Genomic DNA, 57,671 nt, shown 5'->3' on the forward strand with positions numbered 1-57,671 from the left:
GCCCTCATCAAGACGCTCATCGAGCGCAACCCCTTCGAGGTGCCCAAGGCCATGGTGGAGCGCGCCATCGACTCCATGCTGGAGGGCGCGCTGCGTCAGATGCAGCGCTCCGGGCTGGACGTGCGCAACCTGGGCCTGGACTTCATGCGCCTGCGCGACGAGATGCGCGAGCGCGCCGTGCAGGAGGTGAAGGGCACGCTCCTGTTCGAGGCCATCGCCGAGAAGGAAGGCATCCAGGCGACCGACGCGGACATCGAGAAGAAGATCGAGGAGCTGGCGACCGAGTCCGGTCAGCCGGTGGCCAACATCCGCAAGTACTTCACCCGCCCGGATGACCGCATGGGGTTGAGCCTCCGACTGCGGGAAGAAAAGACCATTGAATTCCTGAAGGCTCAGGCGAAGTATTCTTAGACTCTTTCGCCGAGTTCCTCCGAGGTCGACACGACATGCCCTTCATGCCCATTCCCTACGTCATCGAGCAGACCCACCGGGGTGAGCGCTCGTACGACATCTACAGCCGGCTCCTGAAGGACCGCATCGTCATGCTCGGGACGGAGATCGACGACGACGTCTCCAACGCCATCGTCGCCCAGCTCCTCTTCCTGGAGTCCGAGGACCCGGACAAGGACATCAACCTCTACATCAACTCGCCCGGCGGCTCGGTGACCGCCGGCCTGGCCATCTACGACACCATGCAGTACGTGAAGTGTCCGGTGTCCACCATCTGCGTGGGCCAGGCGGCCTCCATGGGGGCCGTGCTCCTGCTCGCCGGCGCCAAGGGCAAGCGCTACGCGCTGCCCAGCGCGCGCATCATGATCCACCAGCCGCTGGGCGGGGTGCGCGGCCAGGCGACGGACATCGAGATCCAGGCCAAGGAAATCCTCCGGATGCGGGCCAAGCTCAACGAGCTCATCGTCAAGCACACCGGCCAGCCGCTCGAGCGGGTGGAGAAGGACACCGACCGCGACTACTTCATGGGAGCGGCCGAGGCCAAGGCCTACGGCATCCTGGATGAGATCCAGAACCCCAGGAAGCCGGGCGCCGCACCCAAGGACGAGAAGAAGTAGCCGCGCGCACCGCCGCGAGGCAGCCAGCCGGAGCCGCGGGAATGTGCCCCCGCGCCTCCGGCTTTCTGCTTCCTGCGGCCCGGCAAAAACGCTGTTAACTACCTCCCAGGTGAATGGACGTTCCGGCGCGGGGCTGACTAGATTGAGCCGGGGCCAGGGGTACGGACGGTTTTTGGAAGGTTTCTTCCAGAGAGGCGCAGCGAGGGCATCATGGCGGGCAAGAACGTGGAAAAGAGAGACAATCAGACCCTCTGCTGCTCCTTCTGCGGCAAGTCGCAGAAGGAGGTGAAGAAGCTCATCGCCGGGCCGACGGTGTACATCTGCGACGAGTGCATCGGCCTGTGCAACGACATCATCGCGGAGGAGATCGACCGCGAGGAGACCAAGGACACCAAGCTGCGGATTCCGCGGCCCAGCGAGATCAAGGCCATCCTGGACGAGTACGTCATCGGGCAGGACCGGGCCAAGAAGACGCTCTCGGTGGCGGTGCACAACCACTACAAGCGCATCGAGTCCAAGGTCCAGATGGACGACGTGGAGCTGCAGAAGAGCAACATCCTTCTGCTGGGCCCCACCGGTAGCGGCAAGACGCTGCTGGCGCAGACGCTGGCGCGTATCCTCAATGTCCCCTTCACCATCGCGGACGCCACGTGCCTCACCGAGGCCGGCTACGTGGGCGAGGACGTGGAGAACATCATCGTCAACCTGCTCCAGGCGGCCGACCACGACATCGAGCGCGCCCAGCGCGGCATCGTCTACATCGACGAGATCGACAAGATCGCCCGCAAGTCGGAGAACCCCTCCATCACCCGCGACGTGTCCGGCGAGGGCGTGCAGCAGGCCCTGCTGAAGATCATCGAGGGCACCATCGCCAACGTGCCGCCCAAGGGGGGCCGCAAGCACCCGCAGCAGGAGTTCCTGCAGGTGGACACGACGAACATCCTCTTCATCTGCGGCGGCGCCTTCGGCGGGCTGGAGCAGATCATCGAGCGGCGCCTGGGCGGCCGCAGCCTGGGCTTCGGCGCGGACATCCAGTCCAAGAAGCAGCGCAACCTCACCGAGCTGCTCAAGCACGTGGAGCCGGAGGACCTGCTGAAGTTCGGAATGATTCCGGAGTTCATCGGCCGCCTGCCCATCATCACCGCGCTGGAGGAGCTGGACGAGCCGGCGCTGATGAACATCCTCAGCATGCCGAAGAACGCGCTCACCAAGCAGTACCGCAAGCTCTTCGAGCTGGACGGGGTGACGCTCAAGTTCACCGAGGGCGCGCTCAAGGCCGTGGCCTCGGAGGCCATCCGCCGCAAGGCCGGCGCGCGCGGCCTGCGCTCCATCATCGAGAGCGCCATGCTGGACGTGATGTACGAGCTGCCGTCCCGCAAGACGGCCCGCGAGGTGCTCATCTCCGAGGAGGTCATCCTCAAGAAGAGCGAGCCCGTGGTGCTCTACGCCCACGACAAGGAAGAGCCCAAGAAGGAGTCCGCGTAACCCCTCACCCAGGGGCATGACGGGGCGCGTCAGGGACCGCTGGAGCGGCTCCGACGCGCCCTTGGTGTTTCCGGGGGCCGGAGGAGCGAGGCGCATTCGCTCCCTGTCTCCCCGGCCATGCAGGCCTTCATCCCGGACCGCACTTTTTGTGGGACGGGCGCGATCCTTCCTGTATCTGGATTCGACGATGAAGAGACTGCTCCTGTCCGTCTGGGTCCTGCTCGCCGCGTGTGCTGGCTCGAAGGAGGCAGCGCGCGAGGAGGCCGTCTCTTCTCCGCAAGGAGCGCAACGCATGAACTACCCGGCCACGCGCTCGGAGCCCATCGTGGACACCCTGCACGGCGTGCAGGTGGCGGACCCGTTCCGCTGGCTCGAGGACGAGAAGTCTCCCGAGGTTCAGGCGTGGATGAAGTCCCAGGACGCGCTCACCCGGCAGTGGCTGGGGCGCGTGCCGGTCCGCGAGGCGCTCGCCCGCCGCTTCCGTGAGCTGTTCTACGTGGAGTCCATCTCCGCGCCCATCCGCCGCGGCACCCGGTACTTCTACGCCCGGACCCACAAGGACAAGGAGAAGGCCGTCATCTACTGGCGCGAGGGCGAGAAGGGGGCCGAGAAGGTCCTGCTCGACCCGAACGCCTGGAGCCAGGATGGCACGGTGTCCCTGGGCGTCTGGAACCCCTCATGGGACGGGCGCAAGGTCGTCTTCGCCCAGCGGCCCAACGCCGCGGACGAGGCCGATCTCCACGTGCTCGACGTGGACAGCGGCGAGTGGTCCAGGGTGGACGTCATCCCCGGCGCCAAGTACGCCAGCCCCAAGTGGGCCCCGGACGGCAAGTCCTTCTATTACGAGTGGCTCCCGGTGGATGCGTCCATCCCCGTGGATCAGCGCCCGGGCTACACGGAGCTGCGCCACCACGTGCTGGGCACCGATCCGAAGAAGGACGCCGTGGTGCACCCGCGCCTGGGCGATCCGACGACGTTCCTCTTCGGGGACCTCAGCCGGGACGGGAAGTACCTCTTCGCCTACGTCATCCGCGGCTGGAGCGAGAACGACATCTACTGGAAGCGGGTGGGGGAGAAGGACTTCCGCCTGCTGGTGAAGGGCGAGGGCGCGAACTACTCGGTGCAGGCCTGGAAGGATCAGTTCTACGTCCTCACGGACGAGGGGGCGTCGCGCAAGCGCGTGTTCCGCGTCTCCCCGTCCCAGCCCGAGCGGGCGGCCTGGCAGCAGCTGCTCGCCGAGGATGCCGTGGCCTCCCTGGAGAGCCTGCAGATCGTCGGCGGCCACCTGGCGCTGGAGTACCTGCGGGACGCCGCCACCGAGCTGCGCCTCATCACGCTCGAGGGCAGGCCGGTGCGTACCGTGGCCCTGCCGGGCCTGGGCGCGGCCAGCAACCTGGTGGGCCTGGAGGACGCGGACGAGGCCTTCTTCGTCTTCAGCTCCTTCACCACCCCCAAGCAGGTGTACAAGACGTCCGTCGCCTCCGGGAAGGTGGAGCTGTGGGCGAAGGTGGAGCTGCCCGTGGACACCGAGCAGTACACGGTGCAGCAGGTCTTCTACCCGTCCAAGGACGGCACGAAGGTCCCCATGTTCCTGGTGCACCGCAAGGACCTGAAGCGGGACGGGGAGCGGCCCACGCTGCTGTACGGGTACGGCGGCTTCAACCAGAACATGCAGCCCTCCTTCCGCTCCAGCATCCTTCCGTGGCTGGACGCGGGCGGGGTGTACGCGGTGGCCAACCTGCGCGGCGGCGGTGAGTACGGCAAGGCCTGGCACGAGGCCGGCCGCCTGCTCCGCAAGCAGAACGTCTTCGACGACTTCCACGCCGCGGCCGAGTACCTGGCGCGCGAGAAGTACACACGGCCGGGCAGGCTGGCGATCCACGGCGGCAGCAACGGGGGCTTGCTCGTGGGCGCGGCGATGACGCAGCGGCCGGAGCTCTATGGCGCGGTGGTGTGCTCGGTGCCCCTGCTGGACATGGTGCGCTACCACCAGTTCGGCAGTGGGAGGACGTGGGTGCCCGAGTACGGGTCGGCGGAGACCCCGGAGCAGTTCAAGGTGCTCTACGCCTACTCGCCCTATCACGCCCTGAAGGCCGGAGTGCGCTACCCTCCGCTGTTGATGATGTCGGCGGACCACGATGACCGGGTGGACCCCATGCATGCGCGCAAGTTCGTGGCGGCGGTGCAGAGCCTTGCCGGGCAGACGGCCCCGGCGCTGTTGCGCATCGAGTCCAACGCGGGGCACAGCGGGGCCGACCAGGTCGCCAAGGCGATCGAGTCCAGCGCGGACCTGTTCGCCTTTCTCTTCCAGACCTTTGAAATGACAGGCCCGGCCGGTGGAGCGACGGCAGAGGCCCGCTGAAGAAGCAAGCGGACGCTCGATGGTGGAGGGCTGTTCCCTTGATGGCACGCCCCTGCTCCCCAACCTTTAGCCGGGGAACGCTGGGGACACTCACCGTGTTATAGAACCGTCTTTGTATCTCGTCCGTCTGCCGAGCTGGCAGGCGGGCTGGCAACTCACTAGGGACTTGCGACTCCGGTCGGCAAGCAGGCAGGTGGCGAGCAAATGTTCTTCGGACGTGACGACAAGAAGGATGAAAAGAAGCGGGGACTGACCGTTCCGCTCCTGCCCCTTCGGGACATCATCGTGTTCCCGCACATGGTGGTGCCGCTGTTCGTCGGCCGGGAGAAGTCGATCGCGGCCCTCAAGGACGCGATGGCGCACAAGGGCCCTGATGACAAGGCCGTCATCCTCCTGGCCGCGCAGAAGAAGGCCAAGACGAACGACCCGACTCCCGACGACATCTTCCACTTCGGCACCATCGGCCATGTCATCCAGCTGCTGCCGCTGCCGGATGGCACGGTGAAGGTGCTGGTAGAGGGCGTGCGCAGGGCGAAGGTGAAGAAGTTCCAGCCCAACGACGCCTTCTTCATGGTGGAAGTGGAGGAGGTGGAGGAGCAGTCCGAGAAGTCCGTGGAGCTCGAGGCGCTGGTGCGCAGCGTGCACTCGGTCTTCGAGGCCTTCGTCAAGCTCAACAAGCGGATTCCGCCCGAGATGCTGATGCAGGTGGCCAGCATCGACGACCCGGCGCGGCTGGCGGACACCATCGTCGCCCACCTGTCGCTGAAGCTGAACGACAAGCAGGCGCTGCTCGAGACGGAGAGCCCGGCCAAGCGGCTGGAGAAGCTCTACGAGCTGATGCAGGGCGAGATCGAGATCCTCCAGGTGGAGAAGAAGATCCGCACCCGCGTCAAGAAGCAGATGGAGAAGACCCAGAAGGAGTACTACCTGAATGAGCAGATGCAGGCCATTCAGAAGGAGCTGGGCGAGCGGGACGAGTTCAAGAACGAGATCCAGGAGATCGAGGAGAAGCTCAAGAACAAGCGGATGAGCAAGGAGGCCACGCTCAAGGTCAAGAAGGAGCTGAAGAAGCTCCGGATGATGAGCCCGATGAGCGCCGAGGCCACCGTCGTCCGCAACTACATCGACTGGATCATCAGCCTGCCCTGGTACGAGGAGACCCAGGACCGCCTGGACGTCACCGAGGCCGAGCGGGTGCTCAACGAGGACCACTACGGGCTGAAGAAGCCCAAGGAGCGCATCCTCGAGTACCTGGCCGTGCAGCAGCTGGTGAAGAAGCTCAAGGGCCCCGTGCTGTGCTTCGTGGGGCCTCCGGGCGTGGGCAAGACGTCGCTGGCTCGCTCGATTGCCCGGGCCACCGGCCGCAAGTTCGTGCGCCTGTCGCTGGGCGGCGTGCGTGACGAGGCGGAGATCCGTGGCCACCGCCGCACGTACATCGGCGCGATGCCGGGCAAGCTCATCCAGAGCCTGAAGAAGGCGGGCAGCAACAACCCCGTCTTCCTGCTGGACGAGATCGACAAGATGTCCACCGACTTCCGTGGCGACCCGAGCGCGGCGCTGCTGGAGGTGCTGGACCCCGAGCAGAACCACAACTTCAATGACCACTACCTGGACCTCGACTACGACCTGTCCAAGGTGATGTTCATCTGCACCGCGAACACGATGCACAACATCCCCGGTCCGCTGCAGGACCGCATGGAGGTCATCCGCATCGCGGGCTACACCGAGCCGGAGAAGCTCAGCATCGCGCGGCGCTACCTGATCCCCAAGGAGCAGGAGGCCAACGGGCTGCTCGAGCTGAAGGTGGACTTCACCAACGACGCGCTGCGGACCATCATCCACCGGTACACGCGCGAGTCCGGCGTGCGCTCGCTGGAGCGTGAGATCGGCGGCGTGTTCCGGAAGATCGCTCGCGACGTGCTGAAGAACGGCAAGCGCGACATCAACGTGGACCGCAAGCAGGCGATGAAGTTCCTGGGCACGCCGCGCTACCGCTACGGGGTGGCCGAGCGTGAGGACCAGGTGGGCATCGTCACCGGCCTGGCGTGGACGGAGATGGGAGGAGAGATCCTCACCACCGAGGCCACGGTCATGCCGGGCAAGGGCAAGCTCATCATCACCGGCAAGCTGGGCGAGGTGATGCAGGAGTCCGCTCAGGCGGCCATGTCCTACGTGCGCTCGCGCGCCGACCGGTTCGGCATCGACCGGAAGGTGTTCGAGAACTACGACATCCACGTCCACCTGCCCGAGGGCGCCATCCCGAAGGACGGTCCGTCCGCCGGTGTCACCATGTGCACCGCGCTGGTGTCCGCGCTCACCAAGGTAGCGGTGCGCAAGGACGTGGCGATGACGGGCGAAATAACCCTGCGTGGGCGCGTGCTGCCCATCGGCGGCCTGAAGGAGAAGACCCTGGCGGCGCACCGCGCCGGCATCAAGACGGTCCTCATCCCCAAGGCGAACAAGAAGGATCTCAAGGACATCCCGAAGAAGATCCGCTCGCAGCTGCGCATCATCCCCGTGGAGTTCGTGGACGACGTGCTCCGCGTGGCGCTGGTGCTGGAGAAGCCGGAGGAGTTCGGCCGCAAGCCCGCGGGTGATGGGCTGAAGGTGCCGGCCGTCGCCGAGACGCAGCCGGCTCCGGCGGGCGCCCCGGCGTAGCGAGGGCTTCGAAGGAAGGTTTGCATCGCAGGGGCTGTCGCGGCGTCTTCCGCGGCAGCCCTTTTTTTCGCGGGGGAGCATGCTCCCTGGGCTTCGCGGGGCTTTCGAGGTGAGCCATGACGCCTCTGTCGGATGCGAGCCCGGTGTCGAAGCCCGAGGAGGCTCCCGTCGCCGCCCTGAAGGAAGTCTCCTCCGCGGAGGTTCCCTCGTTCGCCCCCGGCGCTTCATGGAGGAGTGGGTCACCGGCCAGCCTGAGACGCTCAACCCCTTGCGCTTCATGGGGGGGCTCTACTTCGTGGTGCAGTGGGCGGGCGCACGCTTCAATCGGGTGTGGTGGTGGTGGTCCGCCATTGCCGCGTCCGTCGCCGTCGTCATGACCATCGTGCTGCTGCTGGCCGCGATCGTCATGCTGGCCAAGGTGGGGTTGTTGGACCTGAGCAGCGTGCGCGCTGCTCGGGCGAACCCAGGTGTCATGGCGCCTCGAGTCTGTCGGACCTCACCGTGGAGGCGGGGAGGTTGGCTGGGTGCCTGGCGGGGGCCTCCGTGCGTGAGCCGCGGATTCGCGGACGGCGTTCTTTTTGGGCCCGGGCGCGGTAGAACTCGCGCCGGTGGCTTCCCGACCTCGATTCGTGCTGGCGCTCATGGGGCTGTGGCTCGCCGCGGCCTGTGGGCCGTGCGGCTTCCAGCCCGACCCCGGCATCAAGGTCGTCGTCCCCGCCATGCCCACCACGCTGGACTGGAGCTTCTCGGACCCCGCCAGCTGGGCGAACTACCCCGTCATGCTCGCCACCCAGAAGGGGCTGACGACGCTCGGGACGGACAACTCCGTGCAGCCGGGCCTCGCCGAGCGCTGGGAGCGGGAGCGCGACGCCCAGGGGCACGAGGTCTACACCTTCCATCTTCGCTCGGACGTGCGCTGGTCGGATGGCGTCACTCCGCTCACCGCCCAGGACTTCGTCTTCGGGTGGCGCCGCGCCATGCTCGGTCGCGAGCGCGGGGAGACGGCGGAGATCCTCGGCGCCCGGGAGGTGCTGAATCTGCAGGAGCGCGGTGCTCCCGCCGAGGAGGTCCGCGCGGCGCTCGAGCGCACGGGCGTGGAGGCGGTGGATCCGCACACCCTGCGCGTGACGCTGGAGCGGCCTCGCAGCTACTTCCTGTCCCGCCTGGCCAACGTCTACCTGTTCTTCCCCGCGCCCTCCGCGGAGCTCGCGGGTCGGTCCGACGAGGAGATCAAGGACTACTTCGATCGGCCGCGGGACGGGCGGCCCCTGTCGCTCGGGCCGTACCGTGTGGAGCGCTGGGACCGGGCCGGCGAGCGCGTGCGGCTGGTGCACAACCCCGCCTCGGCCTTCCAGCCGCCGCTCGGGCCTGGAGAGCAGCCGGCGCCCATCGTGACGCTGATGAAGTCGGAGATCGGCACGGCCCTCTATGAGCGCGGCCGGGTGGACTTCGTCTTCATCGACAGCGCGCTGGCGCTGCGTGGGAAGCGCCCGGAGGACCTGCACTACGAGCCGCTGCTCTCCACCTACTTCCTGGTCTTCAACACCGAGCGCCCGCCGCTGAACCGGCCGGAGGTGCGGCGCGCCATTGCCCGTGCCCTGGACCGGGACGCGCTACTGGCGGGGCTGCTGCCCGCCGTGCGGCCCTCGAACGTGCTCCTGCCGCCCGAGCTGCCCGGCGCCGCGACTGCCGAGGAGGCCGCGCGCCTGCCGCACTTCGAGCCGGAGAGCGCGCGCGAGGAGCTGCGCGGAGCTCCGGGCCTGGATCGCCCGCTGCGCCTCGTCTTCAAGGCCGGGGACTCCTTCGTTCCGGAGGTGGCCATCGCCGAGCGCATCGCCGCGCAGCTCGCCGCCGTGGGCATCACGGTGACGCTCGACTCGCGGTCGGACTTCTCGGCCGAGGTGGCCCGGCGCACGCCGGAGGGGCCTCGCGCCTACGACATGTACCTGCGCCGGCTGGGCGCGGACTACGCCCACCCGAACACCTTCTTCACGCTCTTCGAGCGCGAGGGGAACCACCAGTCCGGCTGGGAGACTCAGGGCGGTGGCGAGCCCATGGCGCGCTTCGAGCGGCTGCTCGAGGAGGCTGACGCGGAGGCCGATGCCGAGCGGGCTCGCTCGCTGTACGCCCAGGCCCAGCAGGTCCTGGTGGATGAGCAGGCCGTCATTGCTCCGCTGTACCACCCGGACCGGTACTACCGCGCTCGCTCCCAGCTGCGCGGCCTGGACGTGGACCCGTTCAACTTCCTCGCCTTGAAGTCCCTCCGGCTCGCGCCCGAGGCGGGGCAGGGGAGTGCCCAGCGATGAGGCAGCTCCTCGTCCGTGTGGGACGGCAGCTCGTGCTCGTCCCCATCGTCGCGCTGGCCTCGTACTTCCTCATGGCCAGCCTGCCGCTCACCGTCGAGGAGGACAACAAGCGCCAGGTGTCCCCGGAGCTGGCGGCCTCCTATCGGAGGGATCTCGGCATTGGCGAGCCCCTGGGCTTCCTGCGCCCCTGGCAGAAGCTCTTCCGAGGCGAGCGGCTGGGCACGAGCGCCCAGGGCGTCACGGGCGACGAGCTGCTGCTCAAGCTCTCCGGCAGCGTCGGCGTCGGGCTGGTGGCGCTGGCGCTCGCGCTCGTCTGGGCGATGGGCTTTGCCCTGCTCAAGAACCGCTGGCGGCGGGGACGACTCTCCGTCCTGGGCGATGCCGTGCCGGCGATGGCCTTCGGGACGCCCGTCTTCATCCCCGCGCTCCTGCTGGCCCCCACTGTCGTCGAGCGGGGACACATGCTGCCCGAGCTGACGGCCGCGCTCGTCATCTCCGTGTGGCCCGGTGTCTTCCTCGGCACGCTGCTCGGGGACGCGCTGGAGACCGAGCTGGCTCGCGACTACGTCCGCACCGCCGCCAGCAAGGGCCTCTCGCGTGGCGTGGTGCTCCGCCGCCACGTCCTGCCCAACGTGCTGCCCGCGCTGCTGGATGCCATCGGCCCCGTGGCCACCGCGCTGCTCGCGGGCTCCTTCGCCGCCGAGCGCGTCTTCGGCCTGCCGTACTTCGGCCAGCTCTACGTGCTCGCCGTGCTCCAGAAGCAGGTGGCTGTCGTCGTGGTGGCCACCACCGTCTTCGCCTCGGTGCTCGTCACCGTGGGGCTCGTGGTGGAGATCGTCCGGCTCATCGTGGATCCGCGCGCCCGGGAGTCCCGGACATGAGGCGCATCCCCGCTCAGGCGTGGGTCGGGCTGGCCCTGCTGGGCGGCCTCGGCGTGCTCAGCCTGCTCGCGGGACGCGTCTTTCCCGAGGTGCTCGCGGGCACCTGTCCCCTCGGCAACGACCCGACCCACCCCGATCGAACGGTGTGCGAGCTCGCGTTCGGGGGCCTGTGGATCTCACTCGCCATCGGGCTGTCGGCGGGGGCGCTCTCCACCGGCATCGGACTGGTCGTGGCGGCCGTGGCCCGTCTGGCCGGTGGAACCCTGGAGCGCTGGGTGATGCGCCTGGCCGATGCCTTCTTCGCGCTCCCGGACGTGCTCGTCGTCATGGTGCTCCAGCTCGCCGGCCAGTCCCTGCTGGACGCAGGCAGCGGGGCGGGCCTGGGCCCCTTCGGGCTCATGGTCGTCTCCCTGGCGCTCGTGGGCTGGGCCGGCCCGGCGCGCATGTTCCGCAACCGCCTGGACACCCTCGAGGGCCAGGAGTTCGTGGCCGCCTCGCGCGCGCTCGGAGGCAGCGGCGCTCACGTGCTGCGCGTCCACCTGTGGCCCGCGCTGCGCCCCTTCGTCCTCGCCGTCTTCCTCAGCCGACTGCCCGCCGCCATCCTCGCCGAGTCCACCGTCAGCTTTTTCGGCATCGCCCGCATGGAGCCCATGTCCCTGGGCCGCTACCTGGGCACCAGCTACGCGGCGCTCATCTACGAAGGTGGCTCCCGCGTCGTCATTCCCGCCTGGCTGCTCCTCGTGCTGCTGGTGCTCGGTGCCTCGCTCGCCTCCCAGGCGCTGGCCACCCGCACGCGCCAGGCCTGAGGTCGCCCCCAACCTATCGGCCTGCCTCGGGTTTCCACCCCAGGTGAGAGGAATTCCCAGTGTGCGTGAGCGGGTTCCCCCAACGCACACCACTCTTGTCCACCGAGCCCGAGCCATGTCCCTCCCGACCGATGAACTCTCCATTGCCACCGGGTCCACGCAGGCAGGCCCCGAGCGGCGCAACGATGAGCTGAAGCTCGAGCCGGTCCGCGGCGCGGTGCTCGTCGTCGAGGACGATCCCTCCAGCCGCGAGCTGCTCGTCGAGCTGCTCACCCAGTGGGGCTACGAGCCGCTCCCGGTGGGCAGCGCCGAGGAGGCCGAGTTCGCCGTGCGCAACAAGCGCATGGACGCCGCCATCGTGGACGTCTTCCTGCCCGGCCGCAGCGGCGCCACGCTGATGTCCCGCCTGCGCGAGCGCTTCCCCCAGGCCATCCTCATCGGTGTGAGCGCGATGAGCGACGCGGCCATGGCGCGCAAGTGCAAGGGGCTGGGGGCGGACCTCTTCATCGGCAAGCCGGTGATGCCGGACAAGCTGGCCCAGGCGCTCCAGTCCAAGCACACCAGCTGGCACTGAGTGCGGCCGCTCTGTCTTCCATCCGCAGGTCAGCTCGTTTGGGCACCGAGGGGTGAGATAACCGGTTGCACGCCCCTGCCCGAACGGTCGATGCTGGCCCCGTGAAGACGCTCGCTCCCGGCTTGCTTCTGGCGATGCCCCAGCTCGGGGATCCCAACTTCCACCGCTCGGTCGTCCTGATGATCGAGCACGGGGATGGGGGCTCCATGGGCCTGGTCATCAATCGAGGGGCGCCCCTGACGCTCGGTGAGCTGGCGAAGGGGCAGAACATGAAGATCTCCGTCGAGCGCACCCCGGAGCCCGTCTTCGTCGGCGGGCCCGTGGAGCCTCACCGGGGCTTCATCCTCCACGACGACGAGTCCATCTCCGAGAAGCACACCGTGCTTCCCGGCCTGTTCCTGAGCGTCACGCTGGACGCCCTGGCCCCGCTGCTGGAGAACCCCACGCCCCGCGTGCGCTTCTGCCTGGGCTATGCCGGCTGGGGGCCCCGGCAATTGGAGCAGGAGATGAAGACGGGCTCCTGGCTGTTCGCCGAGGCGACGGCCAAGGCCATCCTCGAGAGCAACCCCTCCCAGCTCTGGGATGAGACGGTGCGGGGGATGGGCTTCGACCCGGCAATGCTCATGGTGGGAAAGGGGCTGCACTGATGCTGGACCCAGAGAACATTCGCGAGCGCATCCTCGGGGCCCTGCCCGGCTCCGAGGTCGAGGTGCGGGACACCACGGGCACGGGCGACCACTTCGAGGCCGTCGTGGCCAGCCCGGCCTTCACCGGCAAGCCCATGGTGCAGCAGCACAAGCTCGTCTATGCCGCCGTCCAGGACTGGCTGGGCACGGGCGAACTGCACGCGCTGGCGCTAAAAACCTATACGCCCGAGCAATGGAAGAAGCTCGGGCCTCGCTGAGGAAGGACCCGACCCATGACGCCTGAACTCAAGTCTCGCTTCGACGAGGAGATCCGCTCCCACAAGATCGTCCTCTTCATGAAGGGCAACGCCATGTTCCCGCAGTGCGGCTTCTCCGCCCGGGCCCTGCAGCTGCTGCAGCCCCTGGGCGAGGTGCACACGGTGGACGTGCTGGCCGACCCCGAGGTGCGCCAGGGCATCAAGGACTACACGAACTGGCCCACCATCCCCCAGGTCTTCATCAACGGGGAGTTCATCGGCGGCTCGGACATCCTCATGGAGCTGGCCGAGCGCGGCGAGCTGGCCGACCTCGTGGCCGGCAAGAAGGCCGAGGGCTGAGCCCTCTGAGGCGCACAGTTCGCCACAGTGGCGTCCCTTGTCCGATCGGGTGAGGGACGACGGCCCGCGCGTTCGGACATAGAATGCGCGGCCGTGGCTACTGCGACACCTCCCGTACCTGGTGAGCCGACCGGAACTCCTGAGCCGACGCCGGCCGCCGCTCCTTCGAACAGTCTCTCCAACACGCTGACCGCCGAGTCCGCGCTGACGCCCGCCGCGCCCGCGCTCGAGGCGAGGCCGGCGGACCCGGACGACGCCGTCCCCACGGCGAAGACGGGCACGCTGATGGAGCGCGTGCAGGAGTGGCGCAAGAAGAACGAGCTGCTGGAGATGGCGGCGTTCTTCTTCATCGGCTTCATCTACGACGTCGTCACGCTCAGCCGCATCGACGACACGCTCACCATGGTGCAGCAGTTCGTGTACCTGGGGGTGCTGGCCACGCTGCTGGTGCTGGAGCAGCGCCACCCGGAGGGCACGGAGCCGCCCAAGGCGCTGGCGAAGGTGTGGAAGTGGCGCGAGGACGCCATCCACTTCTTCTTCGGAAGCCTGCTCAGCTCCTACACGCTGTTCTTCTTCAAGAGCGCCTCCGGCCTGACGGCGTTCCTCTTCCTGGTGCTCATGTTCGGGCTGATGGTGGCCAACGAGCTGCCGCACTTCCGGCAGATCGGGCCCGTGGTGCGCGTGGCGCTCTTCAGCCTGTGCGTCAGCATGTACTTCTCGTACGTGCTGCCCGTCGTCATCGGCAAGGCGAACTTCTGGGTGTTCCTGCTGGCGCAGGTGCTCGCGGGCGGGGCCATCTTCGGAGTGATGAAGCTGCTGCGGCGGTGGAACGTGCTGGATCAGCTCCAGGCGATCCGCCAGATCGCCCTGCCGGGCTTCGGCGTGCTGGTGGCGCTGCTGCTCTTCTTCGTGGTGCGCGTGCTGCCGCCGGTGCCGCTGGCCGTGACGTTCAGCGGCATCTACCACGCGGTGGAGAAGAAGGGCGGGGCGTACCACCTCTCCCATCAGCCGAAGTGGTGGAAGTTCTGGCACAAGGGTGACCAGGACTTCGCCGCGCGCCCGGGAGACAAGGCGTACTACTTCTTCAGCATCTTCGCGCCCAAGGGCTTCGACTCGTACAGCGTCAACGTGCGCTGGTACCACGATCATCCCAGCAAGGGGTGGACGAACGTCAGCACCGTGCCGCTGAAGATCCTGAACAAGGGGATCGAGCGCGGCTACCGCACCTTCGCCTATACCTCCAACCCCAAGCCGGGTGACTGGCGCGTGGTGGTGGAGACGGAGGATGGCCACGAGATCAGCCGCCTGAGCTTCTCCGTCGAGGAGGACACGAGCGCCGAGCCCCGCCAGTTCGAGGTGTTCGTCCACGATCCGGACAAGAAGCCGGAGCCCGTGGCGCAGAAGAAGTAGCGCGCCTCAGGCGGCGGTGGCGGCGGTGGCGGGCTTCTTCATCAGCGCCTCCTCGGAGACGCTCTGGGGCTCGTCGGACCAGAAGCGCTCCCACTGGGGGCGCAGCGCCCGCGCATCCTGCCGCCCCTGCTCGATGAGGATGTCCGCGAAGCCTCCGTCGAAGAGCAGGTAGGAGGCCATGTCCGCCTCGCGCGAGGCCTCGCGCTCCACCAGCCGCAGGATGGCGCGGTGGGCCAGCCCGCTGCTGCTGCGACGGAACTCGGCCGTCCGGACGTACTCGGCGGCCAGCTCGCCCAGATCCCTCGAGGGCCGCACCAGCAATTCCCGCACGTAGCGCACCGGCTGGCTGCGGTGCGGGTGCACCGCCGAGCTGAGCACCTCCGCGAAGCCCGGCCCGTACGCCGCCGTGCCCGCCTCGAGGATGGCGTTGAGCCGCCGCAGCCGGCCCAGGTCCTGGTCGGTGCGGTCCGTCATCAGCATGTTGAGCATCTTGCCCACGAGGAAGGGCGCGCTGGCGACGGCCTCCTCGCGCGCCTTCACGGTGGCGCCCGTGGCGGCGGGGCCCGCCTTGGCCCGCGGGCTGGGCCGCATGGAGACGACGATGACGCGCTGGGCGCCCAGCCGCAGCGCCGGGCTGATGGGGACGTTGAGCCGCAGGCCTCCGTCCACGTGCAGCTGCCCGCGGACGCGGACCGCCGGGAAGACCACGGGGATGGCCGCCGAGGCCAGCGCGTGGTTGGGGCCGATGCGCGTGGCCACCGCGCGGTACTCGGGATCATCGCTCCACTGGGGGATGGTGCCGTCCCCGCGCTGGACGAAGACGGTGGCGTTGCCCGTGCCCACGTGCGTGGCGCTGACGGCCAGGGCCTCCATGTGGCCCTTGCGCAGGTTGCGGCCGATCTGCAGCCAGGGGATGCCTCGGCCCACCAGGGCGCGCAGCCCGCGCGGATCCACCAGCCCGCCGTACTGGATGTCCCGGTCGTGGGGCGAGGGCTTGCTGAGGGCCTCGCGGATGATCCGGAAGACGTCTCCGAAGCTGCAGCGGAGCACCTCCTCCACCTTCATCGCATGCCAGTGCGCGACGAGGCCTCGGGCCTGGAGGAGGCGATCGTGGCTCGTCGCCGCCAGGTAGCACGCGTGGATGGCTCCCACGGAGGTGCCCGCGAGGATGTCCAGCTTCAGCTCCTTGCCGAACTGAGGCTCGAACTCCTCTCGGAGGTAGGAGAGCACTCCCGCCTCATAGGCGCCTCGCGCCGCCCCGCCCGCAAGCACCAGTCCTGTCTTCATCCCGCTCGTCATGGCCGCCGTCCCTGTGGGGAGAGTCTACGGCGAGCGCCGGCGGGACCGGGAGAGGGGCGGTCTCCCAGGAACCTGCCTGGAAAGCGGGGAGGGTGGCTTGACAGCGAGCCAGGTGCCTCCCCGGCCCGGGGCCTGGGCGCTACTGCTTGGGAGCGGGTGGGGTGGCGGGGGCGGCGCCAGGGCTCTGCTCCGCCTGGGCCTCGGCCAGGGCCTTGAGCATCTCCGCGCGCCGGATCTTCTGCTCTTCCTTCTCCACCTGCGTGGCCTCGGCCTCGATGCGCAGGGTGTCCAGGCCCGTCTCGAAGTCCTTGCCGAGCATCGCGTCCGTGTCCATGAAGAGCGAGGCGGCCTTGGCCATGAAGTCGCGCTGGCCCTCCAGCGTCCACGTCACCGTCGCGCCCTCGGCGGCCGGCTTGATCGTCAGGGACGTCATGCTGGTGGACGCCAAGGGCTTGAAGCGCTCGAGCTTGATGCGGACGAACTCGTCCTTGCGGCTCTCCACGAGCGTCATCCGCCCCTCACCCACCTTGTCGTTGCCCGCCCAGGCGTAGACCGCGCCCTCGCCCAGCACGGGCCCGTCGTAGGTGCGCTTCATCTCCAGGTCCAGGTAGTTCCACGGGGACCAGTCGGCCCAGCGGTAGAAGCTGTTGACGAAGGGGAAGATGTACTTCGGGCTGGCCTTCATCGTGAGGCTGCGCTCCACGGTGTAGGTGGAGGGTCGCGAGGCGATGAAGCCCACCACCGCCAGCAGCGCGGCGACGAGGCCCAGGAGCAGCTTCTTGAGCATGGTGTTTCCGGAAGGAGCGAGCAGGTGCGGGAGTGATCGTGGGCCAGCGCGCGCCCGCACTCAAGGGGGAGATGGCGCCCGTGCCCGTGGCCGCGCCCTCGAAGGTGCGCCGTGGGTCCTCCGAGGGGCTCCTACCCAAGGAGCCGGGTGCCTCGTAGAGGAGGTGGGTGGCTCTCCCCAGGCCTCCCCGGGGGCGGGCCGCCGGGAGCGGGGGAGCAGGCTGCACCTTCGCAAGGCCCTGGAAGGAGGGCCCTTTGTCGATCCGGCCGCTGGCTTGCGATAGTGTTCGCTAACCAGCTATGTTAGCCGGCCAGATTCCAACCCTGGAGTTCACGTGTAGCGCTGGATGAGCGGTGCGGGGGGCACCCGCGACCTACTCCGCAGGTCTGCTTCCCTTCCCTGCTCATTCAGGCGCCTGTTTGCAAGCGCGAAGTTCAACAGCCCCCTGTTTCCAGCGTGCCATCGGTCCAGCCCTCATGACTCGGATGCCTCTCCGCCCAAGTGCACTCGGTGCACTTCTAATGCTGCCCCTGCTGTCGTCGTGCAACCTCATCGACGTCGCCGACTCCGAGCAAACCACCTCGGGACGTGGCGCGAAGGTGTTCGACCCCTACCAGGCGTCGAACTCGGGAGCGATCCGGCTCAGCCTGCAGTACATCAACGGCTGCGCCTGGACTCCGAACGGGGGCTTCATCTCGAAGAACTCGATGAACATCCCCTACCCGACGGTATGCGACGATCCGGATCCGCTCGTCGGCTCGGTGTTCGCGGAGACCACGCCCAAGGTGCCGCCCAGGTCGAAGCTGTACCTGCTGTCCAACACCACCTACTTCCTCAACCAGTTCGCCGTCACGGACGTCATCACCGGCAAGCACCGGAACCCGGCGGACCTCACCGACTCCATCCAGTGGATGAAGACGCAGTCGCGCTTCAAGAACCTGGACTGGAGCGGCCTGGGGCAGGTGCAGGACGAGTGGACCTTCAACAAGGGCTACCCGCAGGCGTTCGCGGACAGCTGGTCGCGCAGCGTCTACTTCGACAACGCGGCCTGGCGGCGCGTGAAGGACGACACCTTCCTGATCGAGGTGCTCGACGTGGACGGGACGGTGCGCGCCTCGCAGACGTACTCCCGCGAGGACTTCATGGTGGAGTCGCCGTACTCGGGGCACTCGCGCATCGCCTGGAGCATGGGCGGCGTGCTCCCGCCGCTCTACCCGGGCGACAACACGATCCGTCCCGTGGAGCCCAAGCCGGGCATGCTGCCGGGCGGCGCCGGCTTCCGCTCCATCGTCCGCATGGACATGTTCGGCAGCACCAACCCGTTCAAGACGTTCAAGACGCCGGACCTGCGCGGTGACGGCGCCATCAAGGTGACGTGGAGCCAGCTGCCCGGCGAGCCCTTCTTCTTCCCGGTGACGTTCCTGGCGCACAGCGACTCGCAGAGCGATCTGCCGACCAACTGCTACGACGACGCCAACAACCCCAGGGCGTGCGGCTTCGGCCTCGAGCCGAGCGTGACGTTCGTCACGCCGGCCAACGGCAAGTTCTACGTGCCGGGCGAGACGCTCAACGCCTTCATCGAGTTCAAGGACAACGACGGCAACCGCCTGCACTCGACGGAGGAGATGCCCAACGGCCCGGAGATCTTCTCGGATCAGGCCACCGGCCTGCTGGCGGTGTGGTCCAACTTCTTCAACAACATCACCGAGCAGGACAACGTGGCGGACCTGGTGATCGGCGGGCCGCTGCAGAACTTCAAGGTGAACAGCGACGTGCTCGGCGGGTCTCCGGACTACTACAAGCCGGACTTCAGCTTCCCGATCTTCGAGAACGGCATCACCACGCACCTGGTGCCCACGCTGTGGACGTACAAGCGCTCCACGCGCTACGCCATCGAGATCCCCGCGGACGCCAAGCCCGGCACGTACGTGGCCTTCCTGAAGGCCACGCGCTACTGGATGGGCGAGCGCGTGTCGCGCAACCAGCCCTTCTTCTTCCAGGTGGGCCAGGAGGAGCTGACGACGTACCCGGCGCGGGTGGGCAACTGCCAGATCTGCCACCGCGGCGTGCTCTCCCTGGACAACCTGCGCCACGGCCTGTCGGTGGACCACGTGGAAGGCTGCAAGGTGTGCCACGACAGCGAGAGCGACGGTGACGCGCGCACCCAGGAGATCATCCACCGCATCCACATGCGCTCGCCCAAGTACCCGATGGCGAAGAACGACTGCACGGTGTGCCACCTGGTCAAGGAGAGCGCGGTCCGGCCGAGCATCACCACGTGCCGCACGTGCCACCCGTCGCTGCACGACAACCAGTACTGGCAGGCCGCGTTCACCCAGCGTGGCGAGCCCAACCGCTACGGCAACTGCGCCCAGGCCTGCCATGCAGAGTCCTCGACGCCCAAGGCCCACATCCTTCCCGACAACTGAGAGCCCAGCCCGCCATGCACAGAGCCATTCGCTACGGAATCACCCTGGGTGCACTCCTGCTGGGAGCTGGCTGCGAGAACCAGGCCGAAGCTCCCACGGAGTCCTCCTTCATCCCCCGGCCGAAGTACGTCTCCGTCGAGCAGGCCTCGCCGATGCTCACCACGCGCGTGGCTGGCTACGCGCTGGATCCGGAGGCCTTCTTCCTGAGCATCGCCAGCTGCCAGGCGCCGGCGTGCCCGCTGCCGCCGTTCCTGCTGGACAACAACCCGCTGTTCCTGCGCTCGGTGGTGCGGGGCGCGCCCATCACGGTGGCCGACCCGCTGTCCAGCCCCGCGCAGGTCGCGCCGCTGGCGAGCACGGATCCGCTGGGCATCTGGACGCTGCGGGCCGTGCCGAGCCGCAAGGAGCCGTACTTCCCCATCGCCCCGCAGCGCCAGGGCGCGCTGCCCTCGCCGACGGAGGATCTGTTCCCGGGGCTGCCGCCCATTCCGCCGACCAACTACCAGCGGACGGTGACGCTGCGCCCGGTCAAGACGGTGAACGCGGACTGCTTCGCCATCGAGGCGGCCGTCATCGGTGACAGCGGCATCACCCAGGCGATCGCCAAGTTCCTGACGACCAAGAGTGGTACGCCCGTGACGGTGGCCGACCTGCTCGACCCGACGAAGTACGGGGGCGTGGTCATCGTGTGGAACTACTTCCCGGGCTTCCCGTACGGCCGCATCCCGGGTGACGGCACCACGGTGGAGGCGAGCGCGGGCCAGGTGCTGAGCATCGAGTGGGCGCCTCCGGGCGTGCTGCCGCCGCCGGTGGCCGAGGCGCTGCAGTCGATGCGTGGCTTCTTCGTCAACGAGGCCGCGCCGGTGAGCAGCCTGGGCATCTCCGCGGTGCTGCTGCCGCCCACCGTCTCGCTGACCCAGGAGGTGACGTACACGCCGAGGGATCCGGGCAAGGACGCGCCGACGAACGCCGCGCTGCGCAGGCCGTGGGTGCACCGCCCGCTCAAGGCGGTGCCGATGCCCGGCTACATCACCTTCATGCCCGCCCAGTTCGAGCACGCGGACGGTCCGATCACGCCGTACACGCCGCTGACCAACTGCATCTCCAAGTGAGGATGCGTCTCGAATGCTTCGAAAGATCTTGATGGGTTTTGGGGCCCTGGTGGGCCTGATCATCCTGGGCGGCGTGGGGTTCTACGCCTACGTGACGTACCAGGCGAACAAGACCTACGACATCCCGCTGCCGGACATTCGTAGAGACACCTCTCCGGAGGCCCTGGCCCGCGGAGAGGTCATCTTCATGTCGCTGTGCGTGGAGTGCCACGCGCCCGCCGGAGAGATCCACGCGGTGGGCGCTCCCGTCACGGTGCTGCCGCCGGAGCTGGGCTACCTGCACTCGGCCAACCTCACCTCGGATCCGGTGGGGGGCATGGGCAACGTGAAGGACGAAGAGATCGCCCGGATGATCATCCACGGCGTCAACCATGAGGGGAAGCTGCGCCCCATGGTGCGCTTCTGGACGATGGCGGACGAGGACATCGCCGCGGTGATCGGCTTCATGAGGCAGGACAGGCCCGAGTTCGCGCCCGAGCCGAAGAAGGCTCCGCCCTCGGAGACGACGTTCCTGGGCAACATCGTCCAGGTGTTCGTGCTGGGCGTGCACACCGAGAAGCGGCCTCCGGTGAAGGCGCCGGCCAAGGCCCCCACGGTGGAGTACGGGAAGTACCTGTCGGAGGCCATGTTCGACTGCGTCGCCTGCCACACCCAGGGCCTGGAGGTGAACGAGGTGAAGGCGGCCAAGGACACCGCCTTCACCGGTGGCTTCGAGTTCGATCAGAAGCAGTCGGGCACCGAGGGCGTCATCTACTCGACCAACCTCACCCCGCATGAGACTCAGGGCCTGGGCAAGTGGACGCTGGAGCAGTTCAAGGTGGCCATGCGCGAGGGCATCGCGCCGGACAATCAGGTCCTGCGCACGCCGATGCCGCGCTTCCGTCGCCTGGACGATGTGCAGCTCGAGGCGATGTTCAAGTTCCTGAAGTCCCTGCCGGCCAGGGAGTCTCCCAAGTTCGCCCGCGAGCCGCTGCCTCGGGCCAAGGTGGATCCGAGCGCGGCGCCCGAGAAGCTCTTCAGCAGCCTGGGTTGCAACTACTGCCACGGCCCGAAGGGGCAGTACCGCGACAAGCTGAAGAACGCGATCAGCAAGCAGCCGGAAGAGGTGGCGAAGTGGATCCGCAACCCGGAGAGCTTCAAGCCGGGCACGCAGATGCCGACCTTCGCGCCGCTGCTCGACGAGGGGCAGGCGCTCGAGCTGGCCAGGTGGGTGCAGTCGAAGAACGGCGAGCCGTAGGCCCTGGCTCCGCGCGTGGCCCGGGCTTCGGCTCCGGGCCACCGCGCCGTCCTCAGCTCGTGACGAAGTTGACGAGCGACTCGAAGAGCCTGGGGTAGCGGGCCAGCCCATGGAGGACCCGGGCGCGCAGGGCCGGGTACCGGGCGATGGCCAGCATCAGCCTCACGGAGAGCGCGTAGCGCCAGTAGTGCCGGGCGACGGCGCGCTCGTAGGGCACGAGGGAGGCTCGAGAGGCCCCCCGGGCGAGCACCTCGGGCAGCAGGTGGCCCAGCGCGCTGGCGCCACGCAGCGCCAGGGTGAGGCCCTCTCCGGTGATGGCATCCACGTAGCCGGCCGCGTCTCCCACCAGCACGAAGCGATCGAGGGTCCGCCCGCGCACCTTGCGCAGGAAGGGGCCCGCTCCGCGCGCCTGGGAGTCCGCGGGTGCTCCCTCCAGCCGCTCCCGGAGCGCGGGGAAGCGCTGCAGGAGGCTGGGGAAGGAGATGGCGTCCTCCACCTTGCCGTCCTCCCAGAGGAAGGCCACGCCGACGCGCTCGTTGCCCGCCGGGGTGACGTAGGCCTCCAGGCCACGTGAGAGGTGGATCTCCACGAAGTCGGACCAGGGCCGCACGCGGAAGTGCTGGCGGAGGCCGAAGCGCCGAGGCGCGTGCGGCTTCACGGGCTCGTCCAGGCCCTGGGCCTGTCGCAGCGGCGAGGCCAGCCCGTCCGCGGCCACCAAGAGGCGGGCCTCCACCTCCTCTCCCGTCGCCGTCGTCAGCAGGACGCGCTCCGGCGAGCGGAGCACGTTCGCCACGCCGCAGCGCTCCCTCAGCGTGACGCCCGCCTCCCGAGCGGTGCGTGTCAGCGCCGAGGCCAGGGCCGTCCGCCGGATGCCGAGCCCCGGCGTGGGGGCAAAGCGCCCGGAGACGTCCGTGCCGTCTTCCTGGAGGTAGCGGATGCCCACGATGGGCGCGCAGTCCGCCGAGGTGAGGTACTGGCGGGCCCCGAGCGCCTCGAGCTCGCGCAGGCCCGGCGGCGCGAGGCCCTCTCCACAGGCCTTGTCCGCGGGCAGGGCCTGCCGATCGAAGACGACGGTGGAGAAGCCTCTGCGGGCGGCGTGGATGGCCACGGCGAGCCCGGCGGGGCCTCCTCCCACGATGGCGACGTCGATCGGCCTCACGGGGGGGGCAGGCCTGGAGGCTCGGGAGCGGCTTTGGGCAGGAAGCGGGGCCGGTGGGCGAAGGCCTGCTGGTACTCGGCGCCGAGCGCCTGTTCCTCGGCGCGGATGCGCACGTACAGCAGCACCGCGTTGCCCAGGGAGAAGAGGATGGCCGTCAGGTAGCCGCCGTGGATGAGCGGCAGGAAGGCGAACTCCAGGATGACGGCCACGTAGTTGGGGTGGCGGATGTAGCGGTAGGGCCCGTCCGTCACGGGCGTGGCGCCGGGGACGAAGATGATGCGGGTGTTCCACCGCTCGCCCAGGGTGGAGATGGCCCAGTAGCGCAGGGCCTGGGAGGCGATGGCGCCTCCCAGCGAGACGTAGCCCAGCAGGCCCGGGAAGGGCCGGTGCAGCGCCAGGGGCTCCAGCGCGCAGGCCACCAGGAAGGCGGTGTGGAACAGGACCATGACCCGGAAGTGGCCCTGGCCCACCTCCCGGCCGCCCTGTTCGAGCGCCCTCTTCGCGTTGCGGCGCGAGAGGACGAGCTCGTACAGGCGCTCGGCGCCGATCAGCCCGAGGAAGACGTAGTAGGCGGTGAGCGTAGACGCCTCACTTCCTGGCCTTGGCCCACACGCGCTTCATCCAGGCCTCGACGTCCTTGGCCTGGCGCGGGATGGCCCCGGAGAGCACCTTGCAGCCCCTGGCGGTGACGACGACGTCGTCCTCGATGCGCACGCCGATGCCGCGGTAGCGCGCCGGGACGGTGAGGTCGTCCGTCTGGAAGTAGAGGCCGGGCTCCACCGTGAGCACCATGCCGGCCTGGAGCTTGCCGTACTTGTAGGCCTCCTGGCGCGCCTGGGCGCAGTCGTGCACGTCCAGGCCCAGCATATGGCTGACGTTGTGCAGCGAGTAGCGCTTGTAGAACTGGTGCTCGTCCTTCAGCGCCTCCTGGGCGTCCGGGAGGATGCCCAGGCGCTCCAGGCCCGCGGCGAGCACGCGCATGGCCACGCGGTTGGGCTCCATGAAGTCGTTGCCCGGCTTCACCGCGGCGATGGCCTGCTCCTGGGCCTCGAGCACGAGCTCGTAGATTTCACGCTGCTCCTTGGAGAACTTGCCGGAGATGGGGAGCGTGCGGGTGATGTCCGCGGTGTAGAGGGTGTTGGCCTCGACGCCGGCGTCCAGCAGCAGCAGGTCGCCCTTCTTCACCGGGCCGTCGTTGCGCGTCCAGTGGAGCACGCAGGCGTGCGAGCCGGCGGCGGCGATGGTGCCGTAGCCGACGTCATTGCCCTCGACGCGGGCGCGCAGGCCGAAGATGCCCTCCACGGTGCGCTCCGTCCTGGCCGTCTTCAGGCTGGCGATGACGTCCTCGAAGCCGCGCTGGGTGGAGTCGATGGCGGACTGCAGCTCGCGGATCTCCTGGGCGTCCTTGAGCAGGCGCATCTCGGAGAGGGCCTGGGCGAGCCCCTTGTCGCGCTCGGCCTGGGCGGGCAGCACGTCATCCACCTTGGCGGAGTAGCCGCGCAGCACGCGGGTGGGGCGGGCCACGGCGCCATGGAGGCCGGCGAGGAAGTCCTTCAGCTCGGGCAGGCCGCGGGCCTCGTCCACGCCGAAGCGGGCCTGGCTCTCCTTCACGCCGAGGCGGGGGCCCACCCACAGCTCGCCCTTCACGCGGTCGGTGAAGAAGGTGGCGTCGCTGCGGCCCGGGTTGGGCTCGACGAAGAGGATGTCCGTGTGGCCGCCGCCCTCCTTGGGCTGGAGCACGAGGACGCAGTCCGGCTCGGTGTTGCCGGTGAGGTAGTAGAAGTCGCTGCCGGGGCGGAAGCGGAAGTGCGTGTCGTTGGCGCGCACCTTCTCGTGGCCGGTGGGGATGACGAGCGTCTCACCGGGGAAGAGCTGGGAGAGGGCGCGGCGGCGGGCGCGGAAGGCGTCGGCGTGCTTGAGCTTGGGAGGGAGCTTCCGGTTGGCCGGCTTCCAGCGCTTCATCATGAAGTCGAGCAGCGCGGGCGGCGGGACGGTGTCGTGGCTGGCGGGCTTCGCGGGAGCGGCCTGGGGCTCGGAGGTGACGGGCTGGGCAGCGGCGGGCTGAGCGGCGGCCTCGGAGGCGGCCTGGGCGGCGGCGGCTTCGGACTGGGTCGTCATGGTGGAGTGACTCTTCAACAACCGTGAGCCGGGCTTCAAGCCCTCAGCGGCTGTTTGGTGGGGAGATGTTCTCTCTCAGAAGGGCCACCTGCCCGAGGAGGACGGGGACGGCCGTCTCCACCCGGAGGATGCGGGGGCCGAGGGTGAAGGGGCGGAAGCCCTGGGCTTCGAGCAGCTCCGCCTCGAAGGGGACCCAGCCGCCGTCCGGCCCGATGGCGAGGACCACCCGGGGAGCGGCGCCCACACCCAGGGTGGTGAGGGGCTGGTGCGCGGGAGGGTGGGGGAGCAGCCGGAGGGACCCCTGGCCGAAGAGGGTGTCCAGCTCGTCCTCGACGCAGGGGCGGAAGCGCTCGCGAACGTGGACCTCGGGGAGGCGCGTGTCGCGGGCCTGCTCGAGACCCTGGAGGAGGAGCTCCTGGATGAAGTCGGGGGCGAGCACCTTGGAGTCGAAGTAGCTCTTCTCCACGCGGGCGGCGTTGACGAGCACCACGCGATCGACGCCGAGGGAGGCCACGGCGGGCAGGACCTTCTTGAGCGCCTTGGGGCGGGGGATGGCGAGCAGGAGGTCCACGCCCGCGCGAGCGGGAGGAGGGGCGGTGAGGGTGGCGCGGAGGTGGAGGACGCCCGGGGAGTTCTCCAGCACTTCGCCGGTGCCGACGAGGCCACCGAGCCGGCCCACGCGCAGGGTCTCTCCGGGCTCGGCGCGCAGCACCTCGCGGGCGTGCTGGGCCCGGCGTCCCGTGAGGCGGGCGGTGCCGTCGGGGAGGAAGTCCTCGTCGAGGAGCAGGAGCAGGTTCACGGGAGGACTCCATGCCTCGGGAGGGGAGGGGCTGCAAGCCGAGAGCGATGAGGGACCGGTTCGAAGGCTCGACGCTGCGTGGACGCTGGCGGAACCGCGCTGGGTGGTGGCCCTGCGGACGCTGGCATCCGGTCTATGTCCCCGCGACTGGAACAACATCGCGAGCCGCCTGAGCGCCCGGTCCAACCCGGGCGCGAGGTGAGGCACGCTGGTGGCGGCACGGAAGCGAACTGGTATGACAGGCATACCAGTTGGCTCGGACCGAGACCGAAGGGGGCCTTCCTTCACGGCCGCTCCCAGTGAACGGGGCTCACGAGCCGGCCCGGCCCGGGAACTCAGCCGCCTCCCCGCCTGTCTGCTTGCCGACCCAGGCAGGCTGCCGTAAAGCGGGAGCGTGCGTCCCCTCTGCCTGCGCTGCCGCCGTCCCCAGGCCACGTGCTACTGCGCGCGCCTGCCGCGCCTGGAGACACGTACACGCGTCGTCTTCCTCCAGCACCCCCGCGAGCGGCGCGTGGCCATCGGCACCGCTCGCATGGCCCACCTCTCGCTCCCCAACTCCGAGCTGCACCTGGGCGTGGACTTCTCCGGCCACTCCCGGCTGCAGGCCCTGGCCGCGGACCCCGGACGCGTCGCCGTGCTCTTCCCCGGCCAGGGAGCCATGACCCTGGAAGAAGCGGCCGCGCGCCCTCCCGAGGCGCTCATCGTCGTCGACGGAACGTGGCCCCTGGCCAAGAAGGTCGTGAAGACCAACCCGCTCCTCGCGAGCCTGCCGCGCATCGGCTTCACCCCGCGCCGCCCCAGCAACTACCGCATCCGCGCCGAGCCCGCCGACCACTGCGTCTCCACCATCGAGGCCGTCGTGGAGGTGCTCGGAGCGCTCGAGGGCGGAGACCCGACCCGCTTCGACGCCATGCTGCGCCCCTTCGAGTTCATGGTGGACACGCAGCTCGAGAGCCAGTCCCACCGCGACGATCCGCCGCGCCGCCGCATCTACAAGAGCCCCTGGCGCCCGCCGCTGGAGCTGCGCTCGCTGGCCGACGAGCTCCCCCGGCTCGTGCTCCTGTACGCCGAGGCCAATGCCCACCCCGCGGAGGAGGGCATCCCTCCCGAGCTCGTCCACCTGGTCGCGTGCCGCCCCGCCACCGACGAGCGCTTCGAGGCCATCCTCGCTCCCCGCCAGCCGCTGGCGCGCAGCACGCCGCTGCACACGGAGCTCCCGGAGGAGGTTCTCCGCGCGGGCGAGGACCGGGACTCCGCGCTGGGTCGCTTCGAGGCCTTCCTGCGCCCCGATGACGTGCTCGCGGTGTGGACCACGTATGCGCTGGATCTGCTCTGGCGGGACGGTGTCAGCCGCCGGGCCGCCGCGAACATCCGCCTCGCCGCCGCCCGGGCCCTGAAGGGCAAGGCCGGAGGCGTCGAGCAGGCCGTGCCGCTGCTGGGCGCTCAGCCCCCCGCGCTCTGGGCGCCGGGCCGCGCGGGCCGCCGCATCCAGGCGCTGGAGGCCGTGGTCCGCGAGCTGGTCCGCCGTGGCCTGGCCGAGCATCCGCCGAGCTCGCGGACCGGATCCTGAGCCCCGCAACACCTGGCCCCTGAAGCTCTCGGCTCAGACGCGCTGGCTGTCTCCAAAGGAGATGCGGAAGCTCGGAGCCGCAGGCCGCCAGGGACGGGTGAGCCTGCGCACCCACCGGCCCAGGCGTGCCACGGAGTAGCTGGCCACCAGCAGGCCCACTCCGACGAGGATCGCCGGTCCGAGCTCGAGGCTGGGACCCAGGCGCTCCGCCAGGCCCGGAGTCCCCGCCCACCCGTACACCACGGGCAGGTGGAGCACGTAGACCCAGAGCGACAGCCGCCCCAAGGGCGCCAGCCGCCGGGACAGCCGCACCGGCACGAAGCTCACCGCCGCCAGCACGAGCAGCCCCTCACCCACCCGCATCGCCACGAGCCACGCGCTCGTCGGGCTCCAGTCCTCCGGGAGCCGCAGCGTCACACCGAGCACCACCGCGCCCAGCGCCGCGAGCGCCAGGCCCTGCGGCCAGCCCGGTCGCAGCAGGCGGAACAACTGAGCCGACAGCGCGCCCGCGAAGAAGAAGCCCGCCCAGGGGAACAGCGGGAAGTGGCTGCCCTCGACACCCAGGGCCTGTCGCAGCGGGATGGGCAGGTGCGGCCCCAGCTGCCACACCGCGCCGCTCGCCAGCGGGATGCCCACCGCGAGCACCGCGAGCACCGCGATCCGCGCCTTGTTCCCCGTCACCAGCGCGAGCACGGCGGCGCCCACCATCAGGCTGAAGCCGATGCACTGGAGCGCGTCGAAGGCGAAGAGGCGGGACCCGAGCGCCTCGCTCCAGCCCAGCCACTGCACCGTCTCCCAGCCGGGCCAGTGCAGCAGGTACCCGAGGAAGATCAGCAGCAGCGCGCGGCGCATGCGGCGGCCAAAGGTGGCCTTCGCCGCCCCGGGGCGCGGATCGAGCGCCGCCACCACGGCCCAGCCGCTCACCAGCAGGAAGAGGGGAGCGGTGATGCCGCGCAGCTCCCAGTAGCGCTGGACCCAGACATCGGCGCGGGCGGCGGGCGACAGCAGCGCGTCCAGCGTGTGGCCCAGCACCATCGCCACCACGGCGAAGCCTCGCGCCGCATCGAGCGCTGGGTGGCGGGGCGGCCGCAGGCTGAAGGAACTCGAGAGTTGCAAGCGCGCGCCAGCATAAAGGAGGAGGAGAGCGTCGTCCCGAAAACGCCTGATCCGCCAAGCACACAAAAGCCTTCAGTGTGGGCGAGCGCTCCGGCGGTGTTCTCGTAGGGGGAAACACGGTCCGTGCCTCCGCTGCTAACCTGCCGCCGCTTTCGAGGCGCTCGGGAGGCCCATGCATGAAGGTTCCAACTCGGCTCAAGCTCCGCGTCGGGCGTGCCGTGTTGGGAGTGCTGGCCGCGCTCGCGCTGCGGGCGTCCGCGTCCACGCCCGCCGCGCCGAGTCCCGCCCCCATGGCTTCGGAGAAGCTGGCGGCCCTCTTCAGGGCCCCGCCCCCCGCGAGCGGTGCCCCGGCACCCAAGGACACCGAGGCCCGGATCGCGCTGGGGAAGATGCTCTTCTTCGACGCGCGGCTCTCCAAGAACCACGACATCTCCTGCAACACCTGCCACGACCTGGCCACCTATGGGGTGGACCACGTGCCCGTCTCCAGCGGCCATCAGGGGCGCAAGGGCACGCGCAACTCGCCCACCGTCTACAACATCGCCGGCTACGTCGCGCAGTTCTGGGATGGCCGCGCCTCCACCCTGGAGATCCAGGCGGAGAACCCCCTCTTCGATGACTCCGAGATGGCCATGCCGGATGACCGGCGCGTCCTGGCGACGCTCACCTCCATGCCGGAGTACGTGCTGCACTTCCGGAAGGCCTTCCCGGGAGAGAAGCAGCCGGTGACGCTGGGCAACCTGACGCAAGCCCTCGCCGCCTTCGAGCGCCAGCTCACCACGCCCTCGCGCTTCGACCGGTTCCTCGGCGGCGAGCCCGCCGCGCTCTCCGCGCGGGAGCGCCGGGGCCTGGAGCTCTTCGTCTCCACCGGCTGCACCCTGTGCCACGGCGGCCCGGCGGTGGGCGGCACCTCCATCCAGAAGCTGGGCCTCGTCGAGCCCTTCCCCCACGTCCGCGATCAGGGCCGCTACCAGGTGACGCGCAACGAGGAGGACCGGATGAAGTTCCGTGTCCCCACGCTGCGCAACGTGGAGAAGACGGCGCCGTACCTCCATGACGGCTCCGTGGAGGACCTGGGCACGGTGGTGCGGCTGATGGCCAGGCATCAGCTCGGCAAGACGCTGACGGACGCCCAGGTGGAGGACCTGGTGGTCTTCCTCCGCAGCCTCACCGGTGAGCTGCCGGAGCGCTACACCACCCCGCCCGAGCTGCCCAGGAGCACGCGCAGGACGCCTCGGCCCGACCCCACGTGAAGGGTCGTGCGTGGCGCTCCCTCCGGTAGTAAGAGCAGGGCATGAACTTCCTGTACCAGGCCCACTCCGGGCTCCGCTACCTGGTGCTGCTCGCGGGCCTCGTCGCCCTGGCGTACTTCGTGTCCGGCCTCGCGACGAAGCGCCCCGTGGGCAAGGGCGTGCGCATCATCGGCTCCAGCTTCGTCGGCCTGCTCGATCTGCAGGTCCTCCTGGGCATCCTCATGGTGGCCATGGGGCGCTACTACCCGCGGCTCATCGGCCACATCGTGCTGATGCTGCTCGCCGCGGCCGTCACCCACGTGCTGCTGGTGATCAACCGCAAGCGCCCCAATCCCGGCTATCTGCTGCCGCTGATCGCCGTGCTGGCGGCCCTGGTGCTCATCGTCGGCGGCATCATGGCCATCGGCCGCGGCGTGTTCACCAGCACCGCCTTCATGGGCTGAGCAGGCAGGACGCGACGGCGCGCGGCACGAGCCTCAAGGGCCAGGGTGCTCGGCCAGCCACCGGGACGCACGGGCGAGGTTCGGCTCGTGACCGATACCTCGCCAGAACTCCCGGGCCTGGAGCGCCAGCTCTCGGGCTCGAGTGAGCTCCCGCCGTGCGTCCCAGAGCGCCATGGCCAGCGCGAGCTGCACGCTCGCCCGATCCTCCACCGACGCCAGCGGCAGGGCACGCTCGAGCAGCGGGAGCGCCTCCGCCGGCTTGCCGAGGGTGAGGTGGAGCTCCGCCAGCCCCAGCAGCGATGAGGCCACCCTGGAATGGGTGGGGCCCAGGGCCTTCTCCTGCAGCGCCAGCGCGCGCTCGTGCCGCTGTCGGGCCTCCTCGCTCCTGCCCAGCTGCCGGAGCGCCGTCCCCAGCCCGTTGAGGATGGGCGCCAGCTGGACGTTGTCGGGGCCGAGCGCCCGCTCCCGCAGCGCCAGTGAGCGCTCGAAGCTCTTTCTCGCCTCGTCATGGTGGCCCAGGGACGAGAGCGCATGGCCCAGACCGGTCAGGGGACTGTGGAGCATGGGGTCCTCCGGCCCGACTCCCTTCTCCCGCACCACCACGGCGCGCTCGAAGCTCTTCCGGGCCTCCTCGTAGCGGCCGAGGACCCACTGTCCATGGCCCAGGTAGGTGAGCGGGAAGGCGTTCGCCGGATGCGCGGGCCCGAGCACCTGCTCTCGCAGCGTCACCGCGCGCTCGAAGCTCTCTCGGGCCTCCTCATAGCGGCCCAGCCCCAGGAGCGCGCGTCCCAGGTTTCCCAGGGAGAGGGTGGTGTGGGGATGCTCCAGGCCCAGCACCTTCTCGCGCACCGCCAGCGCCCGTGAGTGCCGCTGCCTCGCCTCCTCGTAGCGCTCCAGCGTCAGGAGGGCGTTGCCCAGCGTGTTGTCCGCGTCGGCGCGGACCAGCGCGTCATCGGCCAGCTCCACCGCGGCCTCCAACGCCAGCGCCAGGTCCAGCGCCTCCTGGCCCCGGCTCTGCCTGGAGGCCAGCACGAAGAGCAGCTGGCTCCACGCCTTCGCCACGAGCTGGGCATCCTTCCCCTTCGCCGCGGCGACGATGGCCCGCCGCGCCAGCGCCTTGGCTCCTTCGTAGTCCCCGCCCGGCTCCCGAAGCTCCGACATCACATAGAGGATGCGGGCGTGCAGCGGCGCGTAGGGCACCGACTCCGCCTGCTTCAGCAGCGCCTCGCCGCGCTCCAGCCCCTCGGGATACTTGCCCGCCTCGTACAGCGCCTCCAGCCGGTCCGCCTCTTCCTGCAGCGCCTCCACCCGCGCGCGCACCGCCGGCTCCTCGGGGGGCGGCACCGTCGCCGTCAGCGCCTGGGCATCCGCGCAGTACTCCAGCGCCGGCAGGGCCTGCACCGCCTGCACCGCCTGATCCACCAGCCCTGCGTCCGGGTCGCTCGCCAGCAGCTCCGTCAGGGCTCGCAGCCGGCTGCGCCGCCGCTCCAGACAGCCCTCCTGCAGCGCCTCCAGGCTGCGCGGCTGCTCGGCCCGCTCCTGGCCCGCAGCCTCGCACACCTCCGTCCGCATCCGCACCCAGGTGCTCGCGTACCCGTCCAGCAGGGTCGCCACCCGCCTGGCGGTGTCCGGCGCGTATGGCACGCCCGTGGCCAGCAGGGACTGGCTCACCCGGGCCTTCATCGGCTCGTCCCAGATGTCCGTCAGGCGCCGCTCCATCCGTTCGCACCCGGGCGCCTGGGACCGCAGGTTCATCCAGCTCGCCGCGACCAGCCCGCCCAGCAGCACCACCGCCGAGGCCAGCCCCACCGCCAGCAGCCGAGAGCGCCGCCGCGCCTGGGGATCATCCTCCAGTTCGGCCAGCACCTCCTCCATGGAGGCGGGACGCTGGGAGGGAGCCCCGTGCAGGCCCCTCAGCACGGTGCGAGCCACCCAGGCGGGCACCTCGGAAGAGGCAGGAGGCGGCGCCAGCTTGCCGGCGGCATGGGCGCCGATCAGCTCCTCCCAGGTGTCCGCGGGGAAGGGGAGCTGCCCGTAGAGCGCCTCGTAGAGCGCCGCGCAGAAGGAGAACACATCCGTCTGGATGTCGGCCGGGTGCCCGCGCAGCAGCAGCTCCGGCGCCATGTAGCGGGGCGTGCCCATGAGCGAGCCCGCTACCGTGAGCCCTCCCTGGGGCGAGGCGACGCCCTGTCGTGAGGCCTCCTCGGGCTGCTCCTTCGAGGCAGGGGAGGGCACGGCTCCCGCCGAGCGGACCCGCGCCAGGCCGAAGTCCGTCACTCGCGCCCGTCCATCCCTACCCACCAGCACGTTGTCCGGCTTGAAGTCCCGGTGGATCAGCCCCGCCGCGTGGGCCGCCGCGAGCCCGCGTCCGGCCTCCAGGTAGGTCCCCAGCACCTGCCGCCACGAGCGAGGCTGCTGCGCGCACCACTGGCGCAGCGTCTGCCCCTCCACGTACTCCATGGCGATGAAGAGGGAGCCATCCTCCAGCGTGCCCGAGTCGTAGACGGCCACCACGTTCGGGTGGCTGAGCCGCGCCATGGACTGGGCCTCGCGCACCAGGCGGGCCCGCTCCTCGCCGCCGCTGCTGGATCCCACGCCCCGGTGGCGCAGCAGCTTGAGGGCCACCCGGCGATCCAGCCGGGCGTCATAGGCGGCCAGCACCAGGCCCATGCCACCCTGGCCCAGGAAGTCCAGCACCGTGTAGCGGTCCGCCAGGATGCGGCCCGGCGCCAGGGCAGCGGCAGGCGCGTCCCTCGGGGCCGAGGGCCAGGTGGGTGCATCTCCGGCGTCCGGCAGGGGAGGCGTCTGAGGCCGCCGCACGGTCGTGGCGAGCTCCTCCGGGCCGAGCGCGGGAGTCGCCTGCTTCCTGGAATCACTCATCTCGACGGTCTCTGCGTGCCGGCCTGCCCCCCTCCATGGGTCAGGGGGCTGCCGCCAGTGTAGAGGAGCACCTCTCCCGACGAGGCGGAAGCGAGCGGCTCCCATCAGTCGGATCATGCCCAGCGCCCACATCCGCGCAGGATGCAGCACCCCGGCCGCCATGGACGGCGGGGGCTGATCCGACGGTGGGGGGCGAGACCCGGTGACGCACCCGGCCAATACGGGCGGTGGAGCGCGCCTGGAATTGTTGGAGAGACGATTACTCGTGGCAAGCTGGAGGGTGGCGCCAGCCGCGCCCAGTCGAGTCAGCCAGTGCTTCGGCGCGGATCCCCCCGTCGTGCCCCACAGCCCAGCTTTGTCCCATCGCAGGAAGAAGACGACATGACCGATGCCACGCCGCTCGCCAGTTCGCTGGCTGCAGCCCCCCGACGCGCGGGACCATCGAGAGCCACGCCCGCGCTGGCGCGTTCGCTGCTGCTCGCCTCGCTGCTGATCGGAGCCACCGCGCTCGCGCAGCCCCAGGGCCTGCCCGAGCTCGAGCTGGAGCGCCTCACGCTCAATCCCAACGGCCAGGGCTCGCTGGTGCTGGGCACGGGCGAGCTGCTCAACCGCGGCGGCTATCGCTTCTCCTTCACCGGCCACTACCAGCATGATCCGCTCGCGCTGTACCGCGATGGCGAGAAGGTGGGCTCGCTGGTGAAGGGCCGGATGACGGGCCACCTGGCGGCGGCCTACGGCCTCTTCAACTGGTTGGAGCTGTCGGCGCAGGTGCCCGTGCTGCTGACCCAGAGCGGCGATGATCTGACGCAGTTCGGGCTGGAGCAGCCCTCGACGGGGCCGGGGCTCGGCACGCCGTACCTCGGAGTGCGGTTTGGGCTGCTGTCCGAGGAGGACGAGAAGCCCGTGGATCTATCGGTGGGCGCCCAGGTGGGCCTGCCGGTGGGCAGCGCCGCGGCGATCGCGAAGGATGCCTCGCCGCGCATCATCCCCAGCGTCATGGTGGGCCGCCGCTTCGGCTCGCTGCGCGCGGGGCTGGACGCGGGCCTGTCGGTGCGCTCCAGCCAGGTGCTCGTCGAGGACGGCAACATCCAGGACGAGGTCGGCACCGAGCTGCGCCTGGGCGGCGTGCTGGCCACCACGGGAGAGGGGCTCCGGGGCGAGGTGAACGTGCTGGGCACCGTGCCCTTCTCGCGCTCGGGCGCCGCGCTCGAGGTGCTGGCGGGTGGACGGCTGCCGCTGAGCTCGAAGCTCGAGGCCTACGCGCTGGCGGGCGTGGCCACCGGGGACGCGCCCGGCACGCCCACCTTCCGCGCCCTGCTGGGCGTGGCCTATGGACACACGCCGCCGCGCTGCGTGGCGGGCGGCAAGCACACGCCCGAGCAGTGCCCCGAGCTGGATGACGACAACGACGGGGTGAAGAACTCCGACGACACGTGCCAGGGCCAGAGCGGTCGGGTGGACGCCCAGGGCTGCCCGGTGAAGGACTCGGATGGCGACGGCGTCATGGATCCGGACGACAAGTGCCCGACGGTGCCGGGCCTGGCGCAGTTCCAGGGCTGCCCGGACACGGACAAGGACGGCATCGAGGACGCGGCGGACAAGTGCCCGACGGTGCCGGGCCTGGCGCAGTTCCAGGGCTGCCCGGACACGGACAAGGACGGCATCGAGGACGCGGCGGACGCCTGCCCGACCGAGCCCGGCATCGCCGAGCTGAAGGGCTGCCCGGCCAAGGACACGGACGGCGACACGCTGCCGGATCACCGCGACAACTGCCCGACGGAGCCGGGCCCGGTGGACAACCAGGGCTGCCCGGTGAAGGACAAGCAGATCGTCGCGATCCAGAAGGACCGCATCGAGATCAAGGACAAGGTCTACTTCGACAGCGACAAGGCGACCATCCAGAGGCGCAGCTTCAAGCTGCTGGATCAGGTGGCCAAGGTCATCCTGTCGCACCCCGAGCTGGAGAAGGTGTGGATCGAGGGCCACGCGGACGAGCGTGGCAGCAGCGACTACAACACCGATTTGTCGCAGCGCCGCGCGGAGTCGGTGCGTGACTACCTGGTCAAGAAGGGCGTGGCGCCGCAGCGGCTGGAGGCTCGAGGCATGGGCCGCAGCATGCCGGTGGCGCCGAACACCACGGAGAAGGGCCGGGCGGCCAACCGCCGGGTCGAATTCCTCACCACGCCCCGCGAGGGCACCCAGCCGTAGCCGCGGGGGACGAGACACATGAAGAACGCATTCTCGAGGAACCTCACCCGCACCGCGCTCCTGGCGGTGTTCATGTGCGCGCTGCCCGCCCTGGCCGGAGAGGACATCTATGGCGTGGGCTCCGGGCGCAACGGCCCGCTCACGCTGGGCTCGGGCAACAGCATCATCAACGCCTACGCGAGGATGACGGCGGCCCGCTCGCCGGGGGATACCATCCTGGCGGTCAACACCACCACCGGCTTCGGCGGTGGCGATCTGGTGATGATCATCCAGACCACGGGCATCACCCCCGAGCCTCCCTCGGGGGGACCGGCCAACATCGATCTCAGCAGCAGCCAGGTGGGGCGCTGGGAGCTGGCGCGGCTGTCCGGGGTGACTGGGACGACGATGACCATGACGCAGCCGCTGCTCTACTCCTACGCGGCCACCGGCGCGCAGGTGGTCCGGGTGCCGGAGTACACCAACGTCACCGTCCAGGGGACCGCCGCGCTCATCGCCAGGCCGTGGGACGGCAGCATCGGTGGTGTCCTGGCCTTCCTGGCGACGGGAGATGTGACCATCTCCGCCACGCTCACCGTCGCGAGCCGAGGCTTCCGCGGCGGCCAGTTCGTGCGGGACACCACCGCGACCCTCAACTGCTCGGGGCTGGATCAGCCCGCGCCCACGGGCGCCCAGAAGGGCGAGGGCATCGCCGTGTCGCGCTACGGGAGCTCCCATACAGGGTACGGCCGGGTGGCCAACGGAGCGGGTGGCGGTGTGTGCTCCAGGGCTGGCGGCGGTGGCGGTGGTGCCGCTGGCGTCGGAGGTGGTGGCGGCAACAGCGCGGACGGCTCGCGGCCCGTGGGAGGGCAGGGCGGCGCGTCGCTGACCCACTCGGCGCTCACGCACATGACGATGGGCGGCGGTGGCGGGCCCGGTCACATCCCGGGCGGGGCGACGGCGGCGGGCGGACAGGGCGGCGGCATCATCTTCATCCGCGGCAGGAACTTCACCGGGACGGGCAGCATCCTGGCCGACGGCTTCTTCTCCAACAACACCACCAGCACGGCGGACGGGGCGGGCGGCGGTGGCGGCGGCGGCACCATCCACATGCGCTTCACGGGGACGGCGAGCTGCGACCCCGTCAAGGTCCACGCCTTCGGAGGCCAGGGCGGCAGCACGAACTCGCCCGCGGGGCCCGGTGGTGGTGGTGGTGGTGGTCGGATCCTGTTCCAGGCTTGCGGTGGGGCGCCGCTCTGTCCTCTGAGCCCCGCCAACGTCGTCGGCGGGCTGTCCGGCGTGCAGCAGGACCTTGGGGACACCTCCGGCGCGGAGCCGGGCGCGAACGGTGTCTTCACGCTCCTGGGGGACTGCTACTCGCCGCTGACCGCGCCGGTGGTGCTGACGCCCCCCAACGGCTCCAGCACCAACAACAACACGCCCACCTATACCGGCACGCTGGCCCCGCCCTTCCCGGCGGGCACCCAGGTGATCATCTACGTGGATGGCAACGAGCTGACGCGGGTGACTCCGGATGCCTCGGGCAACTGGTCGTTCACCCAGCCCACGGGGCTGTCGGAGGGGAGCCACACCGTCTACGCCGTCGCGGTCAACACCGCCCAGAACCTCCTGAGCATCCCGAGCAACACCAACACCTTCACGGTGGACCTCACGCCTCCTCCGGCCCCGGTGGTCATCACTCCGGCCAACGGATCGATTACCAGTGACACGACGCCGACCTATACGGGCACGGCGGAGGCGGGGAGCACCGTCACCGTCTTCGTGGATGGCAACCCGGTGGGCACCACCACCGCCAACGCTTCGGGCAACTGGAGCTTCACGCCCACCGCGCCGCTGGCCGAGGGCGGCCACACGGTGAGTGCACGGGCCACGGATGCGGCAGGCAACACGAGCTCCAACTCCAACACCAACAGCTTCATTGTGGACACCACGCCGCCTGCCGCGCCGGTGGTGCTCACTCCGGCCAATGGCTCGATCACCAGCAATAACATGCCGACCTACACGGGCACGGCGGAGCCAGGCAGCACGGTGACGGTGATCGTGAATGGCAACCCGGTGGGCACCACCACGGCGGATGGCGCCGGCAACTGGAGCTACACGCAGCCCACGGCGCTGGCCGACGGTCCCCACACGGTGAGAGCCCGGGCCACGGATGCGGCGGCCCCGACTCCAACACCAACAGCTTCACGGTGGACACCACGCCGCCGGCTGCTCCGGTGGTGCTCACTCCGGCCAACGGCTCGATCATCATCGGGAACACGCCGACCTATACGGGCACGGCGGAGCCGGGCAGCTCGGTGACGGTGATCGTGAACGGCAACCCGATGGGCCCCGTCACGGCGGATGCCTCCGGCAACTGGAGCTACACACAGCCCACGGCGCTGGCCGACGGCGTCCACACGGTGGCGGCACGCGCCACGGATGTGGTGGGCAACACGAGCCCCCTCTCCAACACCAACACCTTCACGGTGGACACCACGCCGCCGGCTGCTCCGGTGGTGCTCACTCCTGCGAACGGCTCGATCACCAGCGACAACACGCCGACCTATACGGGCACGGCGGAGCCCAACAGCACGGTGACGGTGGTCGTGAACGGCACCTCGATGGGCCCCGCGGTGGCGGACGCCGCCGGCAACTGGAGCTACACGTCGCCCTCGCCGCTGGCCGACGGCGTCCACACGGTGGCGGCCCTGGCCACGGATGCGGCGGACAACACGAGCTCCATCTCCAACACCAACACCTTCACGGTGGACACCACGCCGCCGGCCGCGCCGGTCGTCGTGACGCCGGCCAACGGCTCGATCACCAGCGACAGCACGCCGACCTACAGCGGCACGGCGGAGCCGGGCAGCACCGTCACCGTCATCGTGGACAGCACGCCGGTGGGCACCGCCACGGCGGACGGCTCGGGAAATTGGAGCTACACGCCCACTGTGCCGCTGGCCGACGGCCCTCATGGCGTGAGGGCTACGGCGACGGATGCGCTGGGCAACACCAGCGTCGACTCGAACACCAACACCTTCATCGTGGACCTCCTGGGTCCCGCGGCCCCCGTGGTGCTGACGCCGGCGAATGGCTCGGTGACCAGCGACAACACGCCGACCTACAGCGGCACGGCGGAGGCGGGCAGCACCGTCACCGTCATCGTGGACGGCAACCTGGTGGGCAACACCACGGCGGACGGCGCGGGCGCCTGGAGCCTCACTCCGACCACGCCGCTGACGGATGGAGTGCATCAGATCAAGGCCACGGCCACGGACACGGTGGGTAACACGGGCCCCGAGTCCAACACCAACAGCTTCACGGTGGACACCACGCCGCCGGCCGCGCCGGTCGTCGTGACTCCGGCGAACGGTTCGCTCACCAGCGACAACACGCCGACCTACAGCGGCACGGCGGAGGCGGGCAGCACCGTCACCGTCATCGTGGATGGAAACCCGGTGGGCACCACCACCGCCAACGCCACGGGTGACTGGAGCTTCACGCCGACCGCCACGCTGACGGATGGCTCGCACACGGTGAGCGCCCGGGCCACGGACGCCGCGGCCAACACCAGCGTGGATTCCAACACCAACACCTTCACGGTGGACACCACGCCACCGGCTGCTCCGGTCGTCGTGACGCCGGCCAATGGCTCGACGATCAGCGACAACACGCCGACCTACAGCGGCACGGCGGAGGCGGGCAGCACTGTCACCATCATCGTGGATGGCAACCCGGTGAGCACCGTCACGGCGGATGCGTCGGGCGCCTGGAGCTACACGCCCACGGTCGGCCTGCTGAACGGCACGCACACGGTGAGGGCTCGGGCCACGGACGCCGCGGGCAACATCGGCCCCGACTCCAACACCAACACCTTCATCGTGGACACCGAGGTGCCTCCCGCGCCTGTCGTCGTGACGCCGGCCAACGGCTCGACCACCAGCGACAACACGCCGACCTACAGCGGCACGGCGGAGGCGGGCAGCACCGTCACCGTCATCGTGGATGGCAACCCGGCGGGCACCACCACGGCGGATGGCTCGGGCGCCTGGAGCTTCACCGCAGCCACGGCGCTGACAGAGGGGGCGCATCAGGTCAAGGCGACGGCCACGGATGACGTGGGCAACACCAGCCCCGAGTCCAACACCAACACCTTCACGGTGGACACCACACCGCCGGCCGCGCCGGTCGTCGTGGCGCCGGCCAATGGCTCGACCACCAGCGACAGCACGCCGACCTACAGCGGCACGGCGGAGGCGGGCAGCACCGTCACCGTCATCGTGGACGACGCGCCGGTGGGCACCGTCACGGCGGACGCCGCGGGCGCCTGGAGCTTCACGCAGCCCACTGCGCTGACGGACGGCACGCACAGGGTGAAGGCCACGGCGACGGACGCGGTGGGCAACGTCAGCACCCAGTCCAACACCCACACCTTCACGGTGGACACCACGGCTCCGGCGGCGCCGGTCGTCGTGACGCCCCTTGATGGCGTGACGATCCCCGACAACACGCCGACCTACAGCGGCACGGCGGAGGCGGGCAGCACCGTCACCGTCATCGTGGACGACGCGCCGGTGGGCACCGTCACGGCGGACGGCTCGGGAGCCTGGAGCTTCACCTCGGCGGTGGGCCTGTCGAACGGCCCGCACACGGTGAAGGCGACGGCGACGGACGCGGTGGGCAACGTCAGCACCCAGTCCAACACCCACACCTTCACGGTGGACGCGACGATTCCTCCTGCGCCCGTGGTGCTCACGCCGGCGAACGGCTCGGTGACGAACAACAGCACGCCGACCTTCTCCGGCACCGCCGAGGCCAACAACACGGTGACGATCTTCCTGGGCTCGCAGCAGGTGGGCACCGTCACGGCGGACGCCAGCGGCAACTGGGCCCTCACGTCCGCCACGCCGCTCGCGGATGGCACGTACGAGGTCAGCGCCGTGGCCGCCAATCCCGTGGGCAACCTCAGCGATCGCTCCAACGTCAACCGCTTCACCGTGGACACCACGGCGCCCGGTGCTCCCGTGGTGACCGCGCCCGCCAACGACTCGGTGACGAACGACAACACTCCGGCCATCACCGGCACCGCCGAGCCGAACAGCACGGTCACGGTGAGCCTCAATGGCAGCTCCGCGGGGACCACCACCACGGATGCGTCGGGCAACTGGACCTTCACGCCCGCCACGCCGCTCGCGGATGGCCCCTACACGGTGCGCGTCACGGCCAGGGATGTCGCGGGCAACACCAGCCCCGAGTCCAACCTCGTCCGCTTCGTCGTGGACACCACGGCGCCCGAGACGCGCATCGACTCCGGGCCCACGGCCGAGACCGAGAACCCCGACGCCACGTTCGACTTCGGCTCCAACGAGTCCGACGTGACGTACGAGTGCAGCCTCGACGGTGCGGCCTTCACGGCGTGCTCGGACCCCGTCACGTTCCAGGACGTCTCGGAGGGCAGCCACACCCTCCAGGTGCGGGCCCGGGATGCCGCGGGCAACGTGGACCCGACTCCCGCCACGGCGACCTGGAACTACCAGCCGCCGCCGCCGCCGCCGCCGGACTGGGCGCTGCTCGGCAACGGCGTGGGCTGCGCCTCCACGGGAGGCAACCCGTCCTCGCTGGCGATGATGGGCCTGGCGGTGCTCTCGGCGCTGCTGGCTCGGAAGCGCCGGCGGTAGGCAGGGCAGCACGGTGACGAGGCATGGGCGCTCACGCGGCGCTCCATGCCTCGGCCTCGGGGCGCTCGAGCCGGCCGGCCGCCGCGTCAGTTGATGATGGCGAGCAGAACGGCCGAGAGCGTGTCGCCGAGCAGGACTTCGCCGAACCTCCGGGCCAGCCCCTTGCGCTCGCCGGGCTCGGGCTTCTCCACGCCGAAGCGGGGCGCGCAGCCCTCGCATACCAGCGCCCGGCCCCGGGCGAGGCCCGCGTTCGCGGGGAACTCGCCGCCGCAGCCAGGGCACTGGAAGGTGACCAGGGCGCCATCCAGATCGCGCGTCACCGCGGGGCCCTGGAGCGAGACGCGGCGCATCGCCAGCTGATCGATCTCTCCCTTGTCCAGGAAGATGCCGCGGCAGGACTGGCAGCTCTCCACCTGCTCTCCCTCGAGGAAGATCGGCGTCAGGGGCTCACGGCAGCAGGCGCAGAGGCGGTGGACGTCGCTCTCCCGGGGCATGTCGGCCAGCATCCGGCTCGCCACGTCCTCCAGGGCGTTCCGGTCCAACCACACGCCGCCGCAAGCGCCGCAGAGGTCCAGCTCCACGCGGCCAGCGTGGAAGATCTGCATGGCGGAGGTACAGCCGGGACAGGTGCGCGAGTCGGGTGGAGCGGACATGGACACCCAGGGGGAGACGCACCCGACGGTGAACGACGTGGGGAACCTCGCGGCCCCCCACGTCAGGAGAACACGGAGCTACTACCAGGGGCAGTTGACGACCTGCACGGTGCGGGTCAGCGGCGGCGCGCTGTTGCCGCCCGTGTCCGTCACCGTATAGGTCACCGTGTACGTGCCCGCGGCCCAGCCGTTCACCTCACCCGTGCGCTGCACCGTGTGCGTGAGGGGGCCGTAGCAGACGTCCGAGGCCTCGTAGCCAGGGTCCACCCACATGCTGTTGCAGGTGTGCGTCATGAACGCGGGCCCCTTGAGGGTCAGCGTCGGCGGCGTCCGGTCATCCACGTTCACCGTGCGGGTGACGTTGACCTGGCCGTACGCGTTCCACGTGGCGTAGGAGACCCAGTAGACGCCCTCGTTCTTCAGGTTCGGGCCGGGGCCGGACGAGTTCGCCCCCGTGTTGTACGCGTACACGGTGATGGGGTTGCCGCAGCCGTCGAACGCCTGCGCGCCCGGATCGGTATAGGTGCCCGGGCCGCACTCCAGCGTCTGCTCCGGGCCACCGTTGATCACGATCGTCGGGGGCTGGGTGGCGCACGCCGGATCATCGAGGTGCTCCGTCTGCTCGGACAGCTGCTCCTGGGACTCCGCGCCCTCGGGAAGAGGACCGCAGGCGCTCGCTGCGAGCAGCAGCGTGGAGGGAAGCACGGTGCTCGTGCGCCGCAGGAACCGCCAGGTGGAAGCGAGGGTGCTCTTCAGGGCTTTCATTGTTGTCTCTCCGGGTTGAGGTCCGCCCACGGACCGAACTGCGGCACGCAGTCTACCGAGAACAACTGTCTCTGGATGACAAGAGTGCGGGATTTCGACTGGGCATGCCCAATGCCAGACGACGACTGCGATTGCGCCGCGCCGCGCCTTGACTGTGGGCCAGGACGCTCCGCCGCCAACTACAGCTGTCGCGCAGGATTTGCGTCCAGCTGCTGCTCGAGCGCACTTCCTGCGGGATTTCTGCTGGGAGCAGGGCTGGCACGATCCTTGGAGTCTCGAGCAGACATGATCGCGCCGTTGGAAGTCCCCACGCCGTCGGAAGAGCTGCTGCGCCGCTACGATGTGCCAGGCCCTCGCTACACGAGCTATCCCACCGCGCCCGAGTGGCGTCACGATGTCGGGCCGGAGACCTTCGGCGAGCGACTGGAGGCCGCGGGCACGGCGGGCTCGTCCACGCCCCTCTCGCTCTACGTCCATCTGCCGTTCTGCTGGAGCCTCTGCTGGTACTGCGGCTGCAACGTCTTCATCTCCAAGGAGCGGGGCGTCGCCGATCGCTACATCGATCACCTCGTCAGCGAGCTGGAGCTCGTGGCCGAGCGGCTCGGCCCGCGCCGGGCGCTGTCCCAGGTGCACTGGGGCGGTGGCACGCCGACCTTCCTCTCCGAGGCGCAGCTCGAGCGGCTGTGGTCCGAGATCACCCGACGCTTCACGCCGCAGCCGGACGCGGAGGTGGCCATCGAGGTGCATCCGGCGGTGACGACGCCCCAGCAGCTGTCGTTGCTGCGGCAACTCGGTTTCAACCGTGTTTCCATGGGGCTGCAGGACTTCAATCCCAAGGTCCAGGAGGTGACGAACCGCATCCAGACGTTCGCGCAGACGCGCTCGCTGCTGGAGCACGCGCGGGAGCTGGGCTTCACCGGGGTGAACTTCGATCTCATCTATGGACTGCCCTACCAGGAGCCGGAGGGCTGGGCGCGCACGCTGGAGCAGGTGCTGGAGCTGAGGCCGGACAGGCTCGCGGTGTACTCGTTCGCGTACATGCCGCAGGTGCTCAAGCACCAGAAGCGGATGCCCGGCGAGGCCGTCCCGTCGGGGCCCGCGAAGCTTTCGCTGTTCCGCGCGGCCTATTCCTCGTTCGTGGGAGCGGGGTACCGGCCCATCGGCATGGATCACTTCGCGGTGCCGGAGGACGAGCTGGCCCGGGCGCAGGAGCGGCGCACGCTGGGGCGCAACTTCCAGGGCTACACGGTGAAGAGCGCCACGGACGTGGTGGCGCTGGGGAGCACCGGCATCAGCGACGTTGCGGGGGCCTACTTCCAGAACGTCCGCGAGCTCCCGCGCTATGCCGCCCACGTGAAGCAGGGCCGCTTCGCCACCGAGCGCGGCCTCTGCATGAGCCAGGATGATCAGCGCCGCCGCGCGGTCATCACCCAGCTCATGTGCAACTTCTGGGTGGAGCTGGGCGAGGAGGGCGCCCGCCTCTTCGCGCCCGAGCTGGAGCGCCTGCGCGCCTTCGAGGAGGACGGGCTGCTGGTGCGCCAGGGCACCCAGCTCGAGCTGACGGCGCTGGGGCGGCTCTTCGTCCGCAACGTGGCCATGGTGTTCGACGCCTACCTGGCGCGGGCCGCGCAGCCGCGCTTCTCGCGGACGGTGTAGCCGCGGGCGGGGACATCCGGTCTGGCGCCCTCCCTGGAGCCCGGGCCTCGGGATGCACACCTCTGATGTGTCGGGGAGGTGTGTATGAGGAAGCGACTGGAGCGGAGGGCCTTCCAGAGGAGGGAGTGGAGCGCGCGGCTGCTGAGGACGCTTGCCCTGCTGTGGAGCCTGGGAGCGCTCGTGTGGGGAGCTCCAGCCGTGGCGCTGCCGGGGCCCGGGGAGACGGTGCCCTCGTTCGCCGCGAAGGATCTGCTCGGCCAGCGCCATGAGAGCCAGCAGTGGCAGGGCCGGCACACGCTGCTGGTGGTGATCACCGATCAGCATGCGGGGGACGAGATGCGCCGGTGGTTCGACGCGGCGGCCACCCGGCTTCCCGAGGAGGTCCACCGCGCCTCCATCATCTCCCTGGGCCTGCCGTTCTACGTGAGCACCGGCATGCTCCGCGGCCGGGCGAAGGAGCAGGTGCCCCAGCAGTTCTGGACGGATACGTGGGCGGACAAGGACGGGAAGATGGCCCGGGTGCTGGGCCTGGCCACGAGCAGGCAGCCCTACGTCCTCGCCCTGGACGAGCGTGGGCGGGTGATGGCCAGCGTGCATGGCAACGTGGACTCGCCTGATGCCCCGCTCATCTGGGACGCCCTGTCCGGACAGCAGCACCCGAGGTGAGGTAGAGAGACAGGGTATGGCCGACAAGCGCCGCTTTGATCTCTTCGCCCGGTTCATCGTCGAGCGCTTCGCCGCCCCCCGCATCTTCGACATCGCCGGCGGCCAGGGCCGGCTCAACGAGGCGCTCTCCCGCCTGGGGCGAGAAGTCACCACCTTTGATCTGCGCCACAAACACCTACCTGTGCGTTTTGCTCAGCGGGCCTTCACCCTGGAGGAGCCCTGCGAGGCGGAGCTGCTGGTCGGCATGCACCCGGACGGCGCGACGCGGATCATCATCGAGTATGCCGCAAAGCATCGTCTGCCCTTCGCGGTAGTTCCGTGCTGTTCCGACAACAGCATGCCGTACAATCCGTGGATGCGGCACCTCGCGGAGCTGGCGCGTGAGCGCGGCTTCCCCGTCGTGCAGGAACACTGCTTACCCATGGAAGGTCGCGCCCGGGTTCTCCTGGGCGAGTTTTCTTGAGGAGCGGCTCCGTGCAAGTCCTACTCTTGAAGGTGCCTTCACCGCTGGGTGACGAGCTGGAGCGCCGGCTTCCGCGGGAAGGGGGGCAGGAGCTCCAGATCCAGGTCCGCCGCGTGGAGCGGCTGGAGGAGCTCCACGGCTCCCTGCCTCCCGGGTTGGTGGTGCTGGGGGACTCGGGCGGGCCGCTGGAGGAGCTGATCGCGCTGTGTCGCCAGGTGCACGCGCGCCGTGCCGCGTCGCAGACGCAGCTCACGGTGTTGACGCGCCGCGCCGCCGCCGAGCTGGAGGCGCTGGCCCGGGCGGGCGCGGACGAGTGCCTGGCGCCGCCGGGGGAGAACTGGGGCGTGCGGCTCATTGCGCTGCGCCGGCGCCTGCAGCCGGAGAGCTTCCAGGAGCCGGACATGGCGCGGCTGGAGCAGCCACGGCTGAGCTCGCGCGAGGCCTTGTATGTGCTGCTCTCCAGCACGTCGGCGGACATCGGCTATGACTTCTTCCAGCTGCTGGTCACCCAGCTCGCCTCGGCGTTCCGCGTCTCGGTCGCCATGGTGGGAGAGCTGGTGGCCGAGCAGGACAAGCTCCAGACGCTCGCCCTCTGGACGGAGGGGTACCTGGAGAAGAGCGTGACGTGGCCGCTGAAGAGCACGCCCCACCAGCAGGTGCTCACGCACGGCAGCTGCCACTTCACCCACGACGTCCGCAAGCGCTTCCCGGAGGACACGCTCCTCCAGCGGCTGGAGGCCGAGGGGTATCTGGGAGTGGTGCTGAAGGACTCCCAGCAGAAGGCCATTGGCGTGCTGGCCGTCGCGCACAAGGAGCCGCTGCAGGCCGGCTTCATCGACTATGCGCTGCTGGGGGCCCTGGGGGCGCGGGCCGGCGCGGAGCTGGCGCGCAGCCGGGTGCAGTCCGAGCTGGAGCGGACGCGGGACTTCCTGCACAACACCCTCAACGCGCTGCCGGATCCCGTCTTCGTCAAGGATCGCGCCCACCGCTTCGTCGCGATGAACAGCGCGTTCTGTCGCGCCATGGGGCGGTCGGAGGAGGAGCTGCGCGGCACGTCCGACTACGACATCGTCCCCGCGCACGAGGCGGAGCACTTCTGGAAGAAGGACGAGGAGGTGTTCGTCTCCGGCAAGTCGAGCGAGAACGAGGAGAGCCACACCGACGGCGCTGGCAACACCCGCATCTTCCTCACGAAGAAGGCGCCCTTCACGGGCACGGGCGGCGAGCCGTTCCTCGTCGGCGTCACGCGCGACATCACGGACTCCCGGCGCCTGGAGATGCAGCTGCGGCTGGCGGACCGGATGGCGTCCGTGGGCATGCTGGCGGCGGGCGTGGCGCACGAGATCAACAACCCGCTGGCCTACATCTCGTCCAACCTGACCTTCGCCATCGAGCTGCTCTCGCAGGAGACGCTGACGCCGGAGCAGCGCACGGAGCTGCGGGACGCCATCCTGGAGTCGCAGGAGGGCGCCGGGCGCGTCCGGGGCATCATCCAGGATCTGAAGTCCTTCTCGCGCGCGGATGACGAGAGCCAGGGCCAGGTGGACGTGCAGCGCGTCATCCAGGGCGCGCTGCGGCTGATGCGCAACGAGTTCAACCACCGCGCCCGGCTCTCGCGCTCGCTCGAGGTCGTCCCGCCGGTGCGGGGCAACGAGGCGCGGCTGGGCCAGGTGCTGGTGAACCTGCTGGTGAACGCGCTGCAGGCCTTCCCGCCGGATCGCCCGGCGGACCAGAACCGCATCCTCCTGTCGACGCGGAGCCAGGGGGAGTGGGTCCACATCGAGGTGGAGGACAACGGGCAGGGGATGACGCCGGAGATCCAGCAGCGCATCTTCGAGCCGTTCTTCACCACCAAGCCGGAGGGGATAGGCACGGGGCTGGGGCTGTCCATCTGCAACAACCTCATCCAGATCATGGGCGGCTGGATCGAGGTCCAGAGCAAGCCGGGGTGGGGCAGCACCTTCCGGCTGGTGCTCCCGGTGTTCGCGGCGAAGAGCGAGAGCGTCGCGCCGCCGGTGCAGCCGAAGGCCAGCGCGCAGGGGCCACGGCGGCGGGTGCTCCTCATCGACGACGAGCTCGCGGTGGGCAAGTCGGTGCGCCGCCTGCTGCGCGACGTGCACGAGGTGGACGTGATGCAGGACGCGCGCGAGGCGCTGCGGCGCATCGCCAGCGGCGAGCGGTATGACGCGATCGTCTGCGACGTGATGATGCAGGAGATGAACGGGGTGCAGTTCTTCCAGGAGCTGGAGCGCCGCTCCCCCGAGCTGGCGCGGCACACCGGCCTCATCACCGGCGGCGTGTTCAACCCCCAGGCTCGCGAGTTCATCGAGACCCGAGCGATCGATCTGCTGCAGAAGCCCTTCGAGCGCGAGAGCCTGCGGAAGTTCGTCGATCGGCTCTGCGGCTGAGCTCAGCGGGGCTTGCGCTGGAGCAGGACGCAGTCCTCGTCCGGAGTCTCCAGGAGGCGCTCCCAGCCGCCTTCCCGCTGCAGGGCGTCCGGCAGGATGCTGCCCGGGCCGGTGCGGTTCCAGAGCACGTAGTCCGGTGAGTAGCGCGCCAGCGCCTCCCTCCAGCCCGGCAGCCCGTACACGAACTTGTCGTAGTCGTCGTGGATCGGCTGGGGGAAGGGATCGTTCCGGCTGTCGATGAAGACCTTGTACTCGGGGCCGGCGAAGTAGGAGAGGGCGCCGCCCATGATGAAGCGGTTGAGGACCTTGCCGGGAGGCAGGGACTTCAGCGTGTCGAAGCAGGCCAGGGGGAAGCGGCCGGGGTAGATGCGCTCGCGGACGGAGGCCGGGTGGAGCGCCGCGGAGAGCGCGAGGCCGGCGAGGACGACGAAGGGCCACGCGCTGCCGCTGGCGTGCTGGATCCAGGAGGCGCTCCAGCCCTCCAGGCGCTTCCAGGCGGCGCGGAAGGCCTCGGGGAGGGCGGAGGGCGCGAGGCGGTGGTGGTGCTCGGCGACGAAGAGGGCCAGGAGCAGGGCGGCGAATGGGGCGTGCCGCTGGGCACCGAGGGAGGCCACCGTCAGCCCGAGCGTGGGCAGCAGGATGGCCCAGGAGCGCGGGCGCGCGCCGCCGCACACGAAGACGGCGAGGAGGGCCAGGGCCAGGAAGTAGCGCGCCCAGAGCAGGCTCAGGTCCATGGGCTGCCACTCCTCCAGCGTCTGGGTGGAGGCGAGGACGGAGTGGAGGATGGGGTAGAGGTAGATGCCGGGGCCGCTGGGAGAGAGCCCGGCGGCAAGGAACGCGAGCCCCGCGGCGCCCATCGCGAGCAAGCAGCGGCGGCGGTGCGCGGCGTCTCCGCCGTCCATCAGGGCGCCGACGGCGGTGGAGCCCAGCAGGGCGGGGCCGAGGAGCCAGCTGCCGTGCAGGTTGGCCCACAGGGCGCAGAGCGGGACGAGCAGCCAGGGGGCCCGGGCGTTGCCGCGGCGCCACGCCTGGGTCAGCAGCACGGTGAGGGCAAACAGGACATGGCCCAGGTGGTAGGGGCGCTCCTGGTACCAGGTGAAGGCCTGGGACACGAGGGTGAGGGCGAGCACGCCCAGCTCGACCAGTCCGGGAGCGGAGGAGGCGGTGCGGATGGCGCGCCAGGCGAGCATGACGAAGGTTGCGACGAGGGTCGCGGTGAGCAGCTCGGGGCCGGCGGCGCCGAAGACGCGCAAGGAGAGCTCGGCGAGGATGCCGAAGCCCCACTCGTGGGGGACCCAGCCGGAGGTGCCGGTGAAGCTGAAGGGGTCCTGGCGGGAGAAGCCGTGAGAGAGGAGCCAGCGTGCCCCTGCCAGGTGGAAGAAGAGATCGTAGTTCTTGAGAGGCGACAGGGCGATGGGCACCGTCAGCAGGAGGGCCAGCACCGCCGCCGGGCCGGGGAGGAGTCTTCTCACGGGCGGGCAGTGTAGCCGAGAGCCACGAGGGACTCGCCCTTGATGGCTCGAGCAACGACAGCGATGGCATGCAGGGACATGGGCTCAGCTCTTGCCCGCCCCGCTCGTGGACCCGCCCCCTGCCTGTCGGCCGGACTTGTTGCGAACTGGTATGACAAGCATACCAGTCGGTGGCGCTCTCGCCCGACACGGGCACCTCCCCGGGAAGGGCCACTTGCATCTCCGGGCCCGCGCCTGTTGAGTCCGCCCCGGCTGTCCCGGGACGGGCCTGGGGCGCCGAGAGGAAGCCCATGGCGCCGCGGAAGATCACCGTCCCCCGAGAGGCCGCTGGAGAGCGGCTCGACAAGCACCTGTCGAAGCAGGTGCCGGGCCTCTCGCTGGAGCGGGCCCGCGACCTGATCGCCAAGGGACAGGTGCGCATTCGCGGCAAGAAGTGTCAGCCCACCCGCAAGCTCTGGGGCGGGGAGGAGATCGAACTCGATCAGCCTCCCCCACGCGCGCCCCCCCGGCGCTCCGTCGAGGGGCCGGACCTGCCCGTCCTCCACGACGACCCGACGATGGTCATCGTCAACAAGCCTCCCGGCATCGTGGTGGAGCCGGGAGGCTCCGAGCCCTCGGTGGTGGAGTTGCTGGCGGCCCGACTGCCTCCCTTCGACGTCGAGGGCCTGGCGCAGCCCGGCGTCGTGCACCGGCTGGACCGGGAGACGAGCGGCTGCCTCGCGCTCGCGCGCACCGATGAGGCCGTGGCGGCGCTGGACCGCGCGTTCCAGGAGAAGCAGGTGGACAAGCGCTACTGGACCATCGTCCTCGGCGAGGCCCCAGCGCAGGGAAGGCTCGAGTCGCCCTATGGCCGCGACCCGAAGGACCCGCGCAAGTTCACCACGCGTGTCCACTCCGCGCGCCGGGCCGCGCTCTCCTTCGAGGTGCGCGAGCGGCTCCGCGGCGCGACGCTGCTGGAGGTGAAGCTCGAGACGGGGCGCACGCACCAGATCCGCGTCCAGCTCTCCGAGGCGGGGCACCCCGTCCTCGGCGATGCCATCTACGGCCCCGCGGAGACACGTGCCCACCCGGCCGCGCGGGAACTGGGACGCCAGGCGCTCCACGCGCTCCGGCTCACCCTGCCACGCCCCGTCACCGGAGAGCTCGTCCGGGTGGAGGCCCCGCTGCCCGAGGACTTCCAGCGGGCCCTGGCCCTGCTGCGCGCCTGAGCCGGTGTCCTCAGGCGGCGGCCGAGGTAAGCTCGGAGGGCAGCGCGAAGGTGAACACCGTTCCCTGTCCGGGCTGGCTCTCCACCGAGAGCGTGCCTCCGTGGGCGTCGATGATGGCCTTGACGATCGACAGGCCCAGGCCCACGCCATTGCGGTGCGTGGGCTCCACCTGGAAGTAGCGGTGGAACAGCCGCGGCAGGTGCTCGGCGGAGATGCCGGGGCCCGTGTCCCTCACGCTGAACATCACGGAGCCTGGCTGGCTCGCCGCGGCCAGGACGATCTGCCCTCCCTCGGGCGTGAACTTGATGGCGTTGCCCACCAGGTTCGAGAAGACCTGCAGCAGGCGGTCCCGATCGCACCGCACCAGGGCCTCCGACAACGCCGGCTCCACGCTCAGCCGCTGGGACTTCTGGGCCGCCTGGAGCGCGTGATTGTCGAGCACCTCCTGCAGCAGCTCTCGGGCCGAGTGCTCGGTCTGGCGCAGCACCAGGGTGCCCGCCTGGAAGCGCGCCAGATCCAGCAGATCCTGGATGAGGTGGTTCATCTGCCGGGCCGCTCGCTCGATGGAGCCCAGCCGCGCCCGGAACTTCTCGCCGTCCGCGGTGGGCGCATTCCGGTGCAGCAGCGACGCGGACGTCGTCACCGTCGTCAGCGGGTTGCGCAGATCATGCGCGACGATGGCCAGCAGCTCCTCGCGGGAGTGCGCGAGCGCCCGGGCCTCGGCGTACAGGCGCGCCCGGTCGAGCGCCTGTCCACACTGCCGCGACAGGGCCATCATGAAGCCGCGATCGTGCTTGTCGAAGACGCGCCACTCGGAGAACGAGAGCGCCAGGCAGCCGCGCAGCCCCGTGCTGGTGGAGAACGGGAGCGCCACGCGCGAGCCGCCCACCGTGTTGACGCGGGCGCTGGGGAACTCCGCCTCCGCTCTCGCGCTCTCCAGATAGACGGGCTCGTCACGCGTGATGGCGATGCAGATGGGGGTCTGGGCCGAGAGCGGCTGGCGCCGGAAGCCCCGGGTGCTGTGCTCGGGGTAGCCCCGCGTGCTCATCAGCTCCACGGACTGCCCATCGTCGGACAGCAGGGCCACTCCGCCTGCCTTGGCCTGCAGGGCGTCCAGTCCCTGCTGGAGGATGACGCTGGTCACCTCCTCGGGCGTCACCGCGTCGCAGAGGGCGGCAGTGACCTGCTGGAGCCGTGCCAGCCGATCATGACTGGCCGCGATGGTGCGCCGCGCGCGGATCAGCGCGTTCACCCACGCCAGCAGCTCGTCCTCCTCGAAGGGCTGGGCCAGGTAGCCATCCGCTCCGGCCTCCAGCCCCGCGGTGCGCGAGGTGCCATCCACGTCACTGGCCGAGGTCTGCAGGACGATGATGGAGCTGGTGTTCGGGTCCGCCTTCAGCCGCCTGCACACCTCGTGGCCGTTGATGTCCGGCAGCCGCACATCCAGCAGGATGAGATCCGGAGCCTCGCGGGCGAGCCTCAGCGCCTGGTCCCCCGTGCTGGCCTCGAGCACCTCGTAACCCGCGCGTTGGAGCGTGAGGGAGGTGAGGTACAGGGCCGCCGGGTTGTCATTCACGTTGAGGATGCAGGCTCGCTCACGCAACACGGCTTCATTCTTCACAGTCAGTGAGGGGTTTGGCGCCGAGACTCCTTTTGAACACCGTCTCCAGCGTCAAATAGACCACGAAAGGGAACTTCCTACAGTCCCCTCGGTTGCCCGGTCGTACGCCTTGTCCCGCACTCCCGCACTCCAATGACCATCGAGCACATCCCCCAAGAGAGTCCCCGCTGGCTCTATCTGCACGGCTTCGCCTCGGGCCCCGAGTCCTCCAAGGGCGTGGCGCTCGCGCGGCACTACGCGCGCCAGGGCATCCACGTGGAGCGGCTCAACCTGCGACAGCCGTCGCTGGAGCGCCTGCGCCTGAGCGCGATGATGCGCACGGTGCGCGAGGCCATCGGCGGAGAGCGCGATCGGGCCATCATCCTCGGCTCGAGCCTGGGAGGCCTGACGGCGTGCCGGGTGGCGGAGGAGGACGCGCGGGTGTGCGCGCTCGTGCTGCTGGCCCCGGCGCTCCGGGCGGCGGAGCACCTGCGGCGCCTGGCGGGCCCGGCGGGCATGCGCCGGTGGGAGGAGACGGGCTGGCAGGAGCTGGATGACTACGCCGAGAAGCGCAAGGCCCGGGTGGACTTCGGCTTCATCGGCGACCTGGAGGCCATCGACGCGCGGTCCGGCGGATGGCCCGATGTGAGGGTGCCCACGCTCATCATCCACGGGCGCCAGGACGAGACGGTGCGGATTGACACGTCCCGGCAGTGGGCGCGCGGCAAGCGCCACGTCCGGCTCGTGGAGGTGGAGGATGGCCACGAGCTGATGGCCTCGCTCGGCCGCATCGCCGCCGAGGCCGATGACTTCCTGCGGCCCTTCCTGGCTCCCGCGGGAGCCTGAGCGCCGCGAGGCACGGACTACAGCTTGGGCGAGAGCGTGTCGACCTCGGCGAGCAGCTTCGTCATGCGCGCCTCGTCGATGCGGGACACGATGCGCTGCTGCTCGTGCACGTCGCGCACCGTCTTGGCCAGGCTGAAGGTGGAGCCCACCGTGAAGAGCATCCCCATGCCCAGGAAGGCCTTCATCCAGCCGTCCACGGGCAGGAACCACACGCCCATGGCCGTCACTCCGACGGCGAGGACCCAGGAGATCCACGTCTGGACGACCCAGGCGTTGCTGTGGGCGGGCTGGATGGCTTGGGTGTTGGGGGCGCGGTTCATGGGCTCTCTCCGGGTTCGGTTGCGTTGACGGGCAGAAGAGTGCCTCGCTTCTTCGAAAAGCGCATGGAACTAATCCATCGGCTCACGATAACCTGGAGTGTATGATTCAGCTCCAGCGGCTCGAGGGCTTCTACTGGGTGGCGAAGTGCGAGGGGTATGCGCGCGCCGCCCGCTCCTTCCCGTACCCCATCACCCAGCCTGGCGTGCACCAGCAGGTGAAGCGGCTGGAGGCCGAGGTCGGCGTGCGGCTCTTCGAGCGGGTGGGCAAGGATCGCGTCGTCCTCACGCCCGAGGGCCGCGCGCTCTACGCCTACGTCGCGCCCTTCCTCGAGGGGCTGCCGGCGATGACGCGCTCGCTGCGCTCGGGAGAGGTGAGCGGCAGGCTGCGCATCCACGCCTCGGGACACGTGCTGCGCTACCTGCTGCCCCCGTGGCTGCGCCGGCTCCAGAGCCAGCGGTTCGACATCGAGGTGGACCTCTTCGAGGCGAAGGTGCCCGCGGTGGCGCTCGTCCGCTCGGGCGAGGCGGACCTGCTGGTGGACCACCTGCCCGACATCCCCTCGGACTTCGAGGTGCGGCAGGTGGGCAGCGCTCGCCCCTTCCTCGTCTTCCCGTCCAACCACGAGCTCGCCCGGAAGGGGACGGTGAGCCCCAGGCAGCTCGCGGACGAGCCCTTCATCACCTACAGCTCGGACCTCCAGCTCCGCGAGCTCCAGCTGTCGGCGCTCGCGCACCACGGGGTGAAGCCGCAGCGGCTCCACGCGGCGGACTCCTCGGAGACCATCCTGGGCTTCGTCGCGGCGGGGCTGGGCTACTCGCTGCTGGCGTCGCTGCTGCCGAAGGGGCCTCGGGTGCCCGGCGTCGTCGCCCAGCCGCTCACCCAGCCCACCCGGCAGTTCCCCATCTACGCGGCCTGGCGCAAGAGCGCGCACGCCGACCCGCTGCTGGGCGTGCTGCTCTCGCTCGCGCCGCAGCCGTGAGGCCCCGGGGCCTGGGTCAGATGCGCTCGCGCTCTTTCTGCGCGACGGGGAGGTGCTCCGGCGCGAGCTGCTGCAGGGTGCTGGTGGCGACCGGGTGGTCCAGCATTCCGCGCAGCTCCAGCTGCCGCTCCAGGTAGGCCACCCGGTCCTTGAGCTGCTGGATCTGCGGGGCGCCCAGCTGCGCCTCGCGCAGGCGGATGAAGGCCTCCACCAGCGGCTTGAGCGAGAAGCGGATGGTCAGGCCCAGCAGGGGGATACCGCAGGTCATTCCCACCACCATGATGGTGACGATGGCTTCCGTGGCTTCCATGGCGTTGTTCCTCGAGGGTCCGGCTGTGCAGGGCCGGGCCTGAATCGTACGCGCGAGCAGCGAAGCGATTGCAGCGCGCCTGCCTCGCCCTCCATGTCACGCCGTGCCCGATGGGGACAAGGCCAGCGCCGCGCGGCGTGATTCCACGGCGCGTATGTGTGCTGTGGCGTTCCGCGACGCTCTCACGCCTTGAAAATCCCAGGAGTTTCGATGGGTTATCGTGAGCACGGGCCTTGCAGAACCGCCTCGTACGCCCTCGGTGGAAATGACGGATGAAGGCCCAGCAGTGGAGATCCTGCGATGCTTCCGGAAAACGAGAACAGCTCGAAGCAGCTTCCACAGCTCACTCTGGACTCGGACGAGGAGGAGCTGTGCCCCACGCGCGTCCGCTCGGAGACGCCGGACTCGGGCATGGAGCAGTGGTGGGCACCTCCGCAGACCTCCCGCGGGAGCGGGGTGCGGAACGTCGTTCCCTGGACGCCGCCTCCCGTGGCCCCGTCGGGAGACCCGCTGCTGGGCGCGGAGATCGGCAGCTTCCGGCTCATGCGCAAGCTGGGCGGTGGCGGCATGGGCACCGTCTACCTCGGCGAGCACATGCTCATCGGCAGCAAGGTGGCGGTGAAGTTCCTGCATGATCACTTCGCCTCCGACGAGGCGCTGATCCAGCGCTTCCTGGCCGAGGCCCGGGTCGTCAACCTCATCGGCCACGAGAACATCATCAACATCTTCGACATGAACGTGCTGCCGCCCCGGCGGCACTTCCTCATCATGGAGTACCTGGAGGGCAGTCCGCTGTCCGCGATGAAGGGCCAGCAGGTGGCGCTCCCGGTGGCGGTCTCCATCCTCAGCCAGGTGTGTGATGCGCTGCAGGCGGCCCACGCCCACGGCGTGGTCCACCGCGATCTCAAGCCGGAGAACATCTTCCTGGTCCGCCATGACCGGATGCCGCACTTCGTGAAGGTGCTGGACTTCGGCATCGCCAAGCTCATGGACAGCATGCCGCAGCAGGGGCAGACCTCGGCGGGCACGCTCATCGGCACGCCCGAGTACATGGCCCCCGAGCAGTGGTACGGCAACACCCTGGATGGGCGCACGGACCTGTATGCGCTGGGGATGATTGCCTACGAGCTGCTCGTGGGCAGGCCCGCCTTCAGCAAGGGTGGGCTGGGCAACCTGCTGCATGCCCACCTGATGGAGTGCCCGCCGTCTCCCCATGAGCTGCGGCCCGAGGTGCCGGTGGCGCTCTCCGACGCCGTCATGCGCGCCATGGCCAAGCGGCCGGAGGAGCGCTACCGGGACGCGGCCGAGATGCGGGAGGCGCTGGAGCAGGCGCTTCCGCCGCAGGACTCGCGCCCGCGTGGGGCCCTGGCGACTCCTGTTCCCACCCCGACGCCCGCGAGCCCTTCCGAGGCGGTGCGGATGAGCCTGCCCACCACGCCCGCCTCCCTGCCTCCGCCCGTCTCTCCCGTGCCCTCCGCTGGCGAGCTCGCCGCGCGGATCTGCCTCCAGCCGGGGAGCCCTCCCATCCGGCTGGCCTGCACGGACCTGGCTCGCGGCGGCGTCTTCCTGTGCACTGACGGCACCCTGCCGCCGCTGCGCTCGCGCGTGTCGCTCACCCTGGAGCTGCACGGCCGGAGCGTCCCGTGCATGGCCGAGGTCGTCCACCACGTCCCCGCGGCGCTGGCCAGCACCTGGAAGATGCGCCCCGGCTTCGCCGTCCAGTTCCTCGAGCTGTCCGAGGAGGCTCGCGCGGTGCTGGCGAGCCTGGGCCAGGGGCGGGGCCAGGGACTGGAGGCCCCCAAGGCCCAGCAGGACGATGCCCAGGCGGAGCTCATGCTGCGGATGCTGTTCCGGCGCATGAAGAGCGACCCCTATGCGCTGCTCTGCCTGAAGCTCGACGCGACCTTCGAGGACGTCCGCAAGTACGCGCGCTCCACGCTGCGCTACCTGGAGACCATCGCCGCTCGGCCCCTGTCCCCCCGGCAGCAGCAGGATCTGGCCGAGATGCGCTCTCTCGTGGAGAAGGCCGCGGAGGTGCTCGGCCATGCGCGCCAGCGCGTCGAGCACGACGCCTGGCGGAGCAACTACACCGGGGTGGCGCGCTGCATCTCGAGCGGAGTCTCCGCCACCGAGCTCGAGGCGCTGCAGGCCCGCTTCCTCGTGGACCATCCCGGCGCGGAGGCCATCGAGCAGGTCCACGCCCACACCGCCAAGGCCTGGGAGGGCCAGGGCCGCATCGATCTGGCGCTCAGCGAGTACGAGCGGGCGCTGAGGGCCAACCCGCTCCGGCTCTCGCTGCAGCAGCGCTACTGGACCCTCAAGCAGCGGGGCGTGAAGCCCACCCCGCCGCCGGAGCCCTTGTCGGGCGATGACGTCTCGGGGCTCTGGCAGCGGTCGGACCCCTCATAGCGCGGCGGCCCGGGAGACCGGAGGGCCGCAGTCTGTCCGGGAGGACACTCGCGAGCTCGGTCCGTTGCCCGCAGGGCAGTGAAGCGGGAGTTTCCCTTCCAGGTGTTGAAGCTCTGGTAGCGTGCGGCGCATGAAGAAGCTCCTCATCGTATTTCTCGGGCTCGTGGTCCTGGCTGGCGCCGCCGCCGGTGGCGCGTTCCTGTGGGCGGAGAAGGGCGCGTCGACTCCCAAGGTCGTGGGCGAGGCGCCCGAGGTCATCTTCGTCGTGAAGAAGGGCACCTCGGCGCGCGCGCTGGGCCCGGAGCTCGTCGGGCAGGGGCTCATCGAGGATGCGCGCTTCTGGCGCTACCACCTCTTCCGGCGGGGCGGGCTGGCGGCGAAGGCCGGTCGCTTCAAGCTGCGCGCCTCCATGTCCATCCAGGAGATCGCCACCGCGCTCGAGGGCCCGCCGCTCCCCGAGGACGTTCCGTTCGTGATGATCGAAGGGTGGCGCCTGCGGGACACCGACGCGGCGCTCGCCACCAAGGGGCTCATCAAGCCGGGCGAGTACATCGCCGCGGCCAGCCGCCCCCAGCGCTTCAAGGCCAGCTTCCCGCTGCCCACGCGCACCCTGGAGGGCTACCTCTACCCGGAGACCTACGCCGTCGTCCCCGAGGGCTTCAGCGTGGAGGCCTTCATCCAGCGGCAGCTCGACACCTTCGCCCTGCGCTTCTACGAGGCCCACAAGGACGAGCTCGAGAAGAGCGGCCGCAGCCTCAACGACATCGTCGTGATGGCCTCGATGCTCGAGCGCGAGGAGCCCGAGCCCGAGCAGCGCCCCCTCGTCGCCGGCATCCTCTGGAAGCGCATCGACAAGGGCTTCGCGCTCGGCGTGGACGCCACGAGCCGCTACGAGCTGGTGGACTGGAACGACCGGAAGGAGTTCCTCAAGCGGCTGCGCGACAACTCGGATCCGTGGAACACGCGCACGCGCCCGGGGCTGCCTCCCGGACCGATTGGCGCTCCCACCGTGGAGTCGCTCGTCGCGGCGCTGCGCCCCAAGGCCAGCGACTA

The 57,671-nt window shown here is 69.9% G+C and carries 46 protein-coding genes (2 of these 46 only partly in view); 31 read left to right on the plus strand and 15 right to left on the minus strand.

Translation table 11 applies throughout. The features are described 5' to 3' along the window. The 5 genes from tig to lon form a co-directional block, all read left to right on the plus strand. Positions 1-411: the 3' portion of a trigger factor gene (gene tig, locus KY572_RS15525; RefSeq protein WP_224243398.1), read on the plus strand. The gene continues 864 nt to the left of window position 1, outside the view; 411 of the gene's 1,275 nt are visible here — the last part of the coding sequence; its start codon lies off the left edge, out of view; it ends in the stop codon at positions 409-411. Between the two features lie 35 nt (positions 412-446). Continuing rightward, a complete protein-coding gene (gene clpP, locus KY572_RS15530) occupies positions 447-1,067 on the plus strand; it encodes an ATP-dependent Clp endopeptidase proteolytic subunit ClpP (RefSeq protein WP_224243399.1) in 621 nt (206 codons plus the stop codon). A gap of 210 nt (positions 1,068-1,277) precedes the next feature. Further along, the gene (gene clpX / locus KY572_RS15535) at positions 1,278-2,552 is read left to right on the plus strand and encodes an ATP-dependent Clp protease ATP-binding subunit ClpX (RefSeq protein WP_224243400.1); all 1,275 of its coding nucleotides are present in this window, start codon (positions 1,278-1,280) and stop codon (positions 2,550-2,552) included. Between the two features lie 292 nt (positions 2,553-2,844). Next, positions 2,845-4,914, plus strand: coding sequence for a prolyl oligopeptidase family serine peptidase (locus KY572_RS15540; protein WP_224243823.1), 2,070 nt, complete (start codon positions 2,845-2,847; stop codon positions 4,912-4,914). 204 nt (positions 4,915-5,118) lie between these two features. After that, entirely contained in the window at positions 5,119-7,572 is a 2,454-nt protein-coding gene (gene lon, locus KY572_RS15545; protein WP_224243401.1) for an endopeptidase La, read from the plus strand. Between the two features lie 288 nt (positions 7,573-7,860). Here the strand turns inward: lon and KY572_RS15550 are convergent, their stop codons facing one another. Beyond that, positions 7,861-8,046, minus strand: coding sequence for a hypothetical protein (locus KY572_RS15550; protein WP_224243402.1), 186 nt, complete (start codon positions 8,044-8,046; stop codon positions 7,861-7,863). A gap of 167 nt (positions 8,047-8,213) precedes the next feature. Here KY572_RS15550 and KY572_RS15555 point away from each other — a divergent pair, with 167 nt between their 5' ends. The 8 genes from KY572_RS15555 to KY572_RS15590 all read left to right on the plus strand — a co-directional run bounded on the left by KY572_RS15555 (position 8,214) and on the right by KY572_RS15590 (position 14,792). Then, entirely contained in the window at positions 8,214-9,878 is a 1,665-nt protein-coding gene (locus KY572_RS15555; protein ID WP_224243824.1) for a peptide ABC transporter substrate-binding protein, read from the plus strand. Then, on the plus strand, positions 9,875-10,759 hold the full coding sequence (locus KY572_RS15560) for an ABC transporter permease subunit (RefSeq protein ID WP_224243403.1): 885 nt from the start codon (positions 9,875-9,877) through the stop codon (positions 10,757-10,759). Before KY572_RS15555 ends, KY572_RS15560 begins: the two co-directional genes overlap by 4 nt. Beyond that, positions 10,756-11,565, plus strand: a complete 810-nt coding sequence (locus KY572_RS15565) for an ABC transporter permease (protein WP_224243404.1) — start codon at positions 10,756-10,758, stop codon at positions 11,563-11,565. The genes KY572_RS15560 and KY572_RS15565 overlap by 4 nt, the downstream gene beginning before the upstream one ends. A 115-nt stretch (positions 11,566-11,680) precedes the next feature. Beyond that, positions 11,681-12,139: a response regulator gene (locus tag KY572_RS15570; protein WP_224243405.1), complete on the plus strand. Its 459-nt coding sequence runs from the start codon at positions 11,681-11,683 to the stop codon at positions 12,137-12,139. Positions 12,140-12,240: 101 nt separating this feature from the next. Then, complete coding sequence (locus tag KY572_RS15575) at positions 12,241-12,786, plus strand: YqgE/AlgH family protein (RefSeq protein ID WP_224243406.1); 546 nt, start codon at positions 12,241-12,243, stop codon at positions 12,784-12,786. Continuing rightward, entirely contained in the window at positions 12,786-13,043 is a 258-nt protein-coding gene (locus tag KY572_RS15580) for a BolA family protein (RefSeq protein ID WP_224243407.1), read from the plus strand. Before KY572_RS15575 ends, KY572_RS15580 begins: the two co-directional genes overlap by 1 nt. A gap of 15 nt (positions 13,044-13,058) precedes the next feature. Further along, the gene (grxD, locus tag KY572_RS15585; protein ID WP_224243408.1) at positions 13,059-13,382 is read left to right on the plus strand and encodes a Grx4 family monothiol glutaredoxin; all 324 of its coding nucleotides are present in this window, start codon (positions 13,059-13,061) and stop codon (positions 13,380-13,382) included. Between the two features lie 93 nt (positions 13,383-13,475). After that, positions 13,476-14,792, plus strand: coding sequence for a DUF2914 domain-containing protein (locus KY572_RS15590; protein ID WP_224243409.1), 1,317 nt, complete (start codon positions 13,476-13,478; stop codon positions 14,790-14,792). A 6-nt stretch (positions 14,793-14,798) separates the two neighbouring features. Here the strand turns inward: KY572_RS15590 and KY572_RS15595 are convergent, their stop codons facing one another. Together KY572_RS15595 and KY572_RS15600 are read right to left on the minus strand one after the other, a co-directional pair. Continuing rightward, positions 14,799-16,079 carry a patatin-like phospholipase family protein gene (locus KY572_RS15595; protein ID WP_224243410.1) on the minus strand — a complete coding sequence of 427 codons (1,281 nt, stop codon included), beginning with the start codon at positions 16,077-16,079 and terminating at the stop codon, positions 14,799-14,801. A 151-nt stretch (positions 16,080-16,230) separates the two neighbouring features. Next, positions 16,231-16,878 carry an SRPBCC family protein gene (locus KY572_RS15600; RefSeq protein WP_224243411.1) on the minus strand — a complete coding sequence of 216 codons (648 nt, stop codon included), beginning with the start codon at positions 16,876-16,878 and terminating at the stop codon, positions 16,231-16,233. A gap of 521 nt (positions 16,879-17,399) precedes the next feature. Here KY572_RS15600 and KY572_RS15605 point away from each other — a divergent pair. The 3 genes from KY572_RS15605 to KY572_RS15615 are packed head-to-tail and all read left to right on the plus strand — an operon-like array spanning position 17,400 to position 21,656. Further along, positions 17,400-19,307: a hypothetical protein gene (locus KY572_RS15605; RefSeq protein ID WP_224243412.1), complete on the plus strand. Its 1,908-nt coding sequence runs from the start codon at positions 17,400-17,402 to the stop codon at positions 19,305-19,307. 14 nt (positions 19,308-19,321) lie between these two features. Next, on the plus strand, positions 19,322-20,419 hold the full coding sequence (locus KY572_RS15610) for a hypothetical protein (protein WP_224243413.1): 1,098 nt from the start codon (positions 19,322-19,324) through the stop codon (positions 20,417-20,419). 13 nt (positions 20,420-20,432) lie between these two features. Further along, positions 20,433-21,656 (plus strand): c-type cytochrome, encoded by a 1,224-nt coding sequence (locus KY572_RS15615; RefSeq protein WP_224243414.1) that lies wholly within the window; start codon positions 20,433-20,435, stop codon positions 21,654-21,656. A 52-nt stretch (positions 21,657-21,708) separates the two neighbouring features. Here KY572_RS15615 and KY572_RS15620 read toward each other — a convergent pair whose 3' ends face one another. The 4 genes from KY572_RS15620 to KY572_RS15635 form a co-directional block, all read right to left on the minus strand. Beyond that, a complete protein-coding gene (locus KY572_RS15620; protein ID WP_224243415.1) occupies positions 21,709-22,815 on the minus strand; it encodes an NAD(P)/FAD-dependent oxidoreductase in 1,107 nt (368 codons plus the stop codon). Beyond that, a complete protein-coding gene (locus tag KY572_RS15625; RefSeq protein WP_317987851.1) occupies positions 22,812-23,261 on the minus strand; it encodes an isoprenylcysteine carboxyl methyltransferase family protein in 450 nt (149 codons plus the stop codon). The genes KY572_RS15620 and KY572_RS15625 overlap by 4 nt, the downstream gene beginning before the upstream one ends. A gap of 142 nt (positions 23,262-23,403) precedes the next feature. Next, positions 23,404-24,933: an aminopeptidase P family protein gene (locus KY572_RS15630; protein ID WP_224243416.1), complete on the minus strand. Its 1,530-nt coding sequence runs from the start codon at positions 24,931-24,933 to the stop codon at positions 23,404-23,406. 43 nt (positions 24,934-24,976) lie between these two features. Continuing rightward, complete coding sequence (locus KY572_RS15635) at positions 24,977-25,732, minus strand: 16S rRNA (uracil(1498)-N(3))-methyltransferase (protein ID WP_224243417.1); 756 nt, start codon at positions 25,730-25,732, stop codon at positions 24,977-24,979. Between the two features lie 394 nt (positions 25,733-26,126). On the opposite strand from KY572_RS15635, the gene KY572_RS15640 reads away from it, so the two are divergent. Further along, positions 26,127-27,302, plus strand: a complete 1,176-nt coding sequence (locus KY572_RS15640) for a tRNA-uridine aminocarboxypropyltransferase (RefSeq protein ID WP_224243418.1) — start codon at positions 26,127-26,129, stop codon at positions 27,300-27,302. A gap of 33 nt (positions 27,303-27,335) precedes the next feature. Here the strand turns inward: KY572_RS15640 and KY572_RS15645 are convergent, their stop codons facing one another. Then, positions 27,336-28,418: an acyltransferase family protein gene (locus KY572_RS15645; RefSeq protein WP_224243419.1), complete on the minus strand. Its 1,083-nt coding sequence runs from the start codon at positions 28,416-28,418 to the stop codon at positions 27,336-27,338. A gap of 176 nt (positions 28,419-28,594) precedes the next feature. Between KY572_RS15645 and KY572_RS15650 the strand changes: the two genes are divergently transcribed. Both KY572_RS15650 and KY572_RS15655 read left to right on the plus strand, forming a co-directional pair. Then, the gene (locus tag KY572_RS15650; protein WP_224243420.1) at positions 28,595-29,671 is read left to right on the plus strand and encodes a cytochrome-c peroxidase; all 1,077 of its coding nucleotides are present in this window, start codon (positions 28,595-28,597) and stop codon (positions 29,669-29,671) included. A gap of 41 nt (positions 29,672-29,712) precedes the next feature. After that, entirely contained in the window at positions 29,713-30,114 is a 402-nt protein-coding gene (locus tag KY572_RS15655; protein WP_224243421.1) for a hypothetical protein, read from the plus strand. Between the two features lie 33 nt (positions 30,115-30,147). Here KY572_RS15655 and KY572_RS47795 read toward each other — a convergent pair whose 3' ends face one another. After that, positions 30,148-32,994: a serine/threonine-protein kinase gene (locus KY572_RS47795; protein WP_317987852.1), complete on the minus strand. Its 2,847-nt coding sequence runs from the start codon at positions 32,992-32,994 to the stop codon at positions 30,148-30,150. Positions 32,995-33,375: 381 nt separating this feature from the next. Here KY572_RS47795 and KY572_RS15675 point away from each other — a divergent pair, with 381 nt between their 5' ends. Genes KY572_RS15675 through KY572_RS15685 form a run of 3 tightly spaced genes read left to right on the plus strand, consistent with a single transcriptional unit; the run spans position 33,376 to position 40,862 of the window. Further along, positions 33,376-35,202, plus strand: a complete 1,827-nt coding sequence (locus KY572_RS15675) for an OmpA family protein (protein ID WP_224243422.1) — start codon at positions 33,376-33,378, stop codon at positions 35,200-35,202. A gap of 18 nt (positions 35,203-35,220) precedes the next feature. Next, positions 35,221-37,503 (plus strand): adventurous gliding motility protein AgmC, encoded by a 2,283-nt coding sequence (gene agmC / locus KY572_RS47800; RefSeq protein WP_224243423.1) that lies wholly within the window; start codon positions 35,221-35,223, stop codon positions 37,501-37,503. After that, positions 37,392-40,862, plus strand: coding sequence for an Ig-like domain-containing protein (locus KY572_RS15685; protein WP_224243424.1), 3,471 nt, complete (start codon positions 37,392-37,394; stop codon positions 40,860-40,862). Before agmC ends, KY572_RS15685 begins: the two co-directional genes overlap by 112 nt. Positions 40,863-40,948: 86 nt before the next feature. Here the strand turns inward: KY572_RS15685 and KY572_RS15690 are convergent, their stop codons facing one another. Continuing rightward, positions 40,949-41,515 carry a zf-TFIIB domain-containing protein gene (locus KY572_RS15690; RefSeq protein WP_224243425.1) on the minus strand — a complete coding sequence of 189 codons (567 nt, stop codon included), beginning with the start codon at positions 41,513-41,515 and terminating at the stop codon, positions 40,949-40,951. A gap of 81 nt (positions 41,516-41,596) precedes the next feature. Further along, entirely contained in the window at positions 41,597-42,280 is a 684-nt protein-coding gene (locus tag KY572_RS15695) for an immunoglobulin-like domain-containing protein (protein WP_224243426.1), read from the minus strand. A 285-nt stretch (positions 42,281-42,565) separates the two neighbouring features. Here KY572_RS15695 and hemN point away from each other — a divergent pair, with 285 nt between their 5' ends. The 4 genes from hemN to KY572_RS15715 all read left to right on the plus strand — a co-directional run bounded on the left by hemN (position 42,566) and on the right by KY572_RS15715 (position 47,473). After that, positions 42,566-43,936 (plus strand): oxygen-independent coproporphyrinogen III oxidase, encoded by a 1,371-nt coding sequence (gene hemN, locus KY572_RS15700; RefSeq protein ID WP_224243427.1) that lies wholly within the window; start codon positions 42,566-42,568, stop codon positions 43,934-43,936. A gap of 84 nt (positions 43,937-44,020) precedes the next feature. Beyond that, positions 44,021-44,602, plus strand: a complete 582-nt coding sequence (locus KY572_RS15705) for a hypothetical protein (RefSeq protein ID WP_224243428.1) — start codon at positions 44,021-44,023, stop codon at positions 44,600-44,602. A 16-nt stretch (positions 44,603-44,618) separates the two neighbouring features. Beyond that, positions 44,619-45,065: a methyltransferase domain-containing protein gene (locus KY572_RS15710; RefSeq protein WP_224243429.1), complete on the plus strand. Its 447-nt coding sequence runs from the start codon at positions 44,619-44,621 to the stop codon at positions 45,063-45,065. An 11-nt stretch (positions 45,066-45,076) separates the two neighbouring features. Further along, on the plus strand, positions 45,077-47,473 hold the full coding sequence (locus KY572_RS15715; RefSeq protein WP_224243430.1) for a hybrid sensor histidine kinase/response regulator: 2,397 nt from the start codon (positions 45,077-45,079) through the stop codon (positions 47,471-47,473). A gap of 2 nt (positions 47,474-47,475) precedes the next feature. Here the strand turns inward: KY572_RS15715 and KY572_RS15720 are convergent, their stop codons facing one another. After that, positions 47,476-48,945: a hypothetical protein gene (locus KY572_RS15720; protein ID WP_224243431.1), complete on the minus strand. Its 1,470-nt coding sequence runs from the start codon at positions 48,943-48,945 to the stop codon at positions 47,476-47,478. A gap of 290 nt (positions 48,946-49,235) precedes the next feature. Between KY572_RS15720 and KY572_RS15725 the strand changes: the two genes are divergently transcribed. After that, complete coding sequence (locus KY572_RS15725; protein ID WP_224243432.1) at positions 49,236-50,153, plus strand: RluA family pseudouridine synthase; 918 nt, start codon at positions 49,236-49,238, stop codon at positions 50,151-50,153. A gap of 10 nt (positions 50,154-50,163) precedes the next feature. Here the strand turns inward: KY572_RS15725 and KY572_RS15730 are convergent, their stop codons facing one another. After that, entirely contained in the window at positions 50,164-51,759 is a 1,596-nt protein-coding gene (locus KY572_RS15730) for a sensor histidine kinase (RefSeq protein WP_224243433.1), read from the minus strand. A gap of 147 nt (positions 51,760-51,906) precedes the next feature. Here KY572_RS15730 and KY572_RS15735 point away from each other — a divergent pair, with 147 nt between their 5' ends. After that, the gene (locus KY572_RS15735; RefSeq protein ID WP_224243434.1) at positions 51,907-52,599 is read left to right on the plus strand and encodes a YqiA/YcfP family alpha/beta fold hydrolase; all 693 of its coding nucleotides are present in this window, start codon (positions 51,907-51,909) and stop codon (positions 52,597-52,599) included. A gap of 17 nt (positions 52,600-52,616) precedes the next feature. On the opposite strand, the gene KY572_RS15740 is transcribed toward KY572_RS15735, so the two are convergent. Continuing rightward, positions 52,617-52,919, minus strand: coding sequence for a YiaA/YiaB family inner membrane protein (locus KY572_RS15740; RefSeq protein ID WP_224243435.1), 303 nt, complete (start codon positions 52,917-52,919; stop codon positions 52,617-52,619). Positions 52,920-53,020: 101 nt separating this feature from the next. Between KY572_RS15740 and KY572_RS15745 the strand changes: the two genes are divergently transcribed. Further along, positions 53,021-53,899 (plus strand): LysR family transcriptional regulator, encoded by an 879-nt coding sequence (locus tag KY572_RS15745; RefSeq protein ID WP_224243436.1) that lies wholly within the window; start codon positions 53,021-53,023, stop codon positions 53,897-53,899. A 16-nt stretch (positions 53,900-53,915) separates the two neighbouring features. Here the strand turns inward: KY572_RS15745 and KY572_RS15750 are convergent, their stop codons facing one another. Then, positions 53,916-54,209, minus strand: a complete 294-nt coding sequence (locus KY572_RS15750) for a hypothetical protein (protein ID WP_224243437.1) — start codon at positions 54,207-54,209, stop codon at positions 53,916-53,918. 300 nt (positions 54,210-54,509) lie between these two features. Here KY572_RS15750 and KY572_RS15755 point away from each other — a divergent pair, with 300 nt between their 5' ends. After that, on the plus strand, positions 54,510-56,618 hold the full coding sequence (locus KY572_RS15755; protein ID WP_224243438.1) for a serine/threonine protein kinase: 2,109 nt from the start codon (positions 54,510-54,512) through the stop codon (positions 56,616-56,618). 130 nt (positions 56,619-56,748) lie between these two features. After that, positions 56,749-57,671, plus strand: the 5' portion of a protein-coding gene (gene mltG, locus KY572_RS15760; RefSeq protein WP_224243439.1) for an endolytic transglycosylase MltG. Its footprint extends 94 nt past the window's final position; 923 of the gene's 1,017 nt are visible here — the first part of the coding sequence; its start codon is at positions 56,749-56,751; its stop codon lies off the right edge, out of view.

It is taken from the genome of Hyalangium gracile (genome assembly GCF_020103725.1).
Classification (GTDB): domain Bacteria; phylum Myxococcota; class Myxococcia; order Myxococcales; family Myxococcaceae; genus Hyalangium; species Hyalangium gracile.

What these genes read in the sequence shown, in the direction of transcription:
- clpP (WP_224243399.1), top strand. Translation starts at nt 447, where the DNA reads ATGCCCTTCATGCCCATTCCCTACGTCATCGAGCAGACCCACCGGGGT.
- clpX (WP_224243400.1), top strand. Translation starts at nt 1,278, where the DNA reads ATGGCGGGCAAGAACGTGGAAAAGAGAGACAATCAGACCCTCTGCTGC.
- KY572_RS15540 (WP_224243823.1), top strand. Translation starts at nt 2,845, where the DNA reads ATGAACTACCCGGCCACGCGCTCGGAGCCCATCGTGGACACCCTGCAC.
- lon (WP_224243401.1), top strand. Translation starts at nt 5,119, where the DNA reads ATGTTCTTCGGACGTGACGACAAGAAGGATGAAAAGAAGCGGGGACTG.
- KY572_RS15550 (WP_224243402.1), bottom strand. Translation starts at nt 8,046, where the DNA reads ATGACACCTGGGTTCGCCCGAGCAGCGCGCACGCTGCTCAGGTCCAAC.
- KY572_RS15555 (WP_224243824.1), top strand. Translation starts at nt 8,214, where the DNA reads ATGGGGCTGTGGCTCGCCGCGGCCTGTGGGCCGTGCGGCTTCCAGCCC.
- KY572_RS15560 (WP_224243403.1), top strand. Translation starts at nt 9,875, where the DNA reads ATGAGGCAGCTCCTCGTCCGTGTGGGACGGCAGCTCGTGCTCGTCCCC.
- KY572_RS15565 (WP_224243404.1), top strand. Translation starts at nt 10,756, where the DNA reads ATGAGGCGCATCCCCGCTCAGGCGTGGGTCGGGCTGGCCCTGCTGGGC.
- KY572_RS15570 (WP_224243405.1), top strand. Translation starts at nt 11,681, where the DNA reads ATGTCCCTCCCGACCGATGAACTCTCCATTGCCACCGGGTCCACGCAG.
- KY572_RS15580 (WP_224243407.1), top strand. Translation starts at nt 12,786, where the DNA reads ATGCTGGACCCAGAGAACATTCGCGAGCGCATCCTCGGGGCCCTGCCC.
- grxD (WP_224243408.1), top strand. Translation starts at nt 13,059, where the DNA reads ATGACGCCTGAACTCAAGTCTCGCTTCGACGAGGAGATCCGCTCCCAC.
- KY572_RS15595 (WP_224243410.1), bottom strand. Translation starts at nt 16,079, where the DNA reads ATGAAGACAGGACTGGTGCTTGCGGGCGGGGCGGCGCGAGGCGCCTAT.
- KY572_RS15600 (WP_224243411.1), bottom strand. Translation starts at nt 16,878, where the DNA reads ATGCTCAAGAAGCTGCTCCTGGGCCTCGTCGCCGCGCTGCTGGCGGTG.
- KY572_RS15605 (WP_224243412.1), top strand. Translation starts at nt 17,400, where the DNA reads ATGCTGCCCCTGCTGTCGTCGTGCAACCTCATCGACGTCGCCGACTCC.
- KY572_RS15610 (WP_224243413.1), top strand. Translation starts at nt 19,322, where the DNA reads ATGCACAGAGCCATTCGCTACGGAATCACCCTGGGTGCACTCCTGCTG.
- KY572_RS15615 (WP_224243414.1), top strand. Translation starts at nt 20,433, where the DNA reads ATGCTTCGAAAGATCTTGATGGGTTTTGGGGCCCTGGTGGGCCTGATC.
- KY572_RS15625 (WP_317987851.1), bottom strand. Translation starts at nt 23,261, where the DNA reads ATGGTCCTGTTCCACACCGCCTTCCTGGTGGCCTGCGCGCTGGAGCCC.
- KY572_RS15630 (WP_224243416.1), bottom strand. Translation starts at nt 24,933, where the DNA reads ATGACGACCCAGTCCGAAGCCGCCGCCGCCCAGGCCGCCTCCGAGGCC.
- KY572_RS15650 (WP_224243420.1), top strand. Translation starts at nt 28,595, where the DNA reads ATGAAGGTTCCAACTCGGCTCAAGCTCCGCGTCGGGCGTGCCGTGTTG.
- KY572_RS15655 (WP_224243421.1), top strand. Translation starts at nt 29,713, where the DNA reads ATGAACTTCCTGTACCAGGCCCACTCCGGGCTCCGCTACCTGGTGCTG.
- KY572_RS47795 (WP_317987852.1), bottom strand. Translation starts at nt 32,994, where the DNA reads ATGAGTGATTCCAGGAAGCAGGCGACTCCCGCGCTCGGCCCGGAGGAG.
- KY572_RS15675 (WP_224243422.1), top strand. Translation starts at nt 33,376, where the DNA reads ATGACCGATGCCACGCCGCTCGCCAGTTCGCTGGCTGCAGCCCCCCGA.
- agmC (WP_224243423.1), top strand. Translation starts at nt 35,221, where the DNA reads ATGAAGAACGCATTCTCGAGGAACCTCACCCGCACCGCGCTCCTGGCG.
- KY572_RS15690 (WP_224243425.1), bottom strand. Translation starts at nt 41,515, where the DNA reads ATGTCCGCTCCACCCGACTCGCGCACCTGTCCCGGCTGTACCTCCGCC.
- KY572_RS15695 (WP_224243426.1), bottom strand. Translation starts at nt 42,280, where the DNA reads ATGAAAGCCCTGAAGAGCACCCTCGCTTCCACCTGGCGGTTCCTGCGG.
- hemN (WP_224243427.1), top strand. Translation starts at nt 42,566, where the DNA reads ATGATCGCGCCGTTGGAAGTCCCCACGCCGTCGGAAGAGCTGCTGCGC.
- KY572_RS15705 (WP_224243428.1), top strand. Translation starts at nt 44,021, where the DNA reads ATGAGGAAGCGACTGGAGCGGAGGGCCTTCCAGAGGAGGGAGTGGAGC.
- KY572_RS15710 (WP_224243429.1), top strand. Translation starts at nt 44,619, where the DNA reads ATGGCCGACAAGCGCCGCTTTGATCTCTTCGCCCGGTTCATCGTCGAG.
- KY572_RS15725 (WP_224243432.1), top strand. Translation starts at nt 49,236, where the DNA reads ATGGCGCCGCGGAAGATCACCGTCCCCCGAGAGGCCGCTGGAGAGCGG.
- KY572_RS15735 (WP_224243434.1), top strand. Translation starts at nt 51,907, where the DNA reads ATGACCATCGAGCACATCCCCCAAGAGAGTCCCCGCTGGCTCTATCTG.
- KY572_RS15740 (WP_224243435.1), bottom strand. Translation starts at nt 52,919, where the DNA reads ATGAACCGCGCCCCCAACACCCAAGCCATCCAGCCCGCCCACAGCAAC.
- KY572_RS15745 (WP_224243436.1), top strand. Translation starts at nt 53,021, where the DNA reads ATGATTCAGCTCCAGCGGCTCGAGGGCTTCTACTGGGTGGCGAAGTGC.
- KY572_RS15750 (WP_224243437.1), bottom strand. Translation starts at nt 54,209, where the DNA reads ATGGAAGCCACGGAAGCCATCGTCACCATCATGGTGGTGGGAATGACC.
- KY572_RS15755 (WP_224243438.1), top strand. Translation starts at nt 54,510, where the DNA reads ATGCTTCCGGAAAACGAGAACAGCTCGAAGCAGCTTCCACAGCTCACT.